We start from the raw sequence: 57008 nt of genomic DNA, 5'->3' as shown, positions 1-57008 counted from the left end.
GCGCGTCATGCTCGGAGTCTTCGTCGTGGCGGGCGTGCTCGCCTCCGTCGGCGGCATCATGCAGACCGGCTACGTCGGCGCCATCAGCGCCAACCAGGGCAACAACATGATCTTCACGGTGTTCGCCGCGGCCGTCATCGGCGGCATCAGCCTGGACGGCGGCAAGGGCACCATGTTCGGCGCCCTCACCGGCGTCCTGCTCCTCGGCGTCGTACAGAACCTGCTGACCCTCGCCCAGGTGCCGTCCTTCTGGATCCAGGCCATCTACGGCGGCATCATCCTGCTCGCCCTCATGGTCGCCCGCGTCACGACAGGCCGCGCCCAGGACTGACCGCGGCCCCCTGCCACCCTGCCCGAAAGGCATCCCGTGCCCCCAACCACCCACAGCGCCACCCGCGTCACGGCGGTCGACACCTTCGACATCCGGTTCCCGACGTCCCGGGAACTGGACGGCTCCGACGCCATGAACCCCGACCCCGACTACTCCGCCGCGTACGTCGTGCTGCGCACCGACGACCCCGACGGGCACGAGGGACACGGCTTCACGTTCACCATCGGGCGCGGCAACGACGTCCAGGTCGCCGCGATCCGCTCCCTGCGCCACCACGTGATCGGGCGGTCCGTCGACGAGCTGTGCGCCGACCCGGGCAGCCTCAACCGCGACCTGATCGGCGACAGCCAACTCCGCTGGCTGGGGCCCGAGAAGGGCGTGATGCACATGGCGACCGGCGCCGTCGTCAACGCGGTGTGGGACCTCGCGGCCAAGCGCGCCGAGAAGCCGCTGTGGCGGCTGCTCGCCGACGCCGAACCCGAGTGGCTGGTCTCCCAGGTCGACTTCCGCTACATCGCCGACGCCCTCAGCCCCGAACGGGCCCTGGAACTCCTGCGGTCGGGGCGGCAGGGGGCGGCCGGGCGCACCGAGACCCTCCTCGACCGCGGCTACCCGGGCTACACGACGTCCCCCGGCTGGCTCGGCTACTCCGACGAGAAGCTCGGCCGGCTCGCCCGGGAGGCCGTCGCCGACGGCTTCACCCAGATCAAGCTGAAGGTCGGCGCTGACCTCGACGACGACATCCGCCGCTGCCGCGCCGCCCGCGCCGCCATCGGTCCCGGCATCCGCATGGCCATCGACGCCAACCAGCGGTGGAACGTCGACGAGGCCATCACGTGGACGCGCGCTCTCGCCGAGTTCGACCCGTACTGGGTGGAGGAACCCACCAGCCCCGACGACGTCCTCGGCCACGCCGCGATCCGTAAGGCCGTCGCCCCGGTGAAGGTCGCCACCGGCGAACACGTCCAGAACCGCGTCGTCTTCAAGCAGCTCCTCCAGGCCGGCGCCATCGACATCGTCCAGATCGACGCCGCCCGCGTCGGCGGCGTCAACGAGAACCTGGCGATCCTGCTGCTCGCCGCCGAGTTCGGCGTCCCCGTCTGCCCGCACGCCGGCGGCGTCGGCCTGTGCGAACTCGTCCAGCACCTCTCGATGTTCGACTACGTCGCCCTCACCGGCACCACCGAGGACCGGGTCATCGAGTACGTCGACCATCTCCACGACCACTTCATCGACCCGGTCGTCATGCGGGCCGGCCACTACACCGCCCCCACCGCCCCCGGCTTCTCCGCCACCATGAAGCCAAAGTCCATCGCCGAATTCACCTTCCCCGACGGGGAGTTCTGGGTCAACGACCGCGCCGCGCAGAACGCGCCGCACACGAACGGAGCCGCAGCATGACCGATCACGGCAACGACTTCGCCGGCCTCAAGGCCCTCGTCACCGGCGGCGCCTGCGGACTCGGCCGCGCCACCGCCGACCTCCTCGCCGCCCGCGGCGCCGACGTCGCCGTCCTCGACCGCGACATCACCGCCGTGGACAAGCCGCTGCGCGGATACGCCGCCGACGTCACCGACGACGAGACGGTACGGGCCGCCGTGGCCGCCGCCGTCACCGACCTCGGCGGACTCGACATCCTCGTCAACAACGCGGGGATCGGCGCCCAGGGCACCGTCGCCGACAACGACGACGCCGAATGGCATCGCGTCCTGGACGTCAACGTCATCGGCATGGTCCGCGTCGCCCGCGCGGCCCTGCCCGCGCTCCGGGAATCCGACCACGCGGCGATCGTCAACACCTGCTCCATCGCCGCCACCGCCGGGCTGCCGCAGCGCGCCCTGTACTCCGCGTCCAAGGGCGCCGTGTACTCCCTCACCCTCGCCATGGCCGCCGACCACGTCCGCGAGGGCATCCGTGTCAACTGCGTCAACCCCGGCACCGCGGACACCCCGTGGATCGGCCGGCTCCTCGACCAGGCCGACGACCCGGCCGCCGAACGCGCCGCCCTCGCGGCACGCCAGCCGGGCGGCCGTCTCGTCTCCGCCGACGAAGTCGCGGGAGCCGTCGCCTACTTGGCGAGCCCGCTGTCCGGCGCCACGACCGGCACCGCCCTCGCCGTCGACGGCGGAATGCAGGGCCTGCGCCTGCGTCCCGCGGGACAGTGACGGCATGCGCACCCACACCCTCGGCGGCACCCGCGTCCCGGTCACCGAGCTCGGCTTCGGCGCCGCCGTCATCGGCAACCTGTTCACCCCGGTCCGCGACGACGAGGCGTACGCCGCCCTCGACGCGGCCTGGGACGCCGGCCTGCGCTACTTCGACACCGCCCCGCACTACGGCATCGGCGTGTCCGAGCGCCGCGTCGGCGAGTTCCTCCGGACCCGGACCACCACCTCGTACACCCTGTCCACGAAAGTGGGCCGGATCCTGGAACCGTACGAGGGCGGCGGAGACGACCTCCGCAACGGCTTCGCCACACCCGCCACCCACCGCCGCGTCTGGGACTTCAGCGCGGCCGGGGTGCGCCGCTCCATCGAGGACAGCCTCGGGCGCCTCGGCCTCGACCGGATCGACGTGGTCTACCTCCACGACCCCGACGACCACGCCGAGCAGGCCTTCGGCGAGGCGTACCCGGAGCTGGAGCGGCTGCGCGGCGAGGGCCTGATCGACGCCATCGGCGCGGGCATGAACCAGACCGGGATGCTGCACCGCTTCGTCCGGGACACCGACGTCGACGTCGTGCTCTGCGCCGGCCGCTACACCCTGCTCGACCAGCGGGCCCTGCACCGACTGCTGCCCGCGGCCGCCGAACGCGGCGTGTCCGTCGTCGTCGGCGGCGTCTTCAACTCGGGCCTGCTCGCCGACCCGAAGCAGGGCGCCACCTTCGACTACAGCCTCGCCTCGCCCGCCGTCCTCCGGAGCGCCCTGAAGTGGAAGGCCCTGGCGGAGCGGCACGGCATCAACCTGCGGGCCGCCGCCCTCGCCTTCCCGTACGGTCACCCCGCCGTCACGAGCGTCCTCGTCGGCACCCGGTCCACGGCCGAAGTCGCCGACACCGTGCGGCAGTTCGCGGCCGAGGTGCCCGCCGCGTTCTGGCAGGAGGCCCGCGAGAAGAACCTCCTGGCCGCCGACGTCCCGACCCCCGAAGCCTTCGAAGAGGAGAAGCCCAGGTGAGAGTCGCCCTGCACACCACGGTCCGCGCCGACCGCGTCGAGGAGTACGAGGCCGCCCACCAAGAGGTGCCCGACGAACTCGTCGCCGCGATCCGCGCGGCGGGCGCCGAACGGTGGACGATCTGGCGCAGCGGCACCGATCTCTTCCACGTCCTGGAGTGCGAGGACTACGCCCGGCTGCTCGCCGAACTCGACAAGCTGCCGGTGAACGTCGCCTGGCAGGCCCGCATGGCCGAACTCCTCGACGTCGTCCACGACTACTCGTCCGAGGGTGCCGACGCCGGCCTGCCGGTCGTCTGGGAGCTGCCGTGAGGGAGCCCGCCGTCATCGACGCGCACCACCACGTCTGGGACCTCTCCGTGCGCGACCAGGACTGGATCACCGGGCCCGAACTCGCCCCGATCCGAAGGGACTTCGCGCTCGACGACCTGGCCCCGGACGCGCGGGCGGCCGGCGTGACGGCCACCGTCCTCGTCCAGACCGTACCGGTCGCCGAGGAGACCCCCGAGCTCCTCGACCTCGCCGAGCGCGCCGACCTCGTCGCCGCCGTCGTCGGCTGGACCGACCTCACCCGCCCCGACGTCACCGAGGAACTGGCCCGGCTGCGGGGACTACCGGGCGGCCGGCACCTCGTCGGCATCCGCCACCCGGTGCAGGGCGAGTCCGACCCCGGATGGCTGCTCCGCCCCGACGTGCGGCGCGGCCTCGCCGCGGTCGCCGACGCGGGGCTCGTCTACGACCTCCTCGTCCAGGCGCACCAGATGTCCGCCTGCGTGAAGGCCGCCGCCGACCACCCTGAACTCACCTTCGTCCTGGACCACTTGGGCAAGCCGGAGATCGCCGCAGGCCGGCTCGACCCGTGGCGCGACGAGGTGCGCGCGCTCGCCGCGCTGCCGAACACCGTGTGCAAACTCTCCGGCATGGTCACCGAGGCCGACCCGGCCCACTGGTCCGTCGACACCCTCCGCCCCTACGCCGACACGGTCCTGGACGCCTTCGGGCCCGAGCGCGTCATGTTCGGCTCGGACTGGCCGGTGTGCACGCTCGCGGCGACGTACGCCCAAGTGGTCGACACGGCACGTGAGTTGGTGGGAGGGCACGACAGCGACGTGTTCACGGAGACGGCCCGCCGGGTCTACCTCAGCCGCGTCGGCGGCAGGAACTCCCGCACGTAGGTCCGCTCCCACCACGCCCCCGATGCGCGCAGCTCACGCCACGTCGTGTACCGGTACCGGAACACGCGGGCCCGGACGTACGCGGGCGGCGCGTCGGCGGGGAAGGGGGAGCCGCGCAGCAGGCGCAGTGTGTCCCGGTCGCCCGCCAGCAGCCGCTCCACGAACGGCTCGAACCAGGAACGGGCGTACGCGGGCGACAGCGCGGCGAACCACATCATCCAGTCGAGCCGCAGATGGTACGGGGCGAACTGCCGGGGCAGACGGCCCGGATCGCCCGGCTTGCCCCTGAACTCGTAGGCCAGCCAGACGGATGCGGGCCCGGGTGCCGCGTCGGCCGTCCCCTCCACCACGATCTCCTGCCGCACCCGGCCGACGGTGCCGAACGCCCCGTACGTGTTCACCAGGTGCAGCACGTCGTACGAACGGTTCATGGACTGGCGCCGGGACAGCAGATTCCGCACGGGCCGGTAGCTCAGCACCGCGACCCCGCAGGTCAGGGCGAGGACGAGCAGGCCGTACCAGAGTGGGGCGGCGGGCAGTCCGGGCGGTGTGCGTACCGAGGACAGGTCCAGGACCGAGGCGGCCAGCACGACCGTCAGCCAGTTCAGCCAGGCGAAGTTCCCGGACAGGATCAGCCACGACTGAGTGACGATCATCAGGGCGGCCGCCGCCGACGCGACCGGCTGCGGCGCGAACAGGAGGAACGGGACGACGAGTTGGGTCACATGGTTCGCCGCCGCCTCCACCCGGTGCAGCGGGCCCGGCAACCGATGGAAGAACCAGCTCAGCGGACCCGGCATCGGCTGCGTCTCGTGATGGAAGTACAGACAGGTCAGCCGCCGCCAGCAGGCGTCCCCCCGCATCTTGATCAGCCCCGCCCCGAACTCGAGACGGAAGAGCACCCAGCGCAGCAGGAACAGGACCAGCACCGGCGGCGCCACCTCGTCGTTGCCGAGGAAGACGGCCAGGAACCCGACCTCCAGGAGCAGGGACTCCCAGCCGAAGCCGTACCAGGCCTGCCCCACGTTCACGATCGACAGGTACAGCACCCACGGCACCAGCCACAGCAGCATCGCGCCCCACAGAGGCACCCACCCGTCGACGCCGGCCAGCAGCCCCGCCGCGACGACCGCGCCGCCCCAGGCGCACCCGGCGAAGACCCGGTCCGAGTAGCGCAGCCGGAACAGCGTCGGCGCCCGCCGCCATGGCACCCGCTCCAGGAACCGCGGCACCGGCAGCATCCCGCGCTCCCCGATCAGCGGCCTGAACTGGAGCGCCGCCCCGACGAACGCGACGAGATACACCACCGCCAGGCCGCGCTGGAACACCAGGCGGCTCAGCCAGTACCCGGACCCGCCGAACCAGTCGTCCACGTCCTCAGTGTGTGCCCCGCCGGGCGCCCCGGTCACAACTTGCGGCGCCGTGGCCCACGGCGGTGACTGGGAGGACAGAACGCCGGTGCGACGACAGGAGAGCGCGTGCGCGCGAAGAACGCGAAGAACCGGACGCCCTGGACACAGGTCCTGGCCCTCACGGCAACCGCGGGAATCCTGGCCACCGGATGCTCCGGCGGAGGAACCGAGAACGCCGCGGACCCCGCCAGGGACCTTCATCTCCAGGCCGCCGCCGCCGCGGGCCCCGACCCCTTCACGCAGTCCACCGCCGCCACGGGCACGAGCACCCCGCAGGTCACCCGAATGCCGCAATCCACGGCACCGGGAAGCGCCACCCCGCAGGGCCGTACCTTCTCCGGCGAAACCCCCGGCCTCTACGGCGGCACCCAGTCCGTGGGGAGCTGCGACGTCGAGCGACAGGTCGGTTTCCTCACCGCGGAGCGCACCAAGGCGACCGCGTTCGCCCAGGCCGCCGGTATATCCCGCACCGACGTCCCGGACTTCCTCCGCGACCTGACCCCCGTCGTGCTCCGCGCGGACACCCGCGTCACCAACCACGGCTACCGCGGGGGCAGCGCCACCGCCTTCCAGTCGGTCCTGCAGTCCGGCACCGCCGTCCTCGTCGACAGCCACGGCATGCCGCGCGTCCGCTGCGCCTGCGGCAACCCGCTGACGTCCCCCACCGCGCTGAACGGCACACCGCGCCACCAGGGCCAGGAGTGGACCGGCTACCGCCCGGCCGACGTGGTCGTGGTGACTCCGGCGCCCCAGATCATCCAGAACATCACCATCGTCAACATCACCGACAACACCTGGATCGAACGCAGGACGGGCGACGAGGGCGACCAGGACCGCCGTGTCCCGCCCCCCGTCACGCCGCAGCCCACCTCCACGGCCCCCTCGACCCCCTCGACGACGGCCCCCACGACTCCCACCAGCCCCACGACTCCTTCCACGTCCACCTCCACCGCCCCGACCTCGACCGAACCCCCCGAGGGCGCGACGACCCCGGAGACACCGGACGACCCCACCGACGAGCCGTCGGAGGAGACCCCCACCGACGAGTCGACCGGGCCGACCACGGAGGAGCCGCCCGAGACGGATCCCGGCGAGAGCGCGACGGACCCCGACGCGAGCACGGAGGAGAGCGCGGACGAGAGCGCCGAGGAGAGCGCCGAGGAGAGCGCCGAGGAGAGCGCGAGCGGGACCGCGACGGGGACCACGTCCGAGACCCCGGGCCCCGACGCGGTCCCCGACACCCCCGACCAGCGCGACGGCGGCGGCCTGATCCCGGACGCCCCCGACGAGGGCTGAGCGCACAGGCCCGCCGGGCCCCACGGCCCCGGCCGTCCCGGACCGCCTCCGTACGGCACGCGTCCCACGTGCGGCACCCCCACCCTCCGCATAGCGTTGGCCGTATGGACGCGGGCAGCGGGGGTGGCGAGGAGCCCGGGAGTTCCCCGGGCGGGGAGCGCCCGGAGGACGACTCGCCGCGTGGATTCCTGGAGGCGTACGGGCGCGGCCTGCGCATGGGCAGCTTCGACTGGGACCTCGACAGCGGGCTCATGCACATGGACCGCAACGCCCACGACGTGTTCGACCTCCGGCCGGAGGAGTACGACGGACATCCCGAGAACCTGGGGCTCCGCGTACCGCCGAGCGACGCGGGACGGCTCGACGCGATGGTGTCCCAGGCGCTGAAGAACGGCGACGAGAACTACGGCGCGTACTTCCGGATCCGCACGCGCGAGGGCGAGCTGCGCTGGACCCACACCCGCGGCTACGTCCGACGCGACGAGACCGGCCGGCCGCGCCGCATCGTCGGCATCATCCGCGACGCCACCGACGAGCTCAACGACGCCACCGTGCAGCACGAGCGGGCCGCCCGCGAGGCCGTGCGGCGGCGCGAGACCAGCGTCGTGCAGAACACCACCGCGGCCCTCGCGCACGCCCGCACCGTCCGCGACGTCATCGACGTGCTGCGCGAGACGCACGGTGTGGAACATCTGGGCGCGACCAGCTTCGTGATGGGTCTGGTGCGGGCCGGGCGCATCCACCTCGTCGCCGAGGGGCCCACCGGCAGCTTCGTACCCGGCACGCACGTGACCCGCGTCGACGACCCGTACCCGATGGGCGAGGTCGTGCGCACCCTCAAGCCCCGGTTCATCGAGTCGCCCGAGGACTTCGCCGAGTCGTACCCGGTGCTGTGGCCGCACATCACCCATCTCGGGATCCACTCGGCCGCGTACCTGCCGCTCATCGCGCAGGCCCGGCCCATCGGCGCGGTCGGCCTGCTCTACCACGACCGCAGGGGCTTCTCCCAGTCCGAGCGCAACGTGCTCGTCGCCCTCGGCAGCAGCATCGCGCAGAGCCTGCAGCGCGCCATGTTCTACGAGCAGGAGAAGGACCTGGCGCAAGGACTGCAGCAGGCCATGCTGCCGCGGTCCATCCCGAACGTGGCCGGTGCCGACATCGCGGTCCGCTACCGCTCGGCGTCCCTCGGCCGGGACATCGGCGGTGACTGGTACGACGTCATACCGCTGCCGGGCGGCCGGGTCGGCGCCGTCATCGGGGACGTACAGGGCCACGACACGCACGCCGCCGCCGTCATGGGTCAACTCCGCATCGTGCTGCGCGCGTACGCGGCCGAGGGCCACACCCCGGCGACCGTCATGGCCCGCGCCTCCGTCTTCCTCCACGAGCTCGACACCGAACGGTTCGCGACCTGCCTGTACGCCGAGGCCGACCTGACGACCGGCGTCGTCCAGATCGTGCGGGCGGGCCACCTCGACCCGCTCCTGCGGCGGACCGACGGCACCTGCCGCAAGGTGCCCGCCGAAGGCGGTCTCCCGCTCGGCCTGTCCGCCGAGTTCGGGCGGCTCGAATACCCGGTCACGACCGTCGAACTCGACCCGGGGGAAACCCTGTTGCTGTGCACCGACGGCCTCGTCGAACAGCCCGGCACCGACCTCGACGACGGCCTGCAGCACCTCACCACGCTCGTCGGGAACGGCCCCTTCGACCTCGACCGACTCGCCGACCGGCTCTGCTCCTCCGTCGACGCCCGCGGCGGGGACGACGACGTCGCGCTCCTGCTGCTGCGGCGCCGCGGCGCGGGCGCACCCCAGAGCGGCGGCCGGCTCACCGAACACGTGCCGCCCGGCGATCCCGACGCCCTCACCGCCGCCCGGCACATGATCCGCGCGGCCGTCCGCGCCTGGGGCGCGGGGGAGCGCGCCGACGAGATCGAACTCGTCGCCGACGAACTCATCGTCAACGCCCTCATGCACACCGAAGGACCGGCCATCGTCACCCTGCGCGTCCTCACCGGCCCCGACCGAAGACTCAGGGTCGACGTGGAGGACACCTCCAGCGCCCTGCCGCGCCGCCGCGAAGCCGGCGAGGACGGCGTCTCCGGGCGCGGGCTGCTTCTCGTCGACCGGCTCGCCGACGTGTGGGGCGTGGAAGCGCGAGGCGGGGGCAAGTGCGTGTGGTGCGAGTTCGTCGTGCCCGCCCGAACGTGACAGGAGGCCGGCCGGTATGCCCGAACTGCCCGAGGTGGAAGCGCTCCGGGGCTTCCTCGCCGAGCACCTGGTGGGACACGAGATCGTGCGCGTCCTGCCCGTCGCGATCAGCGTCCTGAAGACGTACGACCCTCAGGTCACCGCCCTCGAAGGGCGCCCCGTCACGGCCGTGACCCGGCACGGCAAGTTCCTCGACATCGACGCGGACGGCCTCCACCTGATCACCCATCTCGCCCGCGCGGGCTGGCTGCAATGGCGCGATCGGCTCCCCGACGGCCCGCCGAAACCCGGCAAGGGCCCCCTGGCGCTGCGCGTCGCCCTCGAAACGGGGGAGGGCTTCGACCTCACCGAGGCCGGCACCACCAAGAAGCTCGCGGTGTACGTCGCCCAGCACCCCGGCGACGTACCGGGCGTCGCCCGCCTCGGCCCCGACCCGCTCGCCGACACCTTCGACGAAGCCGCCTTCGCGGCCCTCCTCGACAGCGAACGACGCCAGATCAAAGGGGCGTTGAGAGACCAGAAACTGATCGCGGGCATCGGCAACGCCTACAGCGACGAGATCCTCCACGCCGCCCGCATGTCCCCGTTCAAACGCGCCGCCACCCTCACACCCGACGACATCCACACCCTCTACGAGGCCCTGCGCGCCACCCTCACCGACGCCGTCGCACGCTCGCACGGAGTCGCCGCCGGACGCCTCAAGTCCGAGAAGAAGAGCGGCCTGCGCGTACACGGCCGAACCGGCGAACCGTGCCCCGTGTGCGGCGACACGATCCGCGAAGTCAGCTTCAGCGACAGCTCGTTGCAGTACTGCCCGACCTGCCAGACGGGCGGAAAACCTTTGGCCGACCGCAGGATGTCACGCCTGCTGAAGTGACTGCCGTCGACGTGGCCAGTTGTCCGGACCGCCGCCCCCCAGCCCCTCACCCGCGCACCGGCAGCGACAGCAACCGCCCACCCCCGATCGCCCGCACCTCGAAACGCGCGATGTCTGCGGGCCGCTCGGCCGAGCCGCCCGTGATCTCCACGCGGGCGCCTCCGCCCGCCCGGCCGCCGCCCACCGCCCAGCTCGCCACGGTCTGCCGGCTCCCGTCCCGGCCCACCGCGACCAGCTCGCAGGTGCGCGGACCGCCCGAATCGCTGACGTCCAGGGCGACTTGGCTGCCCCAGGAGCGCTCGTCCGCCGTGAGCGTGGCCGCGACGCCGGAGCCCGTGTCGCGGCCGTGCAGTGCGATTCCGTCCCGGTCCGTGGGGCCGCGCAGCAGTGACGCGCCCGCCCCGGCCGCCGTCACCAGCAGCGCGAGCGCGACGGTCGCCGCCCACAGTCGTCTGCGCGCCGAGCGGTGCAGCGCGCCGAGGCGGTCCACGGTCCGCTCGACGAGCGTCGGCGCGGGCCGCGCGAACCACTCCACGCGGGGCGGCGTCGCCCGCGCGTACATCGCCAACAGGCCGGTCGTGGGACGCAGTTCACCCACGTACGCCGTGCACACCCCGCACTCCACCAGGTGATCCTCGAAGCGGAACCGGTCCGCCGGGTCGAGGACCCCCAGCGCGTAGGCGCCGGCGTCGCGATGCCGTTCCAGGGACCTCATGCGTTCCTCCTGCTCTCGCCCACCGGTACGCACGAGGCAGCCGATTCATTCAAGCGACCGTCCGATTACACTCCGGCGCATGCTGCGCGTACTGGCCGTCGACGACGAGGAACCCGCCCTCGCCGAACTCCTCTACCTCCTGCGCTCGGACCCTCGAATACGCAGCGCCGAGGGCGCCACGGACGCCACCGAGGCGCTGCGCCGCATCGGCCGTGCCCTGGAGGAGGGCCCCGGCGGCGACGGTGCCGTCGACGTGCTCTTCCTCGACATCCAGATGGCGGGCCTGACGGGCCTCGACGTGGCCAGGCTCCTGGCCGGTTTCGCCCGCCCGCCGCTCGTCGTCTTCGTCACCGCCCACGAGGACTTCGCCGTCCAGGCCTTCGAGCTCAAGGCCGTCGACTACCTCCTCAAGCCGGTGCGCCGCGAACGCCTCGGCGAGGCCGTCCGAAGAGTCGCCGAACGGGTTTCCCTCGCCCCGCCCCCGGCCACCGTCTCCGACCGCATCCCCGTCGAACTCGGCGGTGTGACAAGGATGTTGGCCGTCTCCGACATCATCTACGCCGAAGCGCAGGGCGACTACGCCCGGCTCCACACCACTGACGGCACCAGCCACCTCGTCCGCATCCCGCTCACCACCCTCGAGGAACGCTGGCAGCCCCTCGGCTTCGTCCGCGTCCACCGCAGCCACCTCGTCGCCCTGCACCGCATCGACGAACTCCGGCTGGACGGCGCAGGGATGACGGTGCGCGTCGGCACCGCCGAGATCGCGGTCAGCCGCCGCCACACGGGCCGGGTGCGCGAACTGCTGATGCGCCGGGCCACCGGCTGACCAGCCCCCTTCCTTACGCGCACGGCTGATGCCTACACTCCGCCCGTGTCCGAACCCCGACGACAGGTGGTGACCGGCGAGCCGCGTACCGCGCACGGCGCGGCCGGTCCGCCCGGTCTGCGCACCCAGTGGGAGATCGACGAGCAGACCACGCTCGGCGCCGCCTACGTACGCTCCCTCATGCGCAGCCAACTCCGCGCGGGCATCAGTGCGTTCGTGGTCCTCGCCGCTCCCGTCGCGGTGCTTCCCCTCTTCTTCGGCGCCCTGCGCAACGCGGCCGTCGAATGGCTCGTCCTCGGCTTCGGCTGCTACCCCTTCCTGGTCCTCATCGCCTGGTGGTACGTGCGCAGGGCCGAGCGCAACGAACGCGACTTCGCGGCCCTGGTCCGCGGCCGCGACACCAAGGACCCCGGGGCGCCGTGAACGAGGCGTACGCGATACCCGCGGTGGCCGTCGTCGTCCTCGCCACCGTCCTCATCGGCGGCTTCGGCCTGCGTATCTCCCGCACGACATCCGACTTCTACGTCGCGTCGCGCACCGTCGGCCCGCGCCTCAACGCGGCGGCGATCAGCGGCGAGTACCTCTCGGCGGCCTCGTTCCTCGGGGTCGCGGGCCTGCTGCTCGTCCATGGCCCCGACATGCTCTGGTACCCGGTCGGCTACACGGCGGGCTATCTCGTCCTGCTGGTCTTCGTCGCGGCACCGCTGCGCCGCTCGGGCGCGTACACCCTGCCCGACTTCGCCGAGGGCCGCCTCGAGTCCCGCCGGGTCCGCCGCGTGGTCAGCATGTTCGTCGTGGGGGCGGGCTGGCTGTACCTCGTGCCCCAACTCCAGGGCGCGGGGCTGACGTTGCAGATCCTCACCGGGGCGCCCCGCTGGTTCGGCGCCGCGCTGGTGGCCATGGTGGTGGTCCTGGCCGTCGCCGCGGGCGGCATGCGCTCCATCACCTTCGTCCAGGCCTTCCAGTACTGGCTGAAGCTGACGGCGCTCCTGGTCCCCGCCTTCTTCCTGCTCCTCGCCTGGCGCGGCCAGGGCGGCCAGCCCCCGGCCCTCTCCTCGGGCGACCTCCCCCCGGCCGGCGCCGGCGCGGGCCAGCCGCTCGCCACCAGCCGCGCCGACCATCCGCTCTACGCCACGTACGGCCTGATCGTCGCGACCTTCCTCGGCACGATGGGCCTCCCGCACGTGGTGGTCCGTTTCTACACGAGCCCCAACGGCGGCGCGGCCCGCCGCACGACGGTGGTGGTCCTGGCCCTCATCGGCGTCTTCTACCTGCTGCCGCCCCTGTACGGCTGGCTCGGCCGCCTCTACGTCCCCGAACTCACCGCAGCCCAGGACGCGGACGCCACCGTCCTGCTGCTGCCGGGGCGCGTCGTGGACGGTGTCGCGGGCGACCTCCTGGGCGCGCTGGTGGCGGGCGGCGCGTTCGCGGCGTTCCTCTCCACGGCGTCGGGCCTGACGATGGCGGTGGCCGGAGTGGTGAGCCAGGACGTGCTCCCCACCCGAGGCGTGCGCCACTTCCGGCTCGGCGTGGTCCTGGCGATGGCGGTGGCCCTGGGCGGCGCCCTGCTCGTCGACGGGGTGCCGGTGGCGGACGCGGTCGGCATGGCCTTCGCGGTCTCGGCGTCCTCGTTCTGCCCCCTGCTGGTCCTCGGCATCTGGTGGCGCCGCCTCACCCCGCCCGGCGCCCTGGCAGGCCTCTTCCTGGGCGGCGGCTCGGCGCTCCTGGCCGTCACCCTGACGGTCTCCGGAGCGGCGACCTCGGGCTGGCTCCACACCCTCCTGGCCTGGCCGGCGGTCTGGTCGGTCCCGGTCGGTTTCCTGGCGATGATCCTGGTCTCCCTGGCCACACCCGAGGCGATCCCCCCACACACCACAGCCACCATGACCCGCCTCCACCTGCCGGAAACCTTGAAGTCCCAGAGGTCCATCGCCCCAAAGGGGCGCGGGGAACTGCGCGAGCAACCACCGACGACGGTCACCGCCGAGGGGACCGGCGGGAGGACGGCGGGTGGCGCCTCTGAGGGGCGCGGGGAACTGCGCGAGCAACCACCGACGACCGGCATCCGCGAGACGCCGCAATGGACAGCGGCGGGTGGGCATCAGGGGCGCGGGGAACCGCGCGACCAGCCACCCACGACCGGCATCCGCGACGCGACCGGGCCGACCACGGCGAGAGGCGAAGACCAGTGACAGCCACCGGCACGGTCACCGCGACCCTCCTCGCCCTCTGCCCGGTCCTCCTCGGCGCGGGCTTCCTGCTGGGCCGCCGCACGGCCCACCCCACGGGCCGCAGCGACGTGGGAACCCCCGTGGAGCGAGCCACCTTCGAGACCCTCCACACCGCATCCCTCGCCGCCCCGGCCCTGCGCGCGGGCCTCACCGAGGACACGGCCCGCAAATCGGCCCGCCGCCTGCGCAGCCTCCTCGGCACGGAGGCCCTCGCCCTGACCAACCGCTCCACGGTCCTGGCCTGGGACGGCACGGCCGAACACCCGCACGCCAAGAACGTCATGCCGCAACTCGAACCCCTGCTCGCCGGCGGCCGCACCGTCGCGTTCGACTGCGGCTGCGACACCGTCGACTGCCCCCTGCGCTGGGCGGTGGCGGCGCCCATCGTGGCCGACGGCCGGGTCCGCGGCGCCGTCGTCGCCTGCGCGCCCCGCGAGTCCGCCGTCCTGGCCCGCGCCACCGACGAGGTCGCCCGCTGGGTCTCGGTCCAGCTCGAACTCGCCGAACTGGACCGCTCGCGCACCCGTCTCATCGAGGCCGAGATCCGCGCCCTGCGCGCCCAGATCTCGCCCCACTTCATCTTCAACTCCCTAGCGGCGATCGCGTCGTTCGTACGCACGGACCCGGAGCGGGCCCGCGAACTCCTCCTGGAGTTCGCCGACTTCACCCGGTACTCGTTCCGCCGCCACGGCGAGTTCACCACCCTGGCCGACGAACTCCATTCCATCGACCAGTACCTGGCCCTGGTCCGCGCCCGCTTCGGCGACCGCCTCACCGTCACCCTGCAGATCGCCCCGGAGGTCCTCCCGGTGACGCTCCCGTTCCTGTGCCTGCAGCCCCTCGTGGAGAACGCGGTGAAGCACGGCCTGGAGGGCGCCGTCACCCGTAGCCGCATCTCCATCGGCGCCACGGACGCGGGCGCGGAGGCCGAGGTCGTCATCGAGGACGACGGCGTGGGCATGGACCCGGAGAAGCTGCGGGCGGTCCTGCGCGGCGAGGGCGACCGGACGACCGGCATCGGCCTGTCCAACGTCGACGAGCGCCTGCGTCAGGTGTTCGGCGACGCGTACGGCCTGGTGATCGAGACCGGAGTGGGCGCGGGCACGAAGATCACGATCCGCATCCCGAAGTACCGGGCGGGCGTCTACGCACCCTGAGCGGCCCGCACCCCACCGCCGGTTCAGAACAGATGGATGGCCAAATGGCCGAGCGGCAGCCCGAGTTGCCACGCAGGCGTCCACACCTGCGGCCCGTCCTCCTCGTCGGGCACCGGCACCGCGTCGAGGTCCGGAGCCAGCAGCTCGGTCTCCTCCAGCCATCTCCAGGCCACCGTCGCGAGCTCCAGGTCGGGCGAACGCCGCTCCGCCCCGCGCGCCCGCGCCTCGCGCTCCGCGAACCGGGCCCGGACCCACGACTGCCACGGCTGGTCGTAGGCGGTCAGCGACGACCACATCTCCAGCTGCGAGACCACCCGGATCCCGGACAGCTCGTCTCCCACGTCGGACAGGAAGATCGTGAGGGCGAGCGCGTCACGACCCGCCCGGAACTCGAAGGACGTCGGCGGCATCAGATCGCCGGTCCGCAACAGCTCGTCCGCGATGTACTCGGCGTACAACCACGCCATGGGAACAATGAGTTCGCCGCCAGGGGCACCTGACGTACCGCCCTCGTGTCCGTGCAACATCCCTTCCTGCCTTCCTCCGGTCCGTGCGCTTCGCCGGCCCCCGGGTCCCACCCGTCCAACTCACCGGGGAGGACAGCGGATTACTCAACCGAGGAAATGGCACCCTGAGCAAGGCGCTTTACTGATGCTTGACCTAGTGTCCGGTTTCATCGCAGGTCAGCCGCGTACCCGGGCAAAACCCTCCGCAACGCCCGCAACGCGTAATACGCACGGGACTTAACGGTACCCGCGGGAATGCCGAGTGCTCGTGCGGCCTCCGCCACGCTCGCCCCCTTGAAGTACACCTCAAGGAGTACGGCCCGGTGGTCGGGGCTGAGCGTCGCCACCGCCGACCGCACGTCGAGCGCCGCGGCGGACCGCTCCGCGTGATCGGCGCACACCCGTGCGCTCTCCAGGATCGCGTCGCCGACCTCCGCCGGACGGGCGAGCCGGGCCCGCCGCGCGTCGATGGCGAGCCTGCGGCCGACCGTGAAGAGCCAGGGCCGCACCGACTCGTACTCCGCGCCCAGCGCCTCCGGGTGCTGCCAGGCCCGCACGTACGTCTCCTGGACCAGGTCCTCGGCGCGCTGCCGGTCCCCGTCGCACAGCCGCAGCAGGAACGAGAACAGCGGCCCGCCGTGCTCCCGCTGGACCTGGGCGAGGTCGTCCTCGGTGGTCGTGGGTGTGGTGAGCGCCGTCGTCATGCGCGTATGGCAACGCAAGGCCCACCGCCCGCCCAGGGCCCGCGCGCGGCTCTGCGCCAGGCGGTCGAAGCCGTCGACGAACGGTGCGGTGAACGGGCGGAGTGGCGGCGTGAGGTGACGCCATCTCAGGGACGGCACCGGTATGGGGCCTTGACTCGCCTTTGTCCTCGCACGTGGATACGTATCGCGAAAATCACCGCTAAAAGGAGACTGGCTGATGCCGCCGAAGACACCGAGCCCGCGCCGTCGGACCCGACGGGGAGGGACGGCCCTCGCGGCCGTCCTCGCGGCACTCTGCGCGGCCTCCTGCGCCGCGCCGGGACGCGCACCGCAGCGCACGCCCGCGCCGCCCTCCGCGGCCGCGGGAGCCCACGCGGTACCCCGCGGGTTCACGCTCGTCGCGTCCGGCGACGTGCTCCCGCACACCTCGATCATCGCCCGGGCCCACGAGGACGCGGACGGCGACGGCTACGACTTCCGCCCGATGCTGGCGGGCGTCCGGCCAGTCGTGTCCGAGGCGGATCTGGCGATCTGCCACATGGAGACGGTGTACGGCGCGCCCGGCGAGTACAGCGGCTACCCGGACTTCAAGTCCCCGCCCCAGGTGGCCGCGGCGCTCACGGCCACCGGCTACGACTCCTGCTCGACCGCCTCGAACCACACCCTGGACGACGGCGCGGACGGCATCGCGCGCACGCTCGGCGCCCTGGACCGCGCGGGCGTCGAGCACGCGGGCTCGGGCCGCACCGCGCAGGAGGGCCGCGGTCCCGCCCTGCTGCGCGCGGGCGGCGCCAAGGTGGCCCAACTCGCCTACACCTACGGCACGAACGGCTACCGACTGCCCGAGGGCAGACCCTGGGCGGTGAACCTGATCGACCGCCGGCGCATCGTCGAGGACGCCCGCGCCGCCCGCCGGGCGGGGGCCGACGTGGTCGTCGTCTCGCTCCACTGGGGCACGGAGTGGCAGGACGCCCCGGATGCCCGACAAGTACGCCTCGGAAGGCAGTTGACCGCGTCCCGCGCCCACGGCCGCCCCGACGTCGACCTGATCCTCGGCACCCACGCCCACGTCCCGCAGGCCTACGAGAAGGTCAACGGGACCTGGATCGTCTACGGCATGGGGGACCAGATCGCGGGCGAGATGTTCAACCCCGAAGGCGCCCAGGACGACCGGGGCAACATGGGCACCCTCGGCCGCTTCACCTTCGCCCCGCCCGCCCGCGCGGGGGAGCGCTGGCGGGTGACGAAGGCGGAGTTCCTCCCGCAGTGGTTCGACCTCGACTCCGGCCGCGTCGTCGACGTGGTCCGCGCCGTCGCCGACGGCGCGGACCTCGAGACCGTCCGCGACCGGATCCGCCGGGTCGTCCTGAGCCGCGGCGCCGCGCAGGACGGCCTCGTGATGGCCGAACGGTCCTGAACTACTCCTGGGGGCGAGCCAGTTCGGACCGTTTGTACGAGTACCCGAAGTAGACGACGAGCCCGATCAGGAACCACACGGCGAACCGCACCCACGTCTGCCACTGCAGGAACGTGATCAGCCAGATGGAGAACACGACCCCGAGCGCGGGCACGACCGGCATCCCCGGCGTACGGAAGGTGCGGGGCAGATCCGGCTGCCGGTAGCGCAGCACGATCACCGCCACGCACACCACCACGAACGCCAACAGGATCCCGATGTTGGTCAGTTCGGCCGCCTCGCCGATCGGCAGGAATCCGGCGATGGCGGCCGACGCGAACCCGACGATCCACGTCACACGTGTCGGCACGTGCCGCGTGGGGTGCGTCTTCGCGAACCACTTCGGCAGCAGCCCGTCACGGGACATGCTGAACCAGACGCGAGTGACTCCCAGCATGAACGTAAACATGACAGTCAAGATGCCGATGATGGCGCCGACCGCGATCACGTCCGCGAGACCGCTCAGCCCCACCGACTTGAACGCGGTGGAGAACCCGCTCTCCGGATCGATGTCCTTGTAGTTCTGCATGCCGGTGAGGACCAGGCACGCCAGCACGTACAGCACCATCGAGATGGCGAGCGAGTACAGGATCGCCTTCGGCATGTGGCGCTGCGCGTCCTTGGACTCCTCCGCCGCCGTCGACATCGCGTCGTAGCCGAAGACCGCGAAGAAGACGGTCGCGGCGCCCGTGAACGCGCCGCTGACGCCGAACGGGAAGAACGGCGTGTAGTTGCCCGTGTCGATGTGGAAGAAGCCCACACCGATCACCAGCAGCACCACGAGGACCTTGAGCACGACGACGACCGTCTCGAAGCGGGCCGCGTTCTTGATGCCCGTGTTGAGCAGGTAAGCGACCAGCAGGCACAGCGCCGCCGCGAACAGGTCGACCTTGTGCCCGCTCCCCGTGCCGGGCGCCCCCAGCATCCACTTCGGGAGGTCCACCCCCATCTCGCCGAGCAGGAAGCTGAAGTACCCGGAGATGCCGATCGCCACGACCGCGACGATCGCCGTGTACTCCAGGAGCAGGTCCCACCCGATGAACCAGCCCGCGAGCTCGCCGAGCACCGCGTACCCGTACGTGTAGGCGGAGCCGGCCTTCGGGATGAGCCCGGCGAACTCCGCGTACGACAGGGCGGCCGCCGCGCTCGCCACACCCGCGATGAGGAACGAGATCAGCACCGCGGGCCCGGCCGTGCCGTTGGCCACCGTGCCCGCCAGCGTGAAGATGCCGGCCCCGATGATCCCGCCGACCCCGATCGCGGTCAGCTGCCACAGGCCGAGCGAACGGGCCAGCTGCTGCCCTTCACCCCCCGCGGCGGCCCCCGCGTCCTCGATCTGTTCGATGGGTTTGCGGCGCAGCACGCCCTGCCTCATCCGCGATCCCGGTGGAACGGCCATGAGCTCACCTCTTCGCCTACGCGACGTCGGCTGACGGCCGATCAGGATGCACCCGTGACGAGAGGGACGGAAGAAGGCGCGCTGCCGGACGGGGCCTACGGCACGACGGTGACCGGCCAGCGCCCCGCCTTCACCAGGCGCACGGCGACCGAGCCGACGATGCGGTGCCCGGCCTGCTCCGAGGCGCCGACGACCACCGCGTCCGCCTTGAGCTCGTCGGCGGCGGTGACCAGGCCGCTGAACGGGTCGCCGCGGAAGGTGTGGAACTCCCAGCGCACGTCGTATATGCCCTTGACCCGCTCCGTCGCCTCGCGGATGTAGGCGACCAGGCCCTCCGCGATCTCGTCGGTGGTCTCGGCGATCGGCACCCCGAGGGCGGCCCCGGCCGCCATGACGGGCTGCACGTACACGACGGCGAGCAGCGCGTGCTGCCGGCGGGCCAGGCCGCCTGCGTAGGCCGCCGCCCGGAACGAGGAGTCGGAGCCGTCGACACCGACGACGATCACCTTCGGGCCGTCCGTGCCGCGCTCGAACTGATGGGGCTGCTGTTCGGTCACGGCCAGAGGCTAACGGAAAGCCCAGGTAGGGGGAGCGGCGGGGCGCCCGGCCGCCACCGGGCGCCGCCGCTGAACGGGTGCTTTCGCGCGTCCCAACCGGTGGTGGTGTGCGCCACCGCGCCGACACCGTGTGACGGATGAAGCATGACAACCCCTCAGATGCCGCCAGGACGCCGTACGTTGCTGCGCGGCTTCACCGCCGTCGGTCTGGCCGCCCTCACCGGCTGCACGGCGACCGACCGGGCCGCCGCACCGACCGGCCCGGGCCCGGGCGCCGCGCCCGCCGCCGGAGCCCCCGCGGCCCGCCCGCTCAAGCCGTCCGCGTACCGGCTCAGCCCGATCGCCGGATACGGTCCGCAGCGTGCCGCCCGCGCCCCGCTGAAGGTCCGTCACGAGCCGATCCTCAACTGGGACTTCGAGCGCGGGGACCGCGCCATGGTGCTCACCTTCGACGACGGCCCCGACCCCCGGTACACCCCCGACATCCTGCGCACCCTGCGCAAGCACGACGTCCGCGCGATGTTCTTCGTGTGCGGCGAGATGGCGGTCGAGAACAAGGACCTGCTGCGCGAGATGGCCGACGACGGCCACGTCATCGGCAACCACACCTGGACGCACCCGCTGCTGACCCGGATGACCCGGTCCGGGATGCGGCCCGAGATCGAGCGGACCTGCGAGGTCGTCGAGGACGCGGTCGGCGAGGCGCCCGCCTGGTTCCGCGCTCCCTACGGGGCGTGGAACCGCGCCGCGTTCCGCCTCGGCGCCGAGCTCGGCATGGAACCCCTCGCCTGGACCGTCGACACCCTCGACTGGAACACCCCGGGCACCGGCACCATCGTCTCCCGGGTGCTCGGCGGGGCGGCACCCGGTGTGATCGTCCTCAACCACGACGCCGGCGGCAACCGGTCGCAGAGCGTCGCCGCGCTGCGCGAGTATCTGCCCGCGCTGCTCGACGACGGATACCGCGTCACGGTTCCGCGCCGCCGACTCGCCTGACCCGCACCCCGTACGGGCGCCCGCCGGGACCGCGCGCTCAGCGCACGGACACCAGGCGGGCGAAGGCCACGACATTCCCGTCGTAGCCGTGCTGCTTCGAGAAGCCGCCGCCACAGGTGATGACCCGCAACTCCGGTGCGCCGGTGGATCCGTAGACCTTCTTGCCGGGGAATTTCGACTTCTCGAAGACCTCCAGACCGTAGATCCGGAACACGGCCGTCTTTCCGTCCTTCCGTTTCACCTCGACGTGGTTTCCCTTCTTGAGGGAGCCGAGGCCGTAGAACACCGCCGGGCCCTGCATGTTGTCGACGTGCCCGACGATGACGGCCGTCCCTTTCTCGCCCGGTGACACGGCACCCGAGAACAGGCCTGCCAGGTTCGGGTCCTGCGGCGGTGGCGCGTCCACCCAGCCCTCCGCGTCGAGGCCGACCGGCATCACCGGCGCGTCCACCCGGATCGCCGGGATGCGCACCCGGTCCACCTGGGAGAACGGCAGCGGTTCCGGTGCCTTCGACGTGGCCCAGGCCGGCGCGCTCGTGTCCGCGGCAGCGGCCGAGGCGGGCTGTGGCGGCCCGATGTCGAATTCCCCCGATCCATTGCGGATCAGGGCGAGACCGGTGAGCAGCACCAGCGCCATCACGCCCCAGGGGGCGCGCTTTCTCGGCTGCTCCTCCTCTTCCAGCATTGCGTCGGACATTCGCTCATCCCCTCTGGAAACGGCGGCGAGACCGGATCCGTTGCGCGTACCAGCACGCTAAGTCGGCCGCGCACACCCAGCGACGGGGCAAGAGCGAACGGGTGGCCGCCGGAAGGGCGTTTCGGAATGCCGGTGAGCCATCCGAGGTGCCACTCCGAGGAATTTTCTGACGGTCCGTGACCTGCGGTGATATCCCTTCTCGGGGAATTCCTCCGGTGTGTCGGCTCACCAGGACGGCCGATTCCCGAAATGCGGCTGTGCGCACGGCATCTGAGGGTTCGTCTGGGAGGCGTTCTCGCCGAAAGTCCCGGGGACCGTTCCCCGGGGACGCCTTCCGCGGAGGATTTCCATGCGTACCACCCGTGCCTTGGCGGTGTCCGCCGCCGCGGTCGCCGTCGTCGGACTCGCCGCCCCCGCCGCGTCGGCCTGGGAGGACCCGACCAACCTCTCCGTCTCGCCCAGCGTCGTCCCGCGCGGCGGCCAGGTGACCGTGTCGGTCGACGGGACGAAGTGCCAGTCGAACAGCACGGCGTCGTCCGACGCCTTCGGCACGATCAACCTGAGCGCGGTCCCGGGCGGCAGCCAGGCCAGCGGGACGGCCACCGTGCACGACAGCGCCAACGTCGGCGCGCACGACGTCAGCGTCAGCTGCCAGGGCGCGCCCCTGACCAGACCGGCCGCGTTCACCGTCATCCACGGTGGGGTGCGCGGTGGTCTCGGCGGTGCCACCGAGACCGGGGCGACCACCACCGACATGGCGATCGGCGGGGCGCTGGTGGCCTCGGCGCTGATCGGCGGCGGCGTGTTCTGGATGCGCCGCCGTGCGGAGGGCAAGGCGTAACGCCTCCGAGAAGACGGGCAGGGCGGGCCCCGACCCCCTTCACGGGGCCCGCGCCGCACGTGAACGGGCCGGTGCCCCGAAGACCCTGCGGTCTTCGGGGCACCGGCCCGTGCGGGTGTCCGTCAGGCGTCGCCGTCTCCGGTGCGGCGTCGCGAGAAGTAGTACGCGGACCCCAGCGCACCCGCGATCAGCGCCGCGCCGAGGCCGATCTCGTGCAGGTCGAACCCGCCGAGGCTGCCGCCGATGCCGGCCTTCACTCCGTGATGGACGGGTGGCGGTGTCGGATCGGTTCTGCCGGACGCGATGGTGAGGTCGACGGTGCGGCTGCCTCCGCCGGAGCAGGAGAACTTCACCGTGTACATGGCGCCCTGCTTGGCGTCCCAGTCGACGGTGGCGTTGCGCTGACCGCTGCCGTTGCCGATCGTGACGCTGTCGAAGATCCCGGCCGAGACGGTCGTGTCGCCGTTGCAGCCGCTCGCGTAGAGCGCGACCTGACCGCCCGCGGCGATCGTCGTGGGGGAGACGCTGACCTGGAACGGATCGGACTCCTTCGCCGCCGCGGACGGTGCGGTGAGCGACAGGACGGTGAGACCGAGCGCAGCTGCGGAAGCGGTGCGTATCGCGATCATGGTGGAGTTCCTCCGGGTCCACGAGGAGCAGCTGCGGACCGGTTCCGCTGGCTTGGGACAAGCACCTCGCTGCCGGAAACGCTAGGGACACCCCCTTATGGGCGCGATCGGTGTCGTACGAACGGGGCATCTGTATGGGCCGTACAGGGGACCCGTCGGCCCGTCGGCGTCAGCCGGCGCCCGGAAAGAGCATCAGGAACGGCTCGGCCGTCGCCGCGACGCCGCGGCTGTAGGGCGCGTCGAAGTCCCAGATGAGGAAGAGCAGGAAGGCGATCAGCGCGGAGAAGAGTCCGGCGAGGATCAGCTCGCGCGGGGTGCGGCGGATCTGCAGGGCGAAGATCATGCCGATCGTGACCAGCCCGCCGACGATCAGGCCGAACCAGACGACCCCCGGCATGGTGGCGCCGGTGGAGTCCGCGCGGGCGTTGCGCGCGTCGTCGGCGGCGGTGACCTGGTCGACGAGCGGCTGGTAGGCCTGGGCCTGGAAGTCGTTCTTCGGCTCGTAGTCGGTGACGTCGTGGCGCACCGTGTCGAGCAGCTGCGTGCCCTTGTCCGTCAGCTCGCCCTTGGAACGCATCGCCTTCCACTCGGTGGTGACGACATGGCTGACATAGGCGTCGACATCCCCGCGGATCCGTTCCCGGACGTCGGGCGGGTAGACCCGGACGCGTTCGTGGATCTCGTGCAGCGCCTGCGCCTCGTTGCGGACGTGGTCCTGGGCCGCGCTGCGGGCCTCCCACACGCCCGCGATGGCCAGACCCAGCACGATCGCGTAGACCACCCCGATCATCATCGTCATGTACTCGATCACGTCCGGGGTCTCCGACGGATCGTCGTCGTCGCCGATTCTGCGCTGCTGCAGCACTTGGACGACCAGCACGATGGCGCACACGGCGACCATGGCGAGGGCGAGAACAAGCCATTCCGACATCGATTACTCCACAAAGGTTCAGCGGGGGCGCAGTGCGGCGACCGCGAGCACCGCGGGCGCGGTGATGAGCAGGGTGAGAGTGACGAGCGACGGGCCGCTCTGCGGTGGCGCGCGGTGCACCGTGGGGCGGTAGACCGGGTAGTGCACGGGCGTCGGTGTGGGGGAGGGGCGCTTGGAGTGGGTGGGGGTCGGTGTGGGGGTCGGGGTCGGGGTCGGGGTCGGGGTCGGCCTCGGTGGTTCCGGGGCGGGGGGCGGAGGCGTCGGCGTCGGTGGGGGTGGCGGCGGCGGAGGCGGTGGTGGTGGTTCGGGGGGTGGGGGAGGAGCGGGCTTGGGCGGTGGCGGTTTGGGCGTCGGCTTCTTCGGCGGGGGCGTGCTCGGGCCCGCGCTGCAGATGACGTCGTCGCCGGAGACCGCGACGGCGCCCCCCGTACCGCCGCCGTCGACCGACGCGTAGGCGCAGCTGTCGGACGGGGTGAGGGCCGTCGCCGCCGCGGGCGCCCCGCACAGCCAGGCGACGACCACCACCGCCAGGACTCGTGTGACCAGGCCGGAGACAGGGCGTCCGGCCTGCTGGATTCGGTGCACGACGGAGATCATGAGCGGCGTCGCGGGCCGGCACTCGGTGGTTGCCGCGAAATGCCCCGAAGGTGGGTAGTGGGAGCACTCGGCGTTTGAGCCCCCTCGCCCCGCGCTCGCCGGGCCGCGCCAGAAATCTTGAACAGCGTTGAACGCACCTGCCGCCCCCGCTCGTACCTAGAGCCATGTGCGGACCCGACCGGGTCTCGCAACACCCAAGCAACATGCGGGAGTTGACGATGAAGACCTCCTGGCGGAGCGCCTCGTTCGTAGCGACAGCTGCGGCCCTGCTGGCGCTCACGACGGCGTGCGGTCAGGACAAGGGAGACCAGAGCGCGAACGGGCAGAACGTGGACAACGCGGCGAACGCGGCCGACGCGCCCCAGGCGGACGGCGCGTACGGCTCGGACGGTTACGGCTCGTCCGGCGACAGTTCCGCGAGCCCCGCGGCCAAGGGCAAATCGGCGGGCCAACTCGCCGCGTGGGACAGCAAGAAGCTCGGCAAGGTGCTCACCGACAGCGCGGGGATGACCCTCTACCGGTTCGACAAGGACACCGCAGAACCGCCCAAGTCGAACTGTGACGCCGCGTGCCTGAAGACCTGGCCGGCGGTCCCCGCGAGCGGTGCCAAGGCCGTCACGGGTGTCGACCCGTCGCTGCTCGGCCAGGTCACCGCGGCGGACGGCACCAAGCAGCTCACCGTCGCGGGCTGGCCGATGTACCGGTACGCCATGGACACCAGTCCTGGCGACGCCAAGGGTCAGGGGGTCGGAGGGACTTGGTACGCGGCCGCCCCCGACGGCAAGAAGGCGAGCCCGGCCGCGGCGGCCGAACCCGCGGACCTCGCGGGGCTCTCGACCCGCAAGGACCCGAAGCTCGGCGAGATCGTCGTGGACAAGAACGGCATGACCGTCTACCGGTTCCTCAAGGACTCGGCATGGCCGATCAAGTCCAACTGCGTGGGCGCGTGTGCGCAGAAGTGGCCCGCCGTCGCGCCGGTCGCGAAGAACGACACCAAGGACATTCCCTTGAAGGGTTACATGACGTTCACCAGGCCCGATGGCTCCAAGCAACAGACGCTGAACTGCTGGCCCGTCTACACCTTCTCCGGCGACAAGAAGCCGGGTGACACCAACGGCCAGGGCGTCGGAGGAACTTGGTATGCGGCCGCCCCGGACGGAAAGCCGGTGGGCGCGGCGAAGTGATACAACACGTAACAACCCAGGAGGGGCCGGTGCGTCCGGCGAGCGGCTCGCAGTAGAGTCGTCAGGGATTTGGCGAATCGCCGGTCCGTTCCCCGCGTGGCCAAGTGATGGTCATGCGGCGGGAACGGACCGGTTCTTTTCGGTTGGGAAAGAGATGGTTTCGGGGTGGTTTCGGATCGTCGCCAATTGGCACGTGCCGGAGGCAGTGACCGAGAACGGACGGTCAATTTCCGTTTTGACTCGCTCCTTTGTCGGTTGATCAGTAGCCTCGCCTCGAACACCGGCTCGCCTACGCCTTGGAGAGACTGATGGAGCGACCCGCCTGGGCACCGCAGGGCATCGACATCACGGTGCCCAGCGTGTCCCGGATCTACGACTACTACCTGGGCGGTTCGCACAACTTCGAGGTCGACCGGGAAGCCGCCCGCAAGGCCATGGAGTTCATGCCGGGCCTGCCCAGGATCATGCAGGCGAACCGGGCGTTCATGCGGCGGGCCGTGCGGTACGCCGCGGACCAGGGCGTGGACCAGTTCCTCGACATCGGCTCCGGCATCCCCACCTTCGGGAGCGTCCACGAGGTGGCCCAGCGGGCGAGACCGGGCTCCCGGGTCGTCTACGTCGACCACGACCCGGTCGCCATCGCGCACAGCAGGGCGGTCCTGGAGGGGAACCCGGACACCGCCGTCGTCGCGGCCGATCTGCGCGGGCCGCGCGAGATCCTGCACAGCGCCGAGGTCGGCGAACTCCTGAACCTCCAGCGGCCGGTGGCGCTCCTCCTGGTCGCCGTGCTGCACTTCATCGAGGACGCCGACGACCCGTACGGGGCCGTGGCCGAACTCAGCGAGGCACTCGCTCCGGGCAGCATGCTGATCGTGACGCATGCCTCCTGGGAGGGAGTGCAGCTGGCGACCGAGCAGGCCGACGGCGCGGTCGACGTCTACCGGAACGATGTCCGCAATCCGCTGATCATGCGGAGCCGCGAAGAGATCGCACGGTTCTTCAAGGGGTACGAGGTGGTCGAACCCGGCATCGTCCCGATGCCGGTGTGGCGGCCCGAGAACGCGGCGCAGGACGTCGAGGACGCGGACCCGTACACATTCGCGGGCTATGTGGGAGTGGGGCGCAAGGCGTGAGCGAAGAGCCGGGCGGACCGGAAGACAGACTGCGCAGGTTCGCCACGATCTGGAGCCGGGCCATCTTCCCGGTGACGGCGACGTCCCTGACCAGGCCCGAGTTCGAGCAGGAACTCGTGCCGCTCGCCCGCAGACTGCGCGAAGCGCTGGCCGCGCGGACCCTGGACGCCGCGCAGGGGCAGGCGGTCGGCGCCGCCCTCGTCGACGCGCACTGCACCGACCCCGAGGCGCTCAGCCGCACCCTCGACGTCGTCGACGCGTACCTCGTCCTGTACTGCGGCGAGGAGGCGAACAGCCCCGAGCGCGAGGACGATCTGCGGGCCCGCTGCGCCCGCATCCAGCACACCGTGGCCGCCGGCTTCGCCGCCGCGCTGCGCGAGCGCACCCTCGTCGAGCAGGAGGCCATCTCGCGGGCCGCGCTGAACGCCCGCAGTGCCGTCGCCGAGGCGCTGCACGCGAGCGAGGCCCGGTTCCGCGCGGTGTTCCACGGCGCCGCGATCGGTATCGGCATCGCCGCGCTCGACGGCACGGTGCTGGAGGTCAACGACGCCCTGGTGCGGATGTTCGGCGGCAACGAGGGCACGCTGCGCGGCCGCAACGTCCGCGACTGGACGCACCCCGACGACGCCCCGCAGGTGTGGCACCTCTACCAGGAACTGGTGCGGGGCGAGCGCGAGCACTACCGGGTGGAGAAGGCGTTCTACCGCCCCGACGGCACCGCGCTGTGGACCAACCTGACGGTGTCGCTGCTCCGCGACAAGGACGGCGTCCCGCAGTACCAGCTCGCGCTGATGGAGGACACGACCGAGCGCCGCCTGCTGAACCTGCGCCTGCGCTACGAGGCGACGCACGACGCGCTGACCGGCCTCCCCAACCGCACGCTGTTCTTCGAACGCCTGGAGAAGGTGCTCGGCGCGGGCGAAGGCGCGCGGTTCGGCCTGTGCTACCTGGACCTCGACGGCTTCAAGACCATCAACGACAGCCTCGGTCACGCCGTCGGCGACCGGCTCCTCGTCGAGGTCGCCGACCGCCTCCAGTCCTGCGCCACCGCGCGCGGGGAAATGGTGGCGCGGCTCGGCGGCGACGAGTTCGTGCCCCTGACCACGGGCCGCGACACCGAGGCGGAGGTCGACGAGCTCGCGGGCCGCATCATGAACGCGCTGGCCACTCCCATCCGCATAGACGGCCGTGAGCTCACGGTGCGCGGCTCGATCGGCATCGTCGAGGGCCCGGTCGGCGACCGCAGCGCCGCCGAGGTGCTGCGCAGCGCCGACATCACCATGTACCGGGCCAAGTCCGCGGGCGGCAACCGCTTCGAGCTCGCCGACCCGGAGGCCGACGCCCGCGCGATCACCCGGCACGGCCTGACGACGGCGCTGCCCGCCGCCCTGGACCGCGGCGAGTTCTTCATCGAGTACCAGCCGCTCGTCCACCTCGGCGACGGCAGCGTGCGCGGCGCCGAGGCCCTGGTCCGCTGGCTGCACCCGCAGCACGGGGTGCTCGGCCCGGACCGCTTCATCCCGCTCGCCGAGCACACGGGCCTCATCGTGCCGCTGGGGCGCTGGGTCCTGGAGGAATCGGTCCGCCAGGCCTGTGTCTGGCAGGAGCGCCATGCGGAGGCGGGCCCCCTGCGCATCAACGTCAACCTGTCCCCGATGCAGCTCACGCACCCCGGGCTCGTCGCCGACACGGTCGACATCCTGGAGCGCTCGGGCCTCGAACCGGGCGCCCTCTGTCTCGAAGTGACGGAGTCGGCGCTGATCGGCGCCGACGACGACCTGCTCAAGCCCCTGCGCAGGCTCTCCGAGATGGGCGTCGACATAGCGCTCGACGACTTCGGCACCGGTTACTCGAACCTCGCGAACCTCCGCCGCCTCCCGGTGAACGTCCTCAAGCTGGACCGTTCCTTCACCCAGGGCATGCAGCAATTCCCCGCTGACCCGGTCGACTTGAAGATCGTGGAGGGCATCGTCTCGCTCGCCCACAGCCTGGATCTCGCGGTCACGGTCGAGGGCGTCGAGACGGGCGCGCAGGCCGAGCAGCTGCGGGAACTGGGCTGCGACACGGCCCAGGGCTGGTACTACGCGCGGCCTGGCCCGCCGGACCGCCTCCACGAGCTGGCGCTCGCCGACGCCACCGGGTGAGCACGACGTGATCCGCTGGTCCTACGCGTTCATCGACCGGCCGTACGGGAAGTTCGGCGCGGCCTGCGACTTCTGGGCGCGGGTCACGGGCTCCCGCCTGTCCGAACTCCGGGGCGAGCGCGGCGAGTTCGCGACTCTGCTGCCGTACGAGGACGGGGCGGACGCCTGCCTGAAGGTGCAGGGCGTGGCGGACGGCGCCGGCGGCGCGCACATCGACCTCTGCGTGGACGACGTGCCCGGGGAGGCCGCGCGGGCCGCCGCGCTCGGCGCCCAACCGGTCTACGCCGAGCCGGGGTTGGAGGTGCTGCGCTCTCCGGCGGGGCATCCGTTCTGCCTGGTGGCGTGGGACGGGGAGTCGGTGGTGCCGGGGCCGGTCGAGCCGTCCAACCGGCTCGACCAGATCTGCCTGGACACGGCTCCGGGCGCGTACGAGGCGGAGGTGGACTTCTGGGCGGCGCTCACCGGTTGGCCCGAAGTGCCGTGCGGGGGAGCGGAGTTCCGTCGGTTGGCGGCTTCTCCGGTGCAGTTGCTGTTCCAGCGCCTCGACTCGAACGACACGGCGTCGGCGCACCTGGACATCGCGTGCGCGGATGCCGATGCGGTACGGCTGCGGCACGAGTCGCTGGGCGCGGTGTTCGTGCGCGAGGGCACGGACTGGCTGGTGATGCGGGATCCCTCCGGGGGCGTGTACTGCTTGACGCGGAGGACCCCGTAGGGGTTCCTGTTCCGTTGCCGGGCGCGCCGTTCGTCGTGGCTGGTCGCGCAGTTCCCCGCGCCCCTGCCAGCGAGCTCCGCTCGCTCCAGGGGAAGCTGCGCGGAGCGCATGCTTCAGGGGCGCGGGGAACTGCGCGACCAGCCCCCACCGGAGCCGCAGCCGCGAGACGAACAGCACCCGGCAGTCGCGAAGGCGAGCACGACCAGCCCCGCCGAGCCGCGGCCGAACGACAGGAAAGGCGCCCCGCACCGTCACCCGCCCCGCTGCACCAGCATCCGCTGAAGCTCCCGCGCAGCCCGCGGCGGCGCCACGTCCGACCGGTGCGCCAGCGCGATGGTCCGCCGCAACCCGGGACGGGCCAGCGGCGTCACCCGAAGATCCGCGCCGGCCCGCAGCGCCACCATCGACGGCACCACCGCGACCCCGAGCCCCGCCCGCACAAAGCCAAGGACCGCGTCCATCTCGCCGCCCTCCACCGCGAAGTCCGGCTCGAACCCCTCCGCCCGGCACGCCGCGACGGTGAGTTCCCGCAGGTCGTACCCGTGCCGGAACATCACGAGCCGCTCACCCTCCAGGTCCGCGATCCGTACGGACCGCCGCCCGCGCCCCGGCCGCGCCGCATCGGGCGACGACACCACGACCAGCTCCTCGCGCAGCAGTTCCACGGTGGTCAGCGCGGGCGCGGGCGCAGGCAGCGGCAGGACGACCAGGGCGAGGTCCAGCGCCCCGCGCGCGAGTTCCCGTACGAGATCGTGCGAGCCGCCCTCCTCGATCAGCAGCTGGATCCCCGGATAGCGGTCGTGGAACGCGCGCAGGACGTCCGGCAGCAGGCCCGTGCACAGCGACGGGGTGGCGCCGAGCCGCACCCGGCCGCGCCGCAGCTGCGCCAGCTCCTGCACCTCGTGGCGTGCCGTGTCCGCGTCGGCGAGGATCCGGCGGGCCAGCGGCAGCAGGGCCTCACCGGCGTCGGTGAGCGTGATGTTGCCGCGCGCCCGCTGGAACAGATCCACCCCCAGTTCCCGCTCGAGCGCCCGGATCTGCTGGGACAGCGACGGCTGGGCGACATGCACCAGCTCGGCGGCGCGCGTGAAGTGCCGGGTCTCCGCGACCGCGACGAAGTACTGGAGCTGCTGGAACTGCATAACGGCCACTGTAGCCGCACGATAGTCACAGCCTATGGAAATGAGCTGGTCCATGTCTTGGACCGATCGGGTCCTTGGGCCCTAGCGTCTGGTGACATGGCTCTGGCAACGCGGACGGACCGACGACCGTCCATGACGCGCACGATCTGGGACAGCTCTCTCGGCAAGAAGACCGTGATGGCCGTCAGCGGACTCGTGATGCTGCTCTACCTGGTCGCGCACATGATCGGGAACCTCAAGATCTTCTTCGGCCCCGAGGAGATCAACCACTACGCCCGCTGGCTGCGCACCATGGGCGGCCCGGTCCTCCACTACGAGTGGGGCCTGTGGATCGTGCGCGTCGTGCTCGTCGTCGCCGTCGTGGCCCACGCGACATCCGCGTACCAGCTGAGCCGCCGCGACATCAAGGCGCGCCCCAGCAAGTACGTGCACAAGAAGCCGAGCGCCAGTTACGCCACGCGCACCATGCGCTGGGGCGGCATCATCCTCGGCCTCTTCATCGTCTGGCACATCCTCGACCTGACGACCGGCACGGTGCACCCGGGCGGCTACGAGCACCTGCACCCGTACCAGAACATCATCGACACGTTCTCGACCTGGTACGGCAACGTCATCTACATCGTCGCGATGCTCGCCCTCGGCCTGCACATCCAGCACGGGTTCTGGAGCGCCGCGCAGACCCTCGGCGTCGGCAGCCGCACCCGCGACCGCGTCCTGAAGACCGTCGGCAACGTCCTCGCCGCACTGCTCACGCTCGGCTTCATCGCCGTGCCCGTGGGCGTCATGACCGGATTGGTGAGCTGAACCATGACCACGTACGCGGACTACTCCACCGGCGAACCGGTCGTCGACACCAAGGCCCCGGCCGGGCCCGTGAACGAGCGCTGGGACACACGGCGCTTCGAGGCGAAGCTGGTCAACCCCGCCAACCGCCGCAAGCACACCGTCATCGTCGTGGGCACGGGGCTCGCGGGCGGCAGCGCCGGTGCCACGCTCGCCGAGCAGGGCTACCACGTCGTCCAGTTCTGCTACCAGGACTCCCCGCGCCGCGCGCACTCGATCGCCGCGCAGGGCGGCATCAACGCCGCGAAGAACTACCGCAACGACGGCGACTCCGTGCACCGGCTGTTCTACGACACCGTCAAGGGCGGCGACTTCCGTGCCCGCGAGTCCAATGTCCACCGGCTCGCGCAGATCTCCGTCGAGATCATCGACCAGTGCGTCGCCCAGGGCGTGCCCTTCGCCCGCGAGTACGGGGGACTGCTCGACACCCGGTCGTTCGGCGGCGTGCAGGTCTCGCGTACCTTCTACGCCCGCGGCCAGACGGGGCAGCAGCTGCTGCTCGGCGCCTACCAGGCACTCAGCCGCCAGGTCGCTGCCGGGAACATCGAGCTGCATCCGCGTACCGAGATGCTCGACCTCGTCATCGTCGACGGCAAGGCGCGCGGCATCGTCGCCCGCGACCTGATCACCGGCAAGATCGACACGTACTTCGCGGACGCGGTCGTGCTGGCCTCCGGCGGCTACGGCAACGTCTTCTACCTGTCGACGAACGCCATGAACTCCAACGCGACGGCCGTGTGGCGGGCGCACCGGCGCGGCGCCTACTTCGCCAACCCGTGCTTCACGCAGATCCACCCCACCTGCATCCCGCGCACCGGCGATCACCAGTCGAAGCTGACGCTGATGAGCGAGTCGCTGCGCAACGACGGCCGGATCTGGGTGCCGAAGGCCAAGGGGGACGACCGGCCGGCGAACAAGATCCCCGAGGACGAGCGCGACTACTACCTGGAACGCATCTACCCGTCGTTCGGCAACCTGGTCCCGCGCGACATCGCCTCGCGCGCCGCGAAGAACGTGTGCGACGAGGGCAGGGGCGTCGGTCCCGGCGGGCAGGGCGTCTATCTCGACTTCGCCGACGCGATCGAGCGCATGGGCCGCAAGGCCGTCGAGGCCAAGTACGGCAACCTCTTCGACATGTACCAGCGGATCACCGACGAGGACCCGTACCAGGTCCCCATGCGGATCTACCCGGCCGTGCACTACACGATGGGCGGACTGTGGGTCGACTACGACCTGCAGACCACGATCCCCGGGCTCTTCGCGATCGGCGAGGCCAACTTCTCCGACCACGGCGCGAACCGGCTCGGCGCCTCCGCCCTCATGCAGGGCCTCGCCGACGGCTACTTCGTGCTCCCGGCCACCATCAACGACTACCTCGCCAAGCACCCGCACGAAGAGGCGGTCGACGCCGCGCACCCCGCCGTGCAGGAAGTGCTCGCCGAGACCGAGGACCGCCTCCACCTGTTGCTGGCCGTCGACGGCGACCGCACGCCGGACTCCTTCCACCGCGAACTCGGCGAGCTGATGTGGGAGTTCTGCGGCATGGCCCGCACGGAGACCGGCCTGCGCAAGGCCCTGGAGCGCATCCCGCAGATCCGCGAGGAGTTCTGGCGCCGCATCAAGGTGCCGGGCGTCGGCGAGGAGTTCAACCAGTCCCTGGAGAAGGCGAACCGCATCGTCGACTACATCGAGCTCGCCGAGCTGATGTGCCTCGACGCGCTGCACCGCGCCGAGTCCTGCGGCGGCCACTTCCGCGAGGAGTCGCAGACCCCCGACGGCGAGGCCGCCCGCGTCGACGAGGAGTTCTCCTACGCGGCCGCCTGGGAGTTCACCGCGACCGGCGAGGCGCCCACCCTGCACAAGGAAGACCTGGTCTTCGAGTACGTCCACCCCACTCAGCGGAGCTACGCATGAAGCTCACCCTGCGCGTCTGGCGCCAGAAGAACGCCGACGCCGAAGGCGCCATGTCCACGTACGAGGTGGACGGGATCAGCCAGGACATGTCGTTCCTGGAGATGCTCGACACCCTCAACGAGGAACTCATCGTCAAGGGCGACGACCCCGTCGCCTTCGACCACGACTGCCGTGAGGGCATCTGCGGCGCGTGCTCGCTCGTCATCAACGGCGACGCGCACGGGCCCGAGCGCACCACGACGTGCCAGCTCCACATGCGGTCGTTCCAGGACGGCGACACGATCGACATCGAGCCGTGGCGCGCCTCGGCCTTCCCGGTCATCAAGGACCTGGTCGTCGACCGCACGGCCTTCGACCGCATCATCCAGTCCGGCGGCTACATCACGGCCCCGACCGGCGCGGCCCCGGAAGCGCACTCCACGCCCGTCCCCAAGCCCGACGCGGACTTCGCCTTCGAGCACGCCGAGTGCATCGGCTGCGGAGCGTGCGTGGCGGCCTGCCCGAACGGTGCGGCCATGCTCTTCACCTCGGCGAAGATCAACCACCTGAACGTGCTGCCGCAGGGCGCCCCCGAGCGTGAGACACGGGTCCTGGACATGGTGGCGCAGATGGACGAGGAGGGCTTCGGCGGCTGCACCCTCACCGGCGAGTGCGCGACGGCCTGCCCCAAGGGCATCCCGCTGTTCTCCATCACGAGCATGAACAAGGAATGGCTGCGCGCCAACCGCAAGGTCAGCCGCTGAGCCACTCCCTCGGAAACGTCCCGCGAACAGCGCGGGGTGGGCGGGGCCGGGAGCAGGTGCTCTCCCGGCCCCGTCATCGACTTGGTCGGCGCACACGTCTGACGACTCGTCACGTCGGCGCAGTACCGTCGCGTCCATGTATCCGGGAGCGTACGAGCCAGCCAGGCCGGCCGTCGTCACGGCCGACGGCAACACCACCCTCACCTATGGCGAGTTGGAGGAGAACTCGCTGCGCCTCGCCGACCACCTGCGCGCGGCGGGTCTCGGCAGAGGCGATCACCTCGCCCTCCTCTCCGGCAACGAGCCGCGCGTCATGGAGGTCTACTGGGCCGCGATGCGCTCGGGCCTCTACCTCACCGCCGTCAACCACCACCTGACCGCCGAGGAAGCCGCCTACATCGTGCGCGACTGCGGCGCCGGTGCCCTGATCGTCTCGGGGAGCCTGAGCGAACTGGGCGCGAAGGTGGCCGAGTTGGCCCCGGACGTCACCCACCTGCTCGGCTTCGACGACGGGACGTACGACACCGCGCTGCGGACGGCGTCCGCCGAGCCGCCGGACGTGCAGCCGCGCGGCACCGACATGCTGTACTCGTCCGGGACCACGGGCCGCCCCAAGGGCGTCGAACCGGCCCTGCCCGACGGTGACGTCCGCACGGAACCCTCGACGGTCCAGCTCCTCTTCCAGCCCATGTACGGCTTCGACGAGGAGACCGTCTACCTGTGTCCCGCGCCGCTCTACCACGCGGCACCGCTGCGCTTCTGCGGCACGATCACGGCGACCGGCGGCACGGTCGTCCTGATGAACTCCTTCGACGCGCAGGGCGCGTTGGCGGCGATCGAGCGGCACCGGGTCACGCACAGCCAGTGGGTGCCGACGATGTTCGTCCGGATGCTGAAGCTCCCGGCGGAGGCGCGCGAGCGCTACGACACGTCGTCGATGAAGGTGGCCGTGCACGCGGCAGCCCCCTGCCCCGTCGAGGTGAAACGACGGATGATGGAGTGGTGGGGTCCGGTCCTGTACGAGTACTACTCGTCCACCGAGGGCAACGGGATCACGTTCATCGGCCCGGACGAGTGGCTGCGCAAGCCCGGCTCCGTCGGCCGTGCCGGACTCCTGGGCGAGCTGCGGATCTGTGACGAGGAGGGGAAGGTCCTGCCGCCCGGGGAGACCGGCACGGTCTACTTCGAGCGCGAGGAACTCCCTTTCCGGTACCACCGTGACGAGGGGCGCACCCGCGAGGCCCAGCATCCCGACCACGCCACCTGGACGACCACGGGCGACATCGGCCACGTCGACGAGGACGGTTACCTCTTCCTCACCGACCGCAAGGCCTTCATGATCATCTCCGGCGGGGTCAACATCTACCCGCAGGAGATCGAGGACTGCCTGGTCCTGCATCCGGCGGTGGCCGACGTGGCCGTCATCGGCGTACCGGACGAGGAGATGGGGGAGTCGGTACGGGCGTACGTGCAGCCCTCCGAAGGGGCCCTTCCCGGCCCGGAGTTGGCCGACGACCTGATCGCGTACGTCCGCGACCGTATGGCCCACTACAAGGTGCCGAGGGGTGTGGAGTTCGTGCGTGAGCTTCCACGGACCCCCACAGGGAAACTGGCCAAGGGGAGGCTGCGCCCGTGACCTGACGATCAGTCACCCAGCAGACGCCGCAGATACGGCGCGGTACGGCTCCCGCCGTGCCGCGCGACGACCCCCGGCGGCCCGGCGACGACAACCCGCCCGCCCGAATCGCCCCCGCCCGGCCCCATGTCCACGACCCAGTCCGCCCCGGCGACCACCGCCATGTCGTGCTCCACGACCACCACGGAGTGCCCCGCGTCGACGAGCCCGTGCAGCTGCCGCAGGAGCACCTCCACGTCGGCCGGGTGCAGTCCGGTGGTCGGCTCGTCCAGCAGGTACAGCGTGTGCCCGCGCCGCACCCGCTGCAACTCACTGGCCAGCTTGATGCGTTGGGCCTCGCCGCCGGAGAGTTCGGTGGCGGGCTGCCCGAGCCGCAGATAGCCGAGGCCGACGTCGAGCAGCGTACGCAGGCTGCGCCCCACGGCCGCCGCCGCGTCGTCGCCCGCGAAGAACTCGGCCGCCGACTCCACGGTGAGGTCGAGGACCTCCGCGATGTTCCGCCCCCGGTAGGTCACTTCGAGCGTCTCGGGGTTGTAGCGGGCACCCGCGCAGTCCGGGCACGGCGCGTACGTGCTCGGCAGGAACAGCAGCTCCACGCTGACGAACCCCTCGCCCTGGCAGGTCTCGCAGCGTCCGCCGGCGACGTTGAAGGAGAACCGCCCGACGCCGTACCCGCGGGACCTGGCCTCGTCCGTCGCCGCGAAGACCTTGCGGACGACGTCGAACAGGCCGGTGTACGTGGCGAGGTTGGAGCGCGGCGTGCGCCCGATCGGCTTCTGGTCGACGACCACCAGGCGGCCCACCCCGTCGAGGTCCTCCGTGATCTCGCCGATCAGGGTCGACTTGCCGGAGCCGGAGACGCCGGTGACCGCCGTGAAGGCGCCGAGCGGCACGTCGACCGTCACGTCCCGCAGGTTGTGCCGGGATACCGGTCCTACCGTCAACCAGGCGCGGGGCTCACGGACGTGACGTACACCCGCGGGAGCTTCGTCGAAGAGGAAGCGCGCGGTCTCCGACTCCTCGACCCCCTTCAGCCCGTCCACGGGGCCGCTGTGCAGCACCTGCCCGCCGTGCTCACCGGCGAGCGGACCCACGTCGACGAGCCAGTCCGCGCGCCGCACCACGTCCAGATGGTGCTCGACCACGAAGACCGAGTTCCCGGCCGCCTTCAGCCGGTCCAGGACCGTGAGCAGCGACTCCGTGTCGGCCGGGTGCAGGCCCGCCGACGGCTCGTCCAGCACGTACACCACGCCGAACAGGCCCGACCTCAACTGGGTCGCCAGGCGCAGGCGTTGCAGCTCGCCGGCGGAGAGCGTGGGGGTGGCGCGGTCCAGGCTCAGGTAGCCGAGGCCGAGCTCCGTCACCGTGGCGATGCGGGCCCGCAGGTCCTCGGTGAGCACGCGCGCGGTCTCGGAGGTGTCGCTCGTGTCCAGTGCACGCGCCAGCCGCGCCAGCGGCAGCCGGGCCAGCTCGGCGATCGTCCGGCCCGCGAAGGTGACCGCCAGCGCCTCGGCCCGCAGCCGCGCCCCGCCGCACGCCGGGCACGGGGTGCTCTCGAGGAACTTCTCCGCCTTCGCGCGCAGCGACTGGCTCTTGGAGTCGGAGAACGTCTTGAGCACGTACCGGTTCGCGCTCATGTACGTTCCCTGGTAGGGGCGTTGGATGCGGTCCGCGTCCCGCACCGGGTGCACGGTGACCACCGGCTGCTCGTCCGTGAACAGGATCCAGTCGCGGTCCTCCTGCGCCAGCTCCCGCCAGGGCCGGTCCACGGAGTACCCGAGCGTGTCGAGGATGTCCCGCAGGTTCTTGCCCTGCCAGGCGCCGGGCCACGCCGCGATCGCGCCCTCCCGGATCGACAACGACGGCTCGGGCACGAGGAGTTGCTCCGTGGTGCGGTGCACCCGGCCCAGGCCGTGGCACTCGGGGCAGGCGCCCGCCGCCGTGTTCGGCGAGAACGCGTCCGAGTCGAGGCGCTCGGCGCCCTGGGGGTAGGAGCCCGCCCGCGAGAACAGCATCCGCAGCGAATTGGAGAGCGTGGTGACCGTGCCGACCGACGACCGGGACGTCCGCGCCGAACGGCTCTGCTGGAGCGAGACCGCGGGCGGCAGCCCGGTGATCTCGCCGACCTTCGGCGCGCCGACCTGGTGGATCAGCCGGCGCGCGTACGGGGCGACCGACTCGAAGTAGCGACGCTGCGCCTCCGCGTAGACCGTCCCGAAGGCGAGCGACGACTTGCCCGACCCCGACACCCCGGTGAAGACCGCGAGGACGTCGCGCGGGATGTCCACGTCGACGCCCTTGAGGTTGTGCTCACGGGCGCCGCGCACCCGCACGAAGCCGTCGCGACGGGGGTCGGGCGAGGTCGGGTGGTGCATGGGGCGGGCTCCCGGTCGGACGGACGGTACGGTTCCGCCCTCCATGATCCACCCCGGCGGCCGTTCAGCGCGCGGAGGCGGCGGCCAGCCAGTCCCGGTAGTGCGTCGGCGCGATCCGCGCTCCCGGGCCCGCGATCAGCACGTCGCCGTCGACGGCCGCGAAGAGCCCGGCCCGCGGGTCCGTGACGACCGGCCGCGGGTCCTGCCGCGCGGCCAGGGTGATCCGGCCCAGCTCGTCCAGCGGGAGCACGTCGGGGCCCGCGACGTCGAGAATGCCGTTCAGCGGCGTCCCGGTCGTGACGTCGGCGAGGGCGGCGACGACATCGGCGGTCGCGATGGGCTGGGTGCGCGTGGCGGGCAGTCGCACCTCCCGGTCGTCGGAGGTCCAGGACATGGTCGCGTCCATGAACTCGAAGAACTGCGTCGCCCGCACGACCGAGTACGCGGCGGGCCCCTCGCGCAGCAGCTCCTCCTGGAGCGTCTTGGCCCGGTAGTAGTCCAGCTGCGGCACCTGGTCCACGCCCACGATGGAGAGCGCGACCTGGTGGCGTACGCCGGCCTGCTCGCCCGCGGTGAGCAGGTTGCCGACGGTGGTGCGGAAGAAGGCGAGGGAGTCCCGGTCGAAGGTCGGCGAGTTCGTGACGTTCACGACCGTCTCCGCGCCCTCCAGGGCCTTGTCGAGCCCGGCGCCGGTGAGCAGGTCGACCCCGCTCGACAGGGACGCGGGGACCACCTCGTGGCCCGCGTCGCGCAGCCGGGTGACGAGCTGGGAACCGATCAGTCCGGTACCGCCGATGACCGTGATCTTCATGGGTCTGCCCTTCCTCAAACTCGGATACCTGATGTCCGAGATAATACTCGGATACGCTGTATCCGAGTCAAATGGGGTGCCGATGGGAACGGGCGGAACGTTGAGGGAAAGGCGAGGGGAACGCGCATGAAGATGTCCGGTGGCGTGGAGTGGGCGCTGCACTGCTGCGTGGTGCTGACCGCGGCGAGCGAACCGGTCCCGGCCGCGCGTCTGGCGCAGCTGCACGACGTGTCGCCCAGCTACCTGGCCAAGCAGATGCAGGCGCTGTCGCGGGCGGGCCTGGTGCAGTCGGTACAGGGCAAGACGGGCGGGTACGTGCTGACCAGGGGCGCGGAGGAGATCACGCTGCTCGACGTGGTCCAGGCGGTCGACGGAACGTCACCCGCCTTTGTCTGCACGGAGATCCGCCAGCGCGGGCCGCTCGCGACGCCGCCCGAGAGCTGCACGAAACCGTGCGGCATCGCCCGCGCGATGGCCGCCGCGGAGGGCGCCTGGCGGGCCTCGCTCAAGGCGACGACCATCGCGGACCTCGCCGGTTCCGTCGAGCGGGACAACGGACCCGGCGCGCTGGCCGGGGTCGGGTCGTGGCTGAGCGAGCCCGGAGCCTGAGCGGCGAGAGGGGGCGCGAGGGTGCGGCGGGGGAGCGGCGGCGCCCCGGAGAACGTCCGATGAATGATGTGCACATGCCTTGACTGGCGGTCGCGGCCCCACGCACCGTTACGGGAGTCGTCTTCCGTTCCGTGGGGGGTTCGTGAACAGCAGACTGTTCGGCGCGGGCGCTGCCTTGTGCGCGCTCGCCCTCGTGGGCGCGGCGCCCGCCCCGGCCGTGTCGGGACAGCGGCACGGGCTGCCGCTCGGCGCCGCCGGACTGTCCGAGACGCGGACCACGCGGACGCTGCAGCCCGGAGTGACGCTCACCCGCATCGTGCGCGGCGCCGACGCCCCGGCCATGGCGTGGACCGTGGAGGTCTCCATCCCGGGCGGCGCCGGATCGCCCGACCCGGACGCGCCACCGACCGCCCTCAAGGACGAGCCGAGCGCCACCGAGCTCGCCGCCGAACTGCGGGCGGCCGGCTTCGACGCCCGCTCCGAGAAGGTCACCACCGCGGCGACGGCCGACTACGCGGGCGGCACACTCGGCTGGCGGGTCCGCGTCGGCACGTTCCCGACCGAGGCCGCGGCCACCGCCGAACGCACCCGGCTGCGCACCGCCGGATACACCGGGTCCGCCTGGTACACCGGCTGGGACGGTGACGCGGGCGACCGCGGCCCCTGGCACGTCGACGTGCTCACCATCGACCCGAAGACGTTCCACGGCGACCTCAAAGCCTCGTACGGCCCCGACCTGGAGAACCGCGAGACGACCAGCGCGCTCGCCGCCGCCGACGGGGCGAGCGCCGGGATCAACGCGGGCTTCTTCGTCCTCGACCCCAAGGCCGGCGCCCCCGGCGACCCGGCCGGCGTCGGCGTCTACGACGGCCGCCTGCTGAGCGAGACCGTCGACGGCCGCCCCGGCCTCGTCGTCCACGACTCCGCGCGCTCCACCGCCGTCACCCGGTTCACCTGGCGGGGCAGGATCACCGCCCACGGCACCTCGCTGCCGCTGGACGGCATCGACCGCGTCCCCGGCCTGATCCGCAACTGCGGCGGCACCGCCGACGACACCCCGACCGCCCGCCCCCTGCACGACACGACCTGCACCGACCCCGACGAACTCATCGCGTTCACCACGGAGTTCGGCAAGGAGACCCCGAAGGGCGACGGCACCGAAGCCGTCCTCGACCGGGCCGGCCGGGTCGTCGAGGTGCGCTCGCCGCGCGGCGGCGCGCTGCCCACCGGAGGCCGCAGCGTCCAGGCGACCGGCTCGTACGCGGCACGGCTCACCGCCCTCGCGGCGGTCGGCCAACCCCTGCGGATCCAGAGCGGGTTGAAGGACTCCAAGGGCCGCACCGTCGCCACCTCCCGCACCACCAGCGTCCTCAACGGCGGGCCCGAACTCGTCCGCGACGGCCGCCCGCACGTCACCCCGGCCACCGACGGCATGGTGCAGCCCGGCAACCCGAGCTTCTACTACGGCTGGGTGCACAAGCGGAACCCGCGCACCCTCGCCGGGACGGACGCCGCCGGACGCACCGTGCTCGTCACCGCCGACGGCCGCAGCACCGCGTCGCTCGGCCTGAGCATCCCCGAGAGCGCCGACGTCGCCCGGGCGCTGGGCCTGCGCGACGCGATCAACCTCGACGGCGGCGGCTCCACCACGATGGTCGTCGACGGCCAGGTCATCAACGACCCGTCCGACGCGACCGGCGAACGCCCGGTCGGGGACGCCCTGTTGGTCCTCCCCGGCGAGCTCGCCAACCCCGACAAGAACTGACGCAGGAGCCCGATTCCCCGACGACCCACGGGAGCCGCCATGACCGCCGCCCTGGCCCGCCGCACCAGACGCCTGCTGCTCGTCCTGGCCGCCCTGCTGCTCACCCTGGGCGCGGCGCCGACGGCCGTCGGCGCGAGCACGGCGCGGCCCGCCGCCGAGGTCGTCGCCGTCACCCAGATCGCCGAACGGCAGGTGGACCTCTCCGTACGCGCGTCGGCGCTCGGCGGCCGGACCGTGAACGTCCGCCTCCTCACCCCCGACGGCTGGAACCCGAAGGACCGCCACAAGCACTGGCCCACCCTCTGGCTGCTGCACGGCTGCTGCGGTGACTACACGTCCTGGACCGCGATGACCGACGTCGCCTCCCTCGACAGCCTGCGGAACGTCCTCGTCGTCATGCCCGAGGCGGGCTGGAACGGCTGGTACAGCGACTGGTGGAACCACGGCCAGGGCGGCGACCCCGCCTGGGACACCTTCCACACCCGCGACCTGCGCCGCCTCCTGGAGCGCGACTGGGGCGCGGGCTCCCGCCGCGTCGTCGCGGGGCTGTCCATGGGCGGCCAGGGCGCACTCCTCTACGCGGCCCGGCACCCCGGAATGTTCAAGGCGGCCGCGGCCTACTCCGGCTCCGCGCACCCGCTCCTCAACGACGAGTCGACGAACCGCATCATGGGCTTCTTCGCGGGCCAGGGCGACGACCCCCTGCGCGTGTGGGGCGACCCGGTCGCCCAGCGCGACATCTGGGCCGCGCACGACCCGTACCATCTCGCCGAGCGCCTCAAGTCGCTGCCCGTCTACCTCTCCTGCGGCGACGGCACCGCGGGCCCCCTGGACCCGCCGGGCGCCACGAACGCCCTGGAGGCCGACTTCAACCGGCAGAACCACGCGCTCGCCGACCGGCTGAAGGAGGTGGGCGCCAAGCACCTCACCACCCACTTCTACGGCCCCGGAACCCACAGCTGGCCCTACTGGGAGCGCGAACTGCACGCCTCGCTGCCGATGCTGCTACACGGGCTCGGCGTCGCCTAGGCGCGCGATCCGGGCCAGGCGGCGGAACGACTCGAGGAGCCCCTCACGGTCGTACGTGCTGGTCGTCACCAGCACCTCCTGCGCCCCGCTCTCCTTGATCACCGTCTCCAGCTCGTCCGCGACCTGCTGCTCCGTGCCCACGATGTGGCCGCGCAGCCCCGCCTCGTAGAACTCGCGCTCCTTCGCGGCCATGTCCATGGAGGCCACGCGCTCGGCGGGCGGCAGCGGCGGGAACGTGCCGTGCGTGCGCGCGTACGCCATCGACCAGGCCTCCGGGATCAGCAGACGGTGGGCCTCCTGCTCGCTGCCCGCGACGGCCACCGTCCCGGAGATCACCACGTACGGGGCCTCGGCCCACGCGGACGGCCGGAACTCGGCGCGGTAGCGGTCGATGCCGCGCAGCATCTTCTCCCGGCCGCGCAGATCACCGATGACCATGGGCAGGCCCGCGCGGGCGGCGATCGAGGCGCCCTCGCCCATGGCCAGGACGAAGGGCGGCACGGTCAGCCCCTCGGACGGGCGGGCATGCGCGCGCGTTGCCGACGTACCGGTGAAGAAGGCGAGCAACTCGTCGACCTGGCCCGCGAAGTCGTCGGCGACGTCCTTGTCCCGCCCGAGCGCCCTGCGCACCCCGTCGGTGAACCCGACCGAACGGCCGAGGCCCATGTCGATCCGGCCGGGGAACAGCGACTCCAGGACCCCGAACTGCTCGGCCACGACGAACGGCTGGTGGTTGGGCAGCATCACGCCGCCGGTGCCGACCCGCAGGGTCCGGGTCGCCGCCGCGACGGCCGCCGCGAGGACCGTCGGCGCGGAACCGGCCACCCCGGGCACACCGTGATGCTCCGAGACCCACAGCCGGTGGTAGCCGAGACGCTCCAGCTCCCGGGCGAGGGCGACGGTGTCGCGCAATGCGGCGGGGCCCGCATGACCCTCGCGGGTGCGGGAGCGGTCCAGGACGGAGAAGCGGGTCGATTCGATCACGGTGGTCACACCTTGTTCAACGCGCGGGCCCGCGGGGGATTCCCGGGGCCGCCCGTTCGCCGGGAGCCGCGCGGCCGGGCGCGCGGTTCCCCGCACCCCTAAGGTGCTGACCGTGACCAGTGATGTGAGGCCCCTGGCCGTTTTCGATCTCGACGGGACCCTGGCCGACACCGCGCACCGGCAGCGGTTCCTGGAGCAGAAGCCCCGGGACTGGGACGGCTTCTTCGGCGCCGCCCCGAATGATCCGCCGCTCGCCGAAGGGATCGCCCTGGCCCGCGAGAGCGCCGAGGCGTGCGAGGTCGTGTACCTGACCGGGCGGCCCGAGCGGTGCCGGGCCGACACCGTGGGGTGGCTCGCCGCGCAGGGGCTGCCCGCGGGGCGGCTGCACATGCGGCGTGACGGCGACCGGCGCCCCGCCCGGCACACGAAGCTGGAGCTCCTGCGCCGCATGGCGCGCGGCCGCACCGTGCGCATGCTGGTCGACGACGACGAGCTGGTCTGCGACGAGGTGGAGCGCGCCGGATTCACCGTCGTACGGGCCCGCTGGGCGAGCGCGTCGGCGGCCCTCAAGGACGCGCAGGAACGCGAGGGACGGACCTGACCGGGCCGGTGCGCCCGGTCAGCCGACGTCGGCCGCGTCATCCAGGCGGAAGCCCACTTTCAGGCCCACCTGGTAGTGCTCGACCTGCCCGTCGACGATCTGGCCGCGGACCTGGGTGACCTCGAACCAGTCGAGGCCGCGCAGGGTCTGCGAGGCACGGGCGATGCCGTTGCGAATGGCCTGGTCGACGCCTTCGTGGGACGTGCCGACGATCTCGGTGACGCGATACGTGTGGTTCGACATGCTTCCACCGTGCCGCAGGACGCCGAGTTCCGCGAGGGCGCACATGTTCGACTTACTTTCCAGTAACTCTTGACCGCCGCAATGGTCCATACCAAAATCCAGCCACACCCGGCCGAGTTGTGCACTCGTCCCCCACGTCGGGCCGTCCTCCCTGTCCGCAGGAAGAAAGTGACCCACGTGAGATCCCGCCGTGCCTTGCTGTCCCTCGGTTCCCTCGTCGCCGTGACCGGTCTGTTGGCCACGGCCTGCAATGTCCTTCCGGGCGGTGGGGCCGGCCGGACCACCGTCACCGTGTGGCTGATGCGGGACAGCGCGTCCGAGGGGTTCCTCAAGCGGTTCACCAAGGACTTCGAGGCCGAACACGGCGACCTGCGCCTCGACATCCGCATCCAGGACTGGACCGGCATCGGCGAGAAGGTCACCAAGACCCTCGCGGACAAGGACGGGAGCGGCGACGGCGCGCCCGACGTCATCGAGGTCGGCAACACGCAGGTGCCGGGGTACGGCGACGGGGGCGGGCTGCTCGACCTGTCCCTGGAGTCCGCGCGCGACCTCGGCATGGAGGACTGGGTGCCCGGCCTCGCCGAGCCCGGCGTCGACAACGGCCGCCAGTTCGGGATCCCCTGGTACGCGGCGAACCGCGTCGTCATCTACAACAAGGACCTGTTCGACGCGGCGGGCATCAAGAATCCGCCGAAGACGCGGGACGAGTGGCTCGACATCACGCAACGCCTCGACACCGGCGGGCAGCAGGGCATCTACCTGGCCGGGCAGGACTGGTACACGCTGTCCGGGTTCGTCTGGGACGAGGGCGGTGAACTCGCGCACGAGGCGGCCGGCACCTGGACCGGCGCCCTCGACACCCCGGCGGCCCTGCGCGGCATGGCCTTCTACCAGCAGCTGCAGGCGCTCGGCGACGGCCCGAAGGACGCCGACGAGGAACACCCTCCGCAGGCCGACCAGTTCGCCGAGGGCGACATCGGCCAGATCATCTCGGTGCCGGGCGCGGCCCAGCGCATCGAGAAGAAGAACCCATCTCTGAAGGGCAAGTTGGGCTTCTTCCCGATCCCGGGGAAGACGGCGAAGCGCGCGGGGGCCGTCTTCACCGGCGGCTCGGACCTCGTCGTCCCGGCGAACACCGACGCCCGCAAGGGCGCGGTCGAGGTCGTGACGGCCCTGGCCGGCAAGAAGTGGAACACCGACCTGGCCAGGACCATGAACTACGTACCGAACAAGACGACGCTCGCCGGCGCGGTGGCCGCCGAACCGGGCGTCGCCGCGATGGCCGTGGGCGCCGCCCACGGCAAGGCGACGCCCGCCTCCCCGCTCTGGGCGACGGTCGAGGCCGCCGACAACCCCATCAAGAGCTACATGACCCGGGTCCTGGAGGGCGAGGACCCGGCGACGGAGGCGAAGCAGGCGTCGAAGGAGATCACGCGACGCCTGGACGAGAGCGGCGAATAGGCAGGCGCCCCACAGGTGGGCAGGCGCCCCACAGGGGCGTGGGGAACCGCGCGAGCAACTGCCACGCACCCGCGGTTCCCCACGTGTCATCAACCCCCGACGGCGCTCAAGGACAACGCGAACCGCCCCGCTTCATCGGTCCACCAGTGCGTCAACTCCAGCCCGGCGGAGCGCAGTTCCGCCGCGACCCCGTCCCGCCGGAACTTGGCCGACACCTCGGTCCGGACCTCCTCGCCCGCCCCGAACTCCACCACCAGATCCACCCCGGGGATCTTCACCACCTGCTCCCGGGCGGACCGCAACCGCATCTCGATCCACTCGGCCCGCGCGTCCCACACCGCGACATGCCCGAACGCGTCGAGATCGAAGTCGGCGTCCAACTCCCGGTTCAGCACACTCAGTACGTTCTTGTTGAACGCGGCCGTGACGCCCGAAGCGTCGTCGTACGCCGCGACCAGCTCCGCCTCGCCCTTCACCAGATCCGTCCCGAGCAGAAAGAAGTCCCCCGGGGACAACAGCCCCCGCACGGAGGCGAGGAAGGCCGCCCGCTCGTCGGGCAGCAGGTTGCCGATCGTGCCGCCGAGGAACGCCACCAGACGCGGCCCCGGCGTCGCGGGCAGCTCCAGCGCGCGTGTGAAGTCGGCGACGAGCGCGTGGATGTCGAGCGAGGGATGCTCGGCGAGCAGGGTCCGCGCGGCGCCCCGCAGCGCGCTCTCGCTCACGTCCACCGGCACGTACGCCGAGAGCCCCGAGATCTCCGTCAGCGCGTCCAGCAGGTGGCGCGTCTTGTCGGACGACCCGGAGCCGAGCTCGACGAGCGTGCGCGCGCCGGTGGCCGCCGCGATCTCGGCCGCACGGGCCAGCAGGATCTCCCGCTCGGCGCGCGTCGGGTAGTACTCGGGCAACGTCGTGATCTCGTCGAAGAGTTCACTGCCGTGCGCGTCGTAGAACCATTTGGGCGGCAGCGTCTTCGGGCTGCCGGTCAGGCCGTGCAGGACGTCGGTGCGCAGGGCGGCGCCGGTGGCGTCGGCGGGCAGGGCGCGGGTCACCTGGAAAGCGTCGTTCGGGCTCACGTGGAGGGCTCCTTGAGCGGGGTCAGCAGGACGTCGGTGCGGCTCGCCGCGAGGAGGGTGCGGTCGGGCACCTCGGTCCAGTGCGGATCGTCGTCGTAGGGCTCGGAGGCGACGACGGTGCGGCGGCCGGGTTCGGCGAGGTACCACAGGGTGTCGCCCCAGGCCGTCGCGGTGATCGACTCGCCGTTCGTGAGAAGGAGGTTGAGGCGTGCGGCGGGCTGCGCCGCCGCGACCTCGAGGACGGTGTCGGCGAGCGCCTGCCCCTCGTCGTCGCCGCAACGCAGCCGGTGCAGCACCAGCGCCCACAGGAACGCCGCGTCGCACCGCGCCTCCATCGACAGCAGGTCGGTGGCCGGCAGCGTGGACACCAGAGATGCCAGCGAACCCGGCCAGCCCGGCACCGCCCCGTTGTGGCTGAACAGCCAGGGACCACAGGCGTACGGCGCCGCCGCGGCCTCCCCGTCGGCGCCCGCGAGCGTCGCGTCCCGTACGGCGGCGAGCAGCGCGCCCGAGCGGACGACCCGGGTCAGGTCCGCGTACGACGGATCGCCCCAGACGGGCCCGGCCCGGCGGTAGCGGGCGGGCGCCGGATCGTCGTCCGCGTACCAGCCCACGCCGAAGCCGTCGGCGTTGACCGTCCCGTGGCGCTGTCTGCGCGGCTCCCACGACTGGCGGAACAGGCTGTGCGACGGCGCGTTCAGTACCTCACCGAGCGCCACCGGCGGTCCGAGGTAGGCCAGATGACGGCACATCAGGAGTCACCTTCCGTCGGCCGGGCGTCCCGCGCCGTGCGGAAGCCGGAGAAGATCTGGCGGCGGACCGGATAGTCCCAGTTGCGGAACGTGCCCCGGCACACGACCTGGTCCACCGCGAACGAACCACCGCGCAGCACCTTGTGGTCGGACCCGAAGAACACCTCCGAGTACTCGCGGTACGGGTAGGCGGCGAAGCCGGGATAGGGCAGGAAGTCGCTGGACGTCCACTCCCACACGTCACCGATCAACTGCCGTACGCCGAGCGGCGATTCGCCCAGGGGATAGCTGCCCGCGGGCGCGGGACGCAGATGGTGCTGCCCCAGGTTCGCGCGGTCCGGGGTGGGATCGGCGTCGCCCCACGGGTAGCGCATCGAACGGCCCGTCGCCGGATCGAAACGGGCCGCCTTCTCCCACTCCTCCTCGGTCGGCAGGCGGCGCCCGGCCCAGCGGGCATAGGCGTCGGCCTCGTACCAGCTCACATGCAGCACCGGCTCGTCGGGCGGCACGACCTCGGTGACGCCGAAGCGCCTGCGCAGCCACTGGCCGCCCGCGTCACGCCGCCAGAACAGCGGCGCCCGGATGCCGTGGTCGCGCACCATGGCCCAGCCCGCCGGGGTCCACCAGCGGGCCTCGTCGTAGCCACCGTCGGCGATGAACTCCAGGTACGCGGCGTTCGTCACCGGCGTCGTGTCGATGTGGAACGGCGGGACGAGGCGGGCGTGCGCGGGACGTTCGTTGTCCAGGGCCCACGGCTCGGCACTCGTGCCCATGATGAACGGGCCGCCGGGGACGAGGACTTCGGCCGGGCCGCGGTACGGCTCGCTGAGCGGCTCGGGCTCGGGCGCGGTGAGCGCCGCCGCGCCCGTCCTGAGCTGATGGGTGATCAGCATCGTCTCGTCGTGCTGCTGTTCGTGCTGGGCGATCATGCCGAAGGCGAAGCCGGACCGGGTGAGCCGCTCGCCGCCCTCGACGGCGAACGATGCCTTCCCCAGGACGTCGAGGGCCCGGCCCCGTACCTCGGCGGCATAACCGCGTGCCTCCTGCGGTGCGAGGAGCGGCAGCTTGGGGCGCTCGGCCCGCGGATGCTCGAACGCGTCGTACAGCGGGTCGATCTCCGGCCGCATCGCCTCCCGGCCCGCGACCGCCCGCAGCAGCCACTGCTCCTCCTGGTTGCCGATGTGCGCCAGATCCCACACCAGCGGCGACATCAACGGTGAGTGCTGTGCGGTCAGTTCAGGTTCCTCGACGCAGCTCGTCAGCAGGGTCGTGCGGCGCCGCGCCCGCTCCAGGGCGTCCGCCGCACGGCGCCTGAGCGCCTCCGGATCCGTGGTGACGTTCTCCTGGTCCTGGATGGTCATGAGCGGACGATCCTCCCCTGTGCGGGTTCCTGCGCGTTCTCGTCGAGCCGGTCGAGTACGTCGTCGGCGGGGCAGCGGCCGCGTACGACATGGCGGTGCATGAAGTCGGCGACCGCTTGGCACACCTCGGGGCCCGCGCCGATCCTCGGCAGCGCGTCGAGCGCCGTGGCGAAGCAGGCCGTGGCCGCCTCGCGCAGCTCCGGGTCGGTCAGCGCGAGCCGGGCCGCGTCGCGCCACAGCGCGTTGTGCGGCGCGGGCAGCGGCCCGGCGCGCTCCGCGAGGGGCTTCACGGCGCGGTACGCGGTCTCCGCGGCCTGCGGATCGTCGAACAGCGCGGTCGTCACGGCGAGCGGCACCAGCCACCCGTCGTCGCCCGGCTGCGCGTCGATCATGCGGAGTTCCAGGTGACCGCGCGGCCGCACCGGCGGGAACAGCGTGGTCAGGTGGTAGTCGAGATCGGAGCGGGTCGGCGGGCGCGGGGCGCCGGTGCGCACCCACTCCCGGAACGTCAGGCCGTCCGGCACCTGCCACGGCCCCCTGTCGGTACGCACACACATCACCGGCGCGTCGAGGACGTGCCGCGCCCACGTCGCCCGCGGCTCACCGCGCAACGGCGGAGCGCCCGAACGGCCGGAGTCGATGCGCTCCCACAGCAGCTGCCGGGTCGACCGCCACCCCGTCGAACGCCCGGACAGCATCGGGGAGTTGGCGAACGCGGCGACCAGCACGGCACCGAGCAGATGGGCGAGCACCCAGCGCCTGCCGTGGCCCAGCGGCCCCGGTTCCTCGTGGCCCGCGTCCAGACACACCTGGACGGAGGCCGAGGAGCACATCATCGAGCGCCCGGCGGGTCCGGCCCGGTCGAGCGCGGCCTCCAGCGCGTCGTATCGGGGCTGCCGGAGCACGCGCCTCGGTGGCCGCCAGGGGTCGGTGCCCTGGCCGGAGAGGGCGAGTCCATGATCACGGAGCAGGGAGCGGACGGCGGTCAGATCGGCCCGCACGGCCGAGACGCAGTCCGTCAGGCCGGCGGCGGGAAGCGAACTGAGCTCCAGCTGGCCGCCGGGTTCCACGGTGAGCGCCGAGCTCAGCGGCAGGGCGCGCAGTGCGGCATACGCCGCGTCGAGTCGTTCGGGGGGTAAGGGGAGCCACGGTGTCCCCTGCGGGCGCGGCTCGTGGACGATCCATTCCAGCTCGACACCGACCGTCGTAGGCGGTCCGGTCTTGAAGCAGATGCCCCGTACCAGGGCCTCCACCTCCGCCTCGGTGACCAGGTCACCGGGGCGCGTACAGTCTCCCTCACTCATGCGGGATCCTCCTGGTCCTCAACGCTTCCCATGGTCCCCGGTAGGGGCCACGGCGTCGATTCGACCCGGGACGGGCCGTTTCGGGCAACGCTCGTCCCACCCAAGACCTTCCCCGGGATTCGCACAAGGGTGCGCCTGAAGGTTGGCGTGGGTCGTCCGATGCGTTTCCCCCGTGTTCGTCATCCGGCCTCCCTGTGGCCGTGACGCGCGCTCTCCGCGCGCCCTCGGAGCGGCCCTGGCGGGGCCTCGGTGCGGCCTTGGTACGGCCGCGGGGCGGCCGCGGTGCGGTGAAAATCTGTTGCCCCGCCGGGCGCCGGACAATCACGATGGGTTCATGAGCACGACGGGGGAGCGGGCGTGAGCGCCCGGCTGCGCGAGATCGCGCAGAGCACGGAGAAGATCGTCGCCACGGGGGAGTACGTCGCGCCGGACGGCCGCACGGTGTCCGTCGCCGACGCGGTGGCACGAGCCCGGGCGGGCACGCGCCTGTACGGGCCGCAGCCGGTACCGGTACCGGCTGCGCCGGGCGCGGGGGCGCCGTTTGTCGAGGTCACGGGGGAGAGCAGCCTCGACGCGGCGCGCCGCATGACGGGGGAGCGGGCGGAGCGGATCGCGGTGTTGAACTTCGCGTCCGCCCGCAACCCCGGCGGCGGGTACCTGAACGGCGCGCAGGCCCAGGAAGAGGCCGTATGCCGCTCCTCGGCGCTGTACACGTGCCTCGTCGAGGTGCCGGAGTTCTACGACCGCCACCGCGCCGACCGGGACGTCTTCTACAGCGACCGGGTCATCCACGCGCCCGGCGTGCCCGTCTTCCGGGACGACCGCGGACGCCTCCTCGACGAGCCGTACCAGGTCGGATTCCTGACGTCACCCGCGCCGAACGCCGGGGTGATCGCGCACCGCACCCCGGAGCGGGTCCACGAGATACCGGCCGCGCTGGCCTCGCGCGCGGAGCGCGTCCTCGAAACGGCCGCGGCCGAGGGCTACCGCCGCCTGGTGCTCGGTGCCTGGGGCTGCGGCGTGTTCCGGAACGATCCGGAGCAGGTCGCGCAGGCGTTCCGGACCGCGCTGGACGGCCGCTTCCGGAACCACTTCGAGCAGGTCGTCTTCGCGGTGCTCGACCGCACGAAGGGCGCGACGACCCGCTCGGCGTTCGAGCGGGTCCTCGACACGGCTTCTCAACGCCAGCCGTAGCGCTCCCGCAGCCGCAGCACCACCGTGTTGAACCGGCCCCGGTCCAGGGCGCACGCCTCGCGCCGCATGCCCCGCTCGTGCACGCGCAGCACCCGGTCCAGATCCACCCACGAATCGCGGCCGTCCCGGTCCCAGGGCCCGGACCCGAGTGCCACCCACTCGCGGTCGTGGTCGTGCCGCTTGCTGGACAGCTGCACGGCGAGCAGCGTGCCGCCCTCCTCGCGGGCGACGACGAGCACGGGCCGGTCCTTGCCCCGCCCGTCGTTCTCCTCGAACGGAACCCAGGTCCAGACGATCTCGCCCGGATCCGGGTCGCCGTCGTGCGCGGGTGCGTACTCGGTGCGCACCCGGCCCACCTGACGCGGCTCGGCCTCCACCGTGGCGGTCGCGCCGGAGCGACCGGGGTGCTCGTACGTGGTGTCATCCGTATAGGCAGTCACGCAGGTCACGTTAGAGGCTGGACGGCCCAATCCGCGCGGCGGGTCCGCCGGTCGACGCACAGGCTCGGGACATGGCACGACGAATACACCTCACTGTCCTGGCCGTTCTCGCCACCGCGCTCACGCCGGCCGCCGCACACGCCGCCGACGCCCTGCCCCCGCCCCGCACGGTCTCCGCCTGGCTGCCGTACTGGGACCAGGAGCCCGCCTACCGCAACGCCCTCGCGCACGCCGCGCAGATCCGCACCATCAGCCCCTTCTGGTACGAGACGAAGTCCGCGACCCGCGTCGACGGACACCCCGGAGCGGGGGACCGCCGCATCGTCAACGGGCTGCACGCCAAGGGCATCCAGGTCGTCCCGACCGTCATGGAACAGATGAAGCCCGGCGCCCTCGGCGCCGTCATGACCAGCCCGGCCCGTCGGGCCGACCACGTCGAGGCCCTCATCGCGGTCGTCCGCAGCCGCGCCTACGACGGCCTCGACCTCGACTACGAGACCATCGCGCCGACACCCGAGGCCAAGTACCGCGCGGTGCGCGCCGGATACGCCATCTTCGTCACCGACCTCTGCGCACGCCTGCACACCCTGCACAAGCAGTGCTTCGTCACCGTCACCCCCAAGACCCGCACAGCGGGCCGCATTTGGGACTACCAGCGGCTGGGCGCGGCGGCCGACCGGATGCGCATCATGGGCTACAACCTGCACTATGCCGAGGGGCGGCCGGGCCCGCTCTCCACACCGGAGTGGTACGACGAGATCCTCGCCACGGCGACCGCCCAAGTCCCCCGCGCGAAACTGGAGATGGGCCTTCCCGCGTACGGCTGGGACTGGGCCGACGGCGGCAAGGAACGTGCGAAGCACGTGACCTGGAAGGACGCCGAGGCGCTGCGCCGCAAGGAGAAGGCGCCCTACGCCCTCGACCCGGTCTCCGGGACCCCGCACTTCACGTACAAGGACGGCGACACGCGTCGCACCGTCTGGTACCAGGACGCCCGCGGCACGGCGGCCCACCTGCCCGTCCTGCGCAAGTACGGAATCCGCAACACGGTCCTGTGGGCGCTGAACTTCGAGGACCCGGAGGTGTGGCGGACGCTGGCCGCCGGCTAGGGCCACCGGTGATCGCGGCACGCGTCGACGCACCTCCAAGTCGCCGGTGGTGACAGCGCGTTGGCCGTGCCGTGGCACCGAGTGCACGCCCGAGCCCCGCGGCGGGTGCTCCGTCTGGAAAGATGCGGTACGTCATGGGACAGATACCGAATCCGCAGCAGCCCGCCGCGACCCGCGCCACCGGCCCCGCCCGCGGCTCCGTACCGACGAGCGCCGACGTCGCGCGCCTGGCCGGGGTCTCGCGCGCCACCGTCAGCTACGTCCTGAACAACACCAGCGCCGTCCGGATCAGCGAGCCCACCCGGCGCCGGGTGCACGAGGCCGCCAGGGAACTCGGCTACGTTCCGCACGCGGCCGCCCGCAGCCTGCGCGCCGGCCACACCCGGATCGTTCTCCTGCCGACGCCCGAGGTACCGATCGGCCCGCTGTACAGCGGTTTCCTCAACGAGTTCCAGTGGGCGCTCAGCCGCTTCGACTACACCGTGGTCCAGTACGGCAGCGTCGGCGTCGTCGGCGACGACGCCGCCCGCGCCTGGGCCGAACTGCGGCCCGTCGCCGTGCTCGCCCCCGTCGGCATGGGACAGCGGGGCATCGACATCCTCAAGCGGTCCGGCGCCAAGGCCGTCATCACCCTGGGCCCCGAGCCGGTCGCGGGCGCGCACGCGCTGCTCACCGACCACCGCGAGGTCGGCCGGGTCGCGGGGGAACACCTGCTGGAGGTCGGCCGTCGCCGCATCGGGGTCGTGATGCCGCGCGAGGAGGGCCTCGACGTGTTCGCCGAGCCGCGCCTGGCGGGCGTGCGCGAGACCGGCGCCGAAGTGGTGGGGATCCCGCTCGCCTACGACGAGGACCACGCGGCGCAAGTCGCCCAACAGGTGCGGGAGTTGGGGCTCGACGCCGTGTTCGCGTACAACGACGAGTACGCGATGCTGCTGATGCGGGCCCTGCAGGACACGGGCGTCGACATCCCCGGCGAGGTGGCCGTGATCGGCGCCGACGACCTGATGCTGGGCCGGCTGCTGCGGCCGCGGCTGAGCACCGTCCACGTCGCTCTGCCCTCGGGGCAGGAGCTGGCGGAACTCGTCGACCGGCTGGTGCGCGACCCGCAGAGCGAGCCGGAGGTGCGCAAGGTGCTCGGGGCGAGCCTGGTGCGGCGCGAGTCGACCTGACCCGCGCCGCACCACCGAACCGGGAGGCTCAGCCCTCTTCGGCCTGCTGCCCCTGCTGGGCCTGCTGCGCCTGCTGTTCGGCGACGGACTTGCGGACCTCGTCCATGTCCAGCTTGCGGGCCTGCCCGATCACGTCGTCCAGTGCCTCCTGCGGCAGCGCGCCCGGCTGCGCGAACACGGCCACCTGATCGCGGACGATCATCAGGGTCGGGATCGACTGGATGCCGAACGCGGCGGCGAGCTCGGGCTGCGCCTCCGTGTCCACCTTGCCGAAGACGAGGTCGGGGTTGGCTTCCGCGGCCTTCTCGTAGACCGGGGCGAACTGCTTGCACGGTCCGCACCAGGACGCCCAGAAGTCGATCAGCACGAACTCGTTCTCCGTGACCGTCTGATCGAAGTTCTCCTTGGTCAGCTCCGTGGTGGTGCTGCTCATGGTGTTTCCCTCTTCCTGCTTCCTGGGTTCGGGGCGAAGCCGTAGGGGGCAAAGCCGCTGTGCACAACCGTCCGCATGGCGGACGTATTCCGCGCCCATACCCATGTGGCTTGCGGGCACACCTCCGACCACACTGGACCCCATGACAGAAGCAACAGAACCCACGAACGAAGCCATCGCTTACGACGTCGTCGTGCTGGGAGCGGGACCGGTCGGCGAGAACGTCGCCGACCGGGTGCGGGCCGGCGGACTGAGCGCGGCGGTCGTGGAGAGCGAGCTCGTCGGCGGCGAATGCTCGTACTGGGCCTGCATGCCCAGCAAGGCGCTGCTGCGCCCGGTGATCGCGCGCGCGGACGCCCGGCGGGTGCCGGGTCTGCGCCAGGCCGTCCAGGGCCCCCTGGACACCGCCGCCGTGCTCGCCAACCGCGACGACTTCACCTCCCACTGGAAGGACGACGGCCAGGTCGGCTGGATCGAGTCCATCGGGGCCGACCTCTACCGCGGCCACGGCCGCCTCGACGGTCCGCGCCGGGTCACGGTCACCGCCGAGGACGGCACGGTCACCGTGCTCACCGCCCGGCACGCCGTCGCGGTCTGCACCGGCACCCGGGCCGCCCTGCCCGACCTGCCGGGGTTGCCCGAGGCCAAGCCCTGGACCAGCCGGGAGGCCACCAGTGCCGACCACGCGCCCGGACGTCTCGTCGTGGTCGGCGGCGGCGTCGTCGCGACCGAGATGGCGACGGCCTGGCAGGCGCTCGGCTCGCAGGTCACCCTGCTCGTACGCGGCGACAGCCTCCTGAACCGCATGGAGCCCTTCGCCGGGGAGCTCGTCGCCGACGCGCTGCGCGAGGCGGGAACAGACGTCCGTACGGGCGTCACCGTCACCGCGGTCGAACGCACGGACGGTACTCTCACCGTCACCCTGGACGACGGCTCGACCCTCGACGCGGACGAGATCCTCTTCGCGACGGGCCGCGCCCCGCGCACCGAGGACATCGGCCTGGACACGGTCGGCATCGACCCGGGCTCCTGGCTGATCGTCGACGACTCCCTGCGCGTCGAGGGCAGCGACTGGCTCTACGCGGTCGGCGACGCCAACCACCGCGCCCTCCTCACCCACCAGGGCAAGTACCAGGCGCGTGTCGCGGGCGCCGCGATCACCGCCCGCGCGGCCGGCGTCCCGCTCCTGGAGACCGACCGCTGGGGCGCCCACGCCGCCACGGCCGACCTCGCGGCCGTGCCCCAGGTCGTCTTCACCGACCCGGAGGCGGCGAGCGCGGGCCTCACCCTCGCCGAGGCGGAGGCGGCGGGCCACCGCGTCCGCGCCGTCGACTACGACCTGGCCAACGTGGCCGGATCCAGCCTCTACGCCGACGGCTACACCGGCCGCGCCCGCATGATCGTCGACCTCGACCGCGAGGTCGTCCTCGGCGTCACCTTCGTCGGCCCCGGCGTCGGCGAACTCATCCACTCGGCGACGATCGCGATCGCGGGCGAGGTCCCTATCGACCGCCTGTGGCACGCGGTGCCGGCGTATCCGACGGTGAGCGAGGTGTGGCTGCGCCTGCTGGAGACGTACCGCGGTTGAGTACACACCGCGGAGATCGAAGGGACGCGGCCCTGGCCGGGCCCGTGGTTGAGGGGCGAGCAGGGCGCGTACGACGGATCGCGGGAGCCGCGGTGGACCGGCTCGGACGGAATCTGACGCCACGATCGATCACTTCTCGCCAACAGGGCGGTGCCGAAGAACTCCTCGGCCGGCTCGGTGTCCCTACCGGTACCACCCCCACCGGAACGCTCTCCGGCGGTGAGCGCCAGCGCACCGCCGTGGCCCGCGCACTGATCACCGAGCCCACCGTCCTCCTGGCCGACGAGCCCACCGGCGCACTCGACCCCGAGGCCAAGGAAGGCGTCGTCCGCCTGGCGCCTGCTGGCCTGCGGAGTCGGCGTCGCACTGGTCCTGACCAGCCAGTACGTCCCTCGCAAAGCCCAGCTGATCGTGTTCACCTCAGGAACGGTCGTCATGTGGGCGTTCCTGTCCTCCGTCGTGGCCCTCGGCACCCGCCACCTGGGGGCATGGCTCGCCGATACCGGCAGACGCCGCGGCAACGCCGGCCGC

General features: G+C 72.0%; 55 protein-coding genes and 1 pseudogene (2 of these 56 only partly in view). 35 read left to right on the top strand and 21 right to left on the bottom strand.

What is annotated here, in order from left to right; translation table 11 throughout:
* The 6 genes in view from B072_RS0131255 to B072_RS0131230 are tightly spaced (at most 36 nt apart) and all read left to right on the top strand, a layout consistent with a single transcriptional unit that may run on beyond the window.
* A protein-coding gene (locus B072_RS0131255; protein ID WP_018533903.1) for an ABC transporter permease crosses the window boundary here: on the top strand, positions 1-331 show its end. 704 nt of this gene lie to the left of the window's left edge; only the last 331 of its 1035 coding nucleotides appear in the window; its start codon lies beyond the left edge, outside the window; its stop codon occupies positions 329-331.
* Between the two features lie 36 nt (positions 332-367).
* Positions 368-1732, top strand: coding sequence for an L-fuconate dehydratase (locus tag B072_RS0131250; protein ID WP_018533902.1), 1365 nt, complete (start codon positions 368-370; stop codon positions 1730-1732).
* The gene (locus B072_RS0131245) at positions 1729-2496 is read left to right on the top strand and encodes an SDR family NAD(P)-dependent oxidoreductase (protein WP_018533901.1); all 768 of its coding nucleotides are present in this window, start codon (positions 1729-1731) and stop codon (positions 2494-2496) included. Before B072_RS0131250 ends, B072_RS0131245 begins: the two co-directional genes overlap by 4 nt.
* Before the next feature lie 4 nt (positions 2497-2500).
* A complete protein-coding gene (locus B072_RS0131240; protein ID WP_018533900.1) occupies positions 2501-3505 on the top strand; it encodes an aldo/keto reductase in 1005 nt (334 codons plus the stop codon).
* Positions 3502-3816, top strand: coding sequence for an L-rhamnose mutarotase (locus B072_RS0131235; protein ID WP_018533899.1), 315 nt, complete (start codon positions 3502-3504; stop codon positions 3814-3816). Before B072_RS0131240 ends, B072_RS0131235 begins: the two co-directional genes overlap by 4 nt.
* Entirely contained in the window at positions 3813-4679 is an 867-nt protein-coding gene (locus tag B072_RS0131230) for an amidohydrolase family protein (protein ID WP_018533898.1), read from the top strand. The genes B072_RS0131235 and B072_RS0131230 overlap by 4 nt, the downstream gene beginning before the upstream one ends.
* On the opposite strand, the gene B072_RS0131225 is transcribed toward B072_RS0131230, so the two are convergent.
* Positions 4640-6052, bottom strand: a complete 1413-nt coding sequence (locus B072_RS0131225; protein WP_018533897.1) for a lipase maturation factor family protein — start codon at positions 6050-6052, stop codon at positions 4640-4642. The genes B072_RS0131230 and B072_RS0131225 overlap by 40 nt on opposite strands.
* A 105-nt stretch (positions 6053-6157) precedes the next feature.
* On the opposite strand from B072_RS0131225, the gene B072_RS44500 reads away from it, so the two are divergent.
* The 3 genes from B072_RS44500 to B072_RS0131210 all read left to right on the top strand — a co-directional run bounded on the left by B072_RS44500 (position 6158) and on the right by B072_RS0131210 (position 10474).
* Positions 6158-7387 (top strand): DUF6777 domain-containing protein, encoded by a 1230-nt coding sequence (locus tag B072_RS44500; protein ID WP_018533896.1) that lies wholly within the window; start codon positions 6158-6160, stop codon positions 7385-7387.
* A gap of 104 nt (positions 7388-7491) precedes the next feature.
* On the top strand, positions 7492-9597 hold the full coding sequence (locus B072_RS0131215; RefSeq protein WP_018533895.1) for a SpoIIE family protein phosphatase: 2106 nt from the start codon (positions 7492-7494) through the stop codon (positions 9595-9597).
* A gap of 16 nt (positions 9598-9613) precedes the next feature.
* Positions 9614-10474 (top strand): Fpg/Nei family DNA glycosylase, encoded by an 861-nt coding sequence (locus B072_RS0131210; protein ID WP_018533894.1) that lies wholly within the window; start codon positions 9614-9616, stop codon positions 10472-10474.
* Between the two features lie 46 nt (positions 10475-10520).
* Here B072_RS0131210 and B072_RS0131205 read toward each other — a convergent pair whose 3' ends face one another.
* Positions 10521-11189 carry a zf-HC2 domain-containing protein gene (locus B072_RS0131205; RefSeq protein ID WP_018533893.1) on the bottom strand — a complete coding sequence of 223 codons (669 nt, stop codon included), beginning with the start codon at positions 11187-11189 and terminating at the stop codon, positions 10521-10523.
* Between the two features lie 79 nt (positions 11190-11268).
* Between B072_RS0131205 and B072_RS0131200 the strand changes: the two genes are divergently transcribed.
* The 4 genes from B072_RS0131200 to B072_RS0131185 all read left to right on the top strand — a co-directional run bounded on the left by B072_RS0131200 (position 11269) and on the right by B072_RS0131185 (position 15406).
* Entirely contained in the window at positions 11269-12018 is a 750-nt protein-coding gene (locus B072_RS0131200) for a LytR/AlgR family response regulator transcription factor (protein WP_018533892.1), read from the top strand.
* A 69-nt stretch (positions 12019-12087) separates the two neighbouring features.
* Positions 12088-12441: a hypothetical protein gene (locus tag B072_RS0131195; protein WP_018533891.1), complete on the top strand. Its 354-nt coding sequence runs from the start codon at positions 12088-12090 to the stop codon at positions 12439-12441.
* Positions 12438-14210, top strand: a complete 1773-nt coding sequence (locus B072_RS0131190) for a cation acetate symporter (protein WP_018533890.1) — start codon at positions 12438-12440, stop codon at positions 14208-14210. The genes B072_RS0131195 and B072_RS0131190 overlap by 4 nt, the downstream gene beginning before the upstream one ends.
* Complete coding sequence (locus B072_RS0131185) at positions 14207-15406, top strand: sensor histidine kinase (protein WP_018533889.1); 1200 nt, start codon at positions 14207-14209, stop codon at positions 15404-15406. Before B072_RS0131190 ends, B072_RS0131185 begins: the two co-directional genes overlap by 4 nt.
* A 23-nt stretch (positions 15407-15429) precedes the next feature.
* Here B072_RS0131185 and B072_RS0131180 read toward each other — a convergent pair whose 3' ends face one another.
* Positions 15430-15933 carry a hypothetical protein gene (locus B072_RS0131180; RefSeq protein ID WP_026246491.1) on the bottom strand — a complete coding sequence of 168 codons (504 nt, stop codon included), beginning with the start codon at positions 15931-15933 and terminating at the stop codon, positions 15430-15432.
* Positions 15934-16079: 146 nt separating this feature from the next.
* Positions 16080-16616, bottom strand: coding sequence for a sigma-70 family RNA polymerase sigma factor (locus tag B072_RS0131175; RefSeq protein WP_026246490.1), 537 nt, complete (start codon positions 16614-16616; stop codon positions 16080-16082).
* A 217-nt stretch (positions 16617-16833) separates the two neighbouring features.
* On the opposite strand from B072_RS0131175, the gene B072_RS0131170 reads away from it, so the two are divergent.
* Complete coding sequence (locus tag B072_RS0131170; RefSeq protein WP_018533886.1) at positions 16834-18033, top strand: CapA family protein; 1200 nt, start codon at positions 16834-16836, stop codon at positions 18031-18033.
* 1 nt (position 18034) lies between these two features.
* Here B072_RS0131170 and B072_RS0131165 read toward each other — a convergent pair whose 3' ends face one another.
* Entirely contained in the window at positions 18035-19471 is a 1437-nt protein-coding gene (locus B072_RS0131165) for an amino acid permease (RefSeq protein WP_043245035.1), read from the bottom strand.
* Positions 19472-19566: 95 nt separating this feature from the next.
* Positions 19567-20028, bottom strand: a complete 462-nt coding sequence (locus B072_RS0131160) for a universal stress protein (RefSeq protein WP_018533884.1) — start codon at positions 20026-20028, stop codon at positions 19567-19569.
* A 144-nt stretch (positions 20029-20172) separates the two neighbouring features.
* Here B072_RS0131160 and B072_RS0131155 point away from each other — a divergent pair, with 144 nt between their 5' ends.
* Positions 20173-21024 (top strand): polysaccharide deacetylase family protein, encoded by an 852-nt coding sequence (locus B072_RS0131155; RefSeq protein WP_026246489.1) that lies wholly within the window; start codon positions 20173-20175, stop codon positions 21022-21024.
* 37 nt (positions 21025-21061) lie between these two features.
* Here B072_RS0131155 and B072_RS0131150 read toward each other — a convergent pair whose 3' ends face one another.
* The gene (locus B072_RS0131150) at positions 21062-21721 is read right to left on the bottom strand and encodes a class F sortase (RefSeq protein WP_026246488.1); all 660 of its coding nucleotides are present in this window, start codon (positions 21719-21721) and stop codon (positions 21062-21064) included.
* A gap of 349 nt (positions 21722-22070) precedes the next feature.
* Here B072_RS0131150 and B072_RS0131145 point away from each other — a divergent pair, with 349 nt between their 5' ends.
* Positions 22071-22562 (top strand): hypothetical protein, encoded by a 492-nt coding sequence (locus tag B072_RS0131145; RefSeq protein ID WP_018533881.1) that lies wholly within the window; start codon positions 22071-22073, stop codon positions 22560-22562.
* Positions 22563-22684: 122 nt separating this feature from the next.
* Here B072_RS0131145 and B072_RS0131140 read toward each other — a convergent pair whose 3' ends face one another.
* The 3 genes from B072_RS0131140 to B072_RS48820 all read right to left on the bottom strand — a co-directional run bounded on the left by B072_RS0131140 (position 22685) and on the right by B072_RS48820 (position 24707).
* On the bottom strand, positions 22685-23191 hold the full coding sequence (locus B072_RS0131140; protein ID WP_018533880.1) for a hypothetical protein: 507 nt from the start codon (positions 23189-23191) through the stop codon (positions 22685-22687).
* A 169-nt stretch (positions 23192-23360) separates the two neighbouring features.
* Positions 23361-24122 carry a DUF4239 domain-containing protein gene (locus B072_RS0131135; protein WP_018533879.1) on the bottom strand — a complete coding sequence of 254 codons (762 nt, stop codon included), beginning with the start codon at positions 24120-24122 and terminating at the stop codon, positions 23361-23363.
* An 18-nt stretch (positions 24123-24140) separates the two neighbouring features.
* Positions 24141-24707: a hypothetical protein gene (locus B072_RS48820; RefSeq protein ID WP_199791118.1), complete on the bottom strand. Its 567-nt coding sequence runs from the start codon at positions 24705-24707 to the stop codon at positions 24141-24143.
* Between the two features lie 230 nt (positions 24708-24937).
* Here B072_RS48820 and B072_RS0131120 point away from each other — a divergent pair, with 230 nt between their 5' ends.
* From B072_RS0131120 to B072_RS0131105, 4 genes are all read left to right on the top strand, one after another.
* Positions 24938-25903, top strand: coding sequence for an SCO0930 family lipoprotein (locus tag B072_RS0131120; protein ID WP_018533876.1), 966 nt, complete (start codon positions 24938-24940; stop codon positions 25901-25903).
* 308 nt (positions 25904-26211) lie between these two features.
* Positions 26212-27036 (top strand): SAM-dependent methyltransferase, encoded by an 825-nt coding sequence (locus B072_RS0131115; RefSeq protein ID WP_018533875.1) that lies wholly within the window; start codon positions 26212-26214, stop codon positions 27034-27036.
* Entirely contained in the window at positions 27033-29180 is a 2148-nt protein-coding gene (locus tag B072_RS0131110) for a putative bifunctional diguanylate cyclase/phosphodiesterase (RefSeq protein WP_018533874.1), read from the top strand. The genes B072_RS0131115 and B072_RS0131110 overlap by 4 nt, the downstream gene beginning before the upstream one ends.
* A 7-nt stretch (positions 29181-29187) precedes the next feature.
* Positions 29188-29895: a VOC family protein gene (locus tag B072_RS0131105; RefSeq protein ID WP_018533873.1), complete on the top strand. Its 708-nt coding sequence runs from the start codon at positions 29188-29190 to the stop codon at positions 29893-29895.
* 251 nt (positions 29896-30146) lie between these two features.
* On the opposite strand, the gene B072_RS0131100 is transcribed toward B072_RS0131105, so the two are convergent.
* Positions 30147-31037, bottom strand: a complete 891-nt coding sequence (locus B072_RS0131100) for a LysR family transcriptional regulator (protein WP_018533872.1) — start codon at positions 31035-31037, stop codon at positions 30147-30149.
* 132 nt (positions 31038-31169) lie between these two features.
* On the opposite strand from B072_RS0131100, the gene B072_RS0131095 reads away from it, so the two are divergent.
* The 4 genes from B072_RS0131095 to B072_RS0131080 all read left to right on the top strand — a co-directional run bounded on the left by B072_RS0131095 (position 31170) and on the right by B072_RS0131080 (position 36173).
* Entirely contained in the window at positions 31170-31841 is a 672-nt protein-coding gene (locus tag B072_RS0131095) for a succinate dehydrogenase (protein ID WP_018533871.1), read from the top strand.
* A 3-nt stretch (positions 31842-31844) separates the two neighbouring features.
* Positions 31845-33794, top strand: coding sequence for a fumarate reductase/succinate dehydrogenase flavoprotein subunit (locus tag B072_RS0131090; protein ID WP_018533870.1), 1950 nt, complete (start codon positions 31845-31847; stop codon positions 33792-33794).
* The gene (locus B072_RS0131085; RefSeq protein ID WP_018533869.1) at positions 33791-34537 is read left to right on the top strand and encodes a succinate dehydrogenase/fumarate reductase iron-sulfur subunit; all 747 of its coding nucleotides are present in this window, start codon (positions 33791-33793) and stop codon (positions 34535-34537) included. The genes B072_RS0131090 and B072_RS0131085 overlap by 4 nt, the downstream gene beginning before the upstream one ends.
* A 136-nt stretch (positions 34538-34673) precedes the next feature.
* A complete protein-coding gene (locus tag B072_RS0131080) occupies positions 34674-36173 on the top strand; it encodes an acyl-CoA synthetase (RefSeq protein WP_018533868.1) in 1500 nt (499 codons plus the stop codon).
* 8 nt (positions 36174-36181) lie between these two features.
* Here the strand turns inward: B072_RS0131080 and B072_RS0131075 are convergent, their stop codons facing one another.
* Positions 36182-38548, bottom strand: a complete 2367-nt coding sequence (locus B072_RS0131075; RefSeq protein ID WP_018533867.1) for an ATP-binding cassette domain-containing protein — start codon at positions 38546-38548, stop codon at positions 36182-36184.
* Positions 38549-38612: 64 nt separating this feature from the next.
* Entirely contained in the window at positions 38613-39359 is a 747-nt protein-coding gene (locus B072_RS0131070; RefSeq protein WP_018533866.1) for an SDR family oxidoreductase, read from the bottom strand.
* 126 nt (positions 39360-39485) lie between these two features.
* Here B072_RS0131070 and B072_RS0131065 point away from each other — a divergent pair, with 126 nt between their 5' ends.
* From B072_RS0131065 to B072_RS0131055, 3 genes are all read left to right on the top strand, one after another.
* Positions 39486-39968, top strand: a complete 483-nt coding sequence (locus tag B072_RS0131065; RefSeq protein WP_018533865.1) for an RrF2 family transcriptional regulator — start codon at positions 39486-39488, stop codon at positions 39966-39968.
* Between the two features lie 142 nt (positions 39969-40110).
* Entirely contained in the window at positions 40111-41733 is a 1623-nt protein-coding gene (locus B072_RS0131060) for a phosphodiester glycosidase family protein (protein WP_018533864.1), read from the top strand.
* Positions 41734-41772: 39 nt separating this feature from the next.
* Complete coding sequence (locus B072_RS0131055; protein WP_018533863.1) at positions 41773-42762, top strand: alpha/beta hydrolase; 990 nt, start codon at positions 41773-41775, stop codon at positions 42760-42762.
* Here B072_RS0131055 and B072_RS0131050 read toward each other — a convergent pair.
* On the bottom strand, positions 42739-43755 hold the full coding sequence (locus B072_RS0131050; protein WP_018533862.1) for an LLM class flavin-dependent oxidoreductase: 1017 nt from the start codon (positions 43753-43755) through the stop codon (positions 42739-42741). The genes B072_RS0131055 and B072_RS0131050 overlap by 24 nt on opposite strands.
* Before the next feature lie 103 nt (positions 43756-43858).
* On the opposite strand from B072_RS0131050, the gene B072_RS0131045 reads away from it, so the two are divergent.
* Positions 43859-44347 carry a nucleotidase gene (locus tag B072_RS0131045; protein ID WP_026246487.1) on the top strand — a complete coding sequence of 163 codons (489 nt, stop codon included), beginning with the start codon at positions 43859-43861 and terminating at the stop codon, positions 44345-44347.
* An 18-nt stretch (positions 44348-44365) separates the two neighbouring features.
* Here the strand turns inward: B072_RS0131045 and B072_RS0131040 are convergent, their stop codons facing one another.
* Positions 44366-44590 (bottom strand): dodecin, encoded by a 225-nt coding sequence (locus tag B072_RS0131040; protein WP_026246486.1) that lies wholly within the window; start codon positions 44588-44590, stop codon positions 44366-44368.
* Positions 44591-44758: 168 nt separating this feature from the next.
* Between B072_RS0131040 and B072_RS0131035 the strand changes: the two genes are divergently transcribed.
* Positions 44759-46054, top strand: coding sequence for an extracellular solute-binding protein (locus B072_RS0131035; RefSeq protein WP_420707597.1), 1296 nt, complete (start codon positions 44759-44761; stop codon positions 46052-46054).
* An 89-nt stretch (positions 46055-46143) separates the two neighbouring features.
* On the opposite strand, the gene egtD is transcribed toward B072_RS0131035, so the two are convergent.
* Genes egtD through egtA form a run of 4 tightly spaced genes read right to left on the bottom strand, consistent with a single transcriptional unit; the run spans position 46144 to position 50544 of the window.
* Positions 46144-47127 carry an L-histidine N(alpha)-methyltransferase gene (egtD, locus tag B072_RS0131030; protein WP_018533858.1) on the bottom strand — a complete coding sequence of 328 codons (984 nt, stop codon included), beginning with the start codon at positions 47125-47127 and terminating at the stop codon, positions 46144-46146.
* The gene (gene egtC / locus B072_RS0131025; RefSeq protein WP_018533857.1) at positions 47124-47879 is read right to left on the bottom strand and encodes an ergothioneine biosynthesis protein EgtC; all 756 of its coding nucleotides are present in this window, start codon (positions 47877-47879) and stop codon (positions 47124-47126) included. Before egtC ends, egtD begins: the two co-directional genes overlap by 4 nt.
* Complete coding sequence (egtB, locus tag B072_RS0131020; protein WP_018533856.1) at positions 47879-49240, bottom strand: ergothioneine biosynthesis protein EgtB; 1362 nt, start codon at positions 49238-49240, stop codon at positions 47879-47881. Before egtB ends, egtC begins: the two co-directional genes overlap by 1 nt.
* Positions 49237-50544 carry an ergothioneine biosynthesis glutamate--cysteine ligase EgtA gene (egtA, locus tag B072_RS44490; RefSeq protein WP_018533855.1) on the bottom strand — a complete coding sequence of 436 codons (1308 nt, stop codon included), beginning with the start codon at positions 50542-50544 and terminating at the stop codon, positions 49237-49239. The genes egtB and egtA overlap by 4 nt, the downstream gene beginning before the upstream one ends.
* A 357-nt stretch (positions 50545-50901) precedes the next feature.
* Between egtA and B072_RS0131010 the strand changes: the two genes are divergently transcribed.
* Entirely contained in the window at positions 50902-51738 is an 837-nt protein-coding gene (locus B072_RS0131010; RefSeq protein WP_018533854.1) for a TIGR02452 family protein, read from the top strand.
* Here B072_RS0131010 and B072_RS0131005 read toward each other — a convergent pair.
* Complete coding sequence (locus tag B072_RS0131005) at positions 51723-52178, bottom strand: type II toxin-antitoxin system PemK/MazF family toxin (RefSeq protein ID WP_018533853.1); 456 nt, start codon at positions 52176-52178, stop codon at positions 51723-51725. The genes B072_RS0131010 and B072_RS0131005 overlap by 16 nt on opposite strands.
* Before the next feature lie 71 nt (positions 52179-52249).
* Here B072_RS0131005 and B072_RS0131000 point away from each other — a divergent pair, with 71 nt between their 5' ends.
* Positions 52250-53287 (top strand): glycosyl hydrolase family 18 protein, encoded by a 1038-nt coding sequence (locus B072_RS0131000; protein ID WP_018533852.1) that lies wholly within the window; start codon positions 52250-52252, stop codon positions 53285-53287.
* 134 nt (positions 53288-53421) lie between these two features.
* Positions 53422-54456, top strand: coding sequence for a LacI family DNA-binding transcriptional regulator (locus B072_RS0130995; protein ID WP_026246485.1), 1035 nt, complete (start codon positions 53422-53424; stop codon positions 54454-54456).
* Positions 54457-54484: 28 nt separating this feature from the next.
* Here the strand turns inward: B072_RS0130995 and trxA are convergent, their stop codons facing one another.
* Entirely contained in the window at positions 54485-54889 is a 405-nt protein-coding gene (gene trxA, locus B072_RS0130990; protein WP_018533850.1) for a thioredoxin, read from the bottom strand.
* A 142-nt stretch (positions 54890-55031) separates the two neighbouring features.
* Between trxA and B072_RS0130985 the strand changes: the two genes are divergently transcribed.
* The 3 genes and pseudogenes from B072_RS0130985 to B072_RS44485 form a co-directional block, all read left to right on the top strand.
* Positions 55032-56477 (top strand): dihydrolipoyl dehydrogenase family protein, encoded by a 1446-nt coding sequence (locus B072_RS0130985; protein ID WP_026246484.1) that lies wholly within the window; start codon positions 55032-55034, stop codon positions 56475-56477.
* Positions 56478-56629: 152 nt separating this feature from the next.
* Positions 56630-56812, top strand: a pseudogene (locus B072_RS50025) (ATP-binding cassette domain-containing protein); the annotation flags it as partial.
* A 76-nt stretch (positions 56813-56888) separates the two neighbouring features.
* A protein-coding gene (locus B072_RS44485) for a hypothetical protein (protein WP_234018971.1) crosses the window boundary here: on the top strand, positions 56889-57008 show its start. It continues 975 nt past the right edge of the window; only the first 120 of its 1095 coding nucleotides appear in the window; it begins with the start codon at positions 56889-56891; the stop codon falls past the right edge of the window.

Source organism: Streptomyces sp. HmicA12, assembly GCF_000373565.1.
GTDB lineage: Bacteria > Actinomycetota > Actinomycetes > Streptomycetales > Streptomycetaceae > Streptomyces.
The sequence above is the reverse complement of the archived record's forward strand: the minus strand, read 5'-3'. Positions and strand labels throughout refer to the sequence as shown.

Coding starts and splice junctions, on each gene's coding strand:
- B072_RS0131245 (WP_018533901.1), top strand. CDS start 1,729: ATGACCGATCACGGCAACGACTTCGCCGGCCTCAAGGCCCTCGTCACC.
- B072_RS0131240 (WP_018533900.1), top strand. CDS start 2,501: ATGCGCACCCACACCCTCGGCGGCACCCGCGTCCCGGTCACCGAGCTC.
- B072_RS0131215 (WP_018533895.1), top strand. CDS start 7,492: ATGGACGCGGGCAGCGGGGGTGGCGAGGAGCCCGGGAGTTCCCCGGGC.
- B072_RS0131210 (WP_018533894.1), top strand. CDS start 9,614: ATGCCCGAACTGCCCGAGGTGGAAGCGCTCCGGGGCTTCCTCGCCGAG.
- B072_RS0131205 (WP_018533893.1), bottom strand. CDS start 11,189: ATGAGGTCCCTGGAACGGCATCGCGACGCCGGCGCCTACGCGCTGGGG.
- B072_RS0131200 (WP_018533892.1), top strand. CDS start 11,269: ATGCTGCGCGTACTGGCCGTCGACGACGAGGAACCCGCCCTCGCCGAA.
- B072_RS0131180 (WP_026246491.1), bottom strand. CDS start 15,933: ATGTTGCACGGACACGAGGGCGGTACGTCAGGTGCCCCTGGCGGCGAA.
- B072_RS0131175 (WP_026246490.1), bottom strand. CDS start 16,616: ATGACGACGGCGCTCACCACACCCACGACCACCGAGGACGACCTCGCC.
- B072_RS0131170 (WP_018533886.1), top strand. CDS start 16,834: ATGCCGCCGAAGACACCGAGCCCGCGCCGTCGGACCCGACGGGGAGGG.
- B072_RS0131165 (WP_043245035.1), bottom strand. CDS start 19,471: ATGGCCGTTCCACCGGGATCGCGGATGAGGCAGGGCGTGCTGCGCCGC.
- B072_RS0131155 (WP_026246489.1), top strand. CDS start 20,173: ATGACAACCCCTCAGATGCCGCCAGGACGCCGTACGTTGCTGCGCGGC.
- B072_RS0131150 (WP_026246488.1), bottom strand. CDS start 21,721: ATGTCCGACGCAATGCTGGAAGAGGAGGAGCAGCCGAGAAAGCGCGCC.
- B072_RS0131145 (WP_018533881.1), top strand. CDS start 22,071: ATGCGTACCACCCGTGCCTTGGCGGTGTCCGCCGCCGCGGTCGCCGTC.
- B072_RS0131140 (WP_018533880.1), bottom strand. CDS start 23,191: ATGATCGCGATACGCACCGCTTCCGCAGCTGCGCTCGGTCTCACCGTC.
- B072_RS0131135 (WP_018533879.1), bottom strand. CDS start 24,122: ATGTCGGAATGGCTTGTTCTCGCCCTCGCCATGGTCGCCGTGTGCGCC.
- B072_RS0131120 (WP_018533876.1), top strand. CDS start 24,938: ATGAAGACCTCCTGGCGGAGCGCCTCGTTCGTAGCGACAGCTGCGGCC.
- B072_RS0131115 (WP_018533875.1), top strand. CDS start 26,212: ATGGAGCGACCCGCCTGGGCACCGCAGGGCATCGACATCACGGTGCCC.
- B072_RS0131100 (WP_018533872.1), bottom strand. CDS start 31,037: ATGCAGTTCCAGCAGCTCCAGTACTTCGTCGCGGTCGCGGAGACCCGG.
- B072_RS0131095 (WP_018533871.1), top strand. CDS start 31,170: ATGACGCGCACGATCTGGGACAGCTCTCTCGGCAAGAAGACCGTGATG.
- B072_RS0131090 (WP_018533870.1), top strand. CDS start 31,845: ATGACCACGTACGCGGACTACTCCACCGGCGAACCGGTCGTCGACACC.
- B072_RS0131085 (WP_018533869.1), top strand. CDS start 33,791: ATGAAGCTCACCCTGCGCGTCTGGCGCCAGAAGAACGCCGACGCCGAA.
- B072_RS0131080 (WP_018533868.1), top strand. CDS start 34,674: ATGTATCCGGGAGCGTACGAGCCAGCCAGGCCGGCCGTCGTCACGGCC.
- B072_RS0131075 (WP_018533867.1), bottom strand. CDS start 38,548: ATGCACCACCCGACCTCGCCCGACCCCCGTCGCGACGGCTTCGTGCGG.
- B072_RS0131070 (WP_018533866.1), bottom strand. CDS start 39,359: ATGAAGATCACGGTCATCGGCGGTACCGGACTGATCGGTTCCCAGCTC.
- B072_RS0131065 (WP_018533865.1), top strand. CDS start 39,486: ATGAAGATGTCCGGTGGCGTGGAGTGGGCGCTGCACTGCTGCGTGGTG.
- B072_RS0131055 (WP_018533863.1), top strand. CDS start 41,773: ATGACCGCCGCCCTGGCCCGCCGCACCAGACGCCTGCTGCTCGTCCTG.
- B072_RS0131040 (WP_026246486.1), bottom strand. CDS start 44,590: ATGTCGAACCACACGTATCGCGTCACCGAGATCGTCGGCACGTCCCAC.
- egtC (WP_018533857.1), bottom strand. CDS start 47,879: ATGTGCCGTCATCTGGCCTACCTCGGACCGCCGGTGGCGCTCGGTGAG.
- egtB (WP_018533856.1), bottom strand. CDS start 49,240: ATGACCATCCAGGACCAGGAGAACGTCACCACGGATCCGGAGGCGCTC.
- egtA (WP_018533855.1), bottom strand. CDS start 50,544: ATGAGTGAGGGAGACTGTACGCGCCCCGGTGACCTGGTCACCGAGGCG.
- B072_RS0131000 (WP_018533852.1), top strand. CDS start 52,250: ATGGCACGACGAATACACCTCACTGTCCTGGCCGTTCTCGCCACCGCG.
- B072_RS0130995 (WP_026246485.1), top strand. CDS start 53,422: ATGGGACAGATACCGAATCCGCAGCAGCCCGCCGCGACCCGCGCCACC.
- trxA (WP_018533850.1), bottom strand. CDS start 54,889: ATGAGCAGCACCACCACGGAGCTGACCAAGGAGAACTTCGATCAGACG.
- B072_RS0130985 (WP_026246484.1), top strand. CDS start 55,032: ATGACAGAAGCAACAGAACCCACGAACGAAGCCATCGCTTACGACGTC.